At 74.1% G+C, this 56593-nt stretch carries 53 protein-coding genes (1 of these 53 cut by a window edge); 35 read left to right on the plus strand and 18 right to left on the minus strand.

Annotation, left to right across the window (positions count from 1 at the left end; translation table 11 throughout):
• Positions 1-123: 123 nt before the first annotated feature.
• Together ACFPL3_RS23530 and ACFPL3_RS23535 are read right to left on the minus strand one after the other, a co-directional pair.
• Entirely contained in the window at positions 124-1062 is a 939-nt protein-coding gene (locus tag ACFPL3_RS23530; protein ID WP_343945619.1) for an o-succinylbenzoate synthase, read from the minus strand.
• A gap of 200 nt (positions 1063-1262) precedes the next feature.
• Positions 1263-2708, minus strand: coding sequence for a flavin-containing monooxygenase (locus ACFPL3_RS23535; protein ID WP_343945618.1), 1446 nt, complete (start codon positions 2706-2708; stop codon positions 1263-1265).
• Positions 2709-2776: 68 nt separating this feature from the next.
• Here ACFPL3_RS23535 and ACFPL3_RS23540 point away from each other — a divergent pair, with 68 nt between their 5' ends.
• The 4 genes from ACFPL3_RS23540 to ACFPL3_RS23555 all read left to right on the plus strand — a co-directional run bounded on the left by ACFPL3_RS23540 (position 2777) and on the right by ACFPL3_RS23555 (position 7360).
• Positions 2777-3409, plus strand: coding sequence for a TetR/AcrR family transcriptional regulator (locus ACFPL3_RS23540; protein WP_343945617.1), 633 nt, complete (start codon positions 2777-2779; stop codon positions 3407-3409).
• A 73-nt stretch (positions 3410-3482) separates the two neighbouring features.
• Entirely contained in the window at positions 3483-4226 is a 744-nt protein-coding gene (locus tag ACFPL3_RS23545; protein WP_343945616.1) for a siderophore-interacting protein, read from the plus strand.
• A gap of 75 nt (positions 4227-4301) precedes the next feature.
• Complete coding sequence (locus ACFPL3_RS23550) at positions 4302-5522, plus strand: glycosyltransferase (RefSeq protein WP_379589647.1); 1221 nt, start codon at positions 4302-4304, stop codon at positions 5520-5522.
• Positions 5519-7360: an ArnT family glycosyltransferase gene (locus tag ACFPL3_RS23555; protein ID WP_379589648.1), complete on the plus strand. Its 1842-nt coding sequence runs from the start codon at positions 5519-5521 to the stop codon at positions 7358-7360. Before ACFPL3_RS23550 ends, ACFPL3_RS23555 begins: the two co-directional genes overlap by 4 nt.
• A 4-nt stretch (positions 7361-7364) precedes the next feature.
• Here ACFPL3_RS23555 and ACFPL3_RS23560 read toward each other — a convergent pair whose 3' ends face one another.
• Complete coding sequence (locus tag ACFPL3_RS23560; RefSeq protein WP_343946784.1) at positions 7365-8021, minus strand: DUF2461 family protein; 657 nt, start codon at positions 8019-8021, stop codon at positions 7365-7367.
• Between the two features lie 140 nt (positions 8022-8161).
• Between ACFPL3_RS23560 and ACFPL3_RS23565 the strand changes: the two genes are divergently transcribed.
• Positions 8162-8902: a response regulator transcription factor gene (locus ACFPL3_RS23565; protein ID WP_379589649.1), complete on the plus strand. Its 741-nt coding sequence runs from the start codon at positions 8162-8164 to the stop codon at positions 8900-8902.
• Between the two features lie 26 nt (positions 8903-8928).
• Positions 8929-10308, plus strand: coding sequence for a sensor histidine kinase (locus ACFPL3_RS23570; RefSeq protein ID WP_343946783.1), 1380 nt, complete (start codon positions 8929-8931; stop codon positions 10306-10308).
• Positions 10309-10311: 3 nt separating this feature from the next.
• Here ACFPL3_RS23570 and ACFPL3_RS23575 read toward each other — a convergent pair whose 3' ends face one another.
• Both ACFPL3_RS23575 and ACFPL3_RS23580 read right to left on the minus strand, forming a co-directional pair.
• The gene (locus ACFPL3_RS23575) at positions 10312-10467 is read right to left on the minus strand and encodes a hypothetical protein (RefSeq protein WP_343946782.1); all 156 of its coding nucleotides are present in this window, start codon (positions 10465-10467) and stop codon (positions 10312-10314) included.
• Positions 10468-10701: 234 nt separating this feature from the next.
• Positions 10702-11454 carry an HAD-IIA family hydrolase gene (locus tag ACFPL3_RS23580; protein ID WP_343946785.1) on the minus strand — a complete coding sequence of 251 codons (753 nt, stop codon included), beginning with the start codon at positions 11452-11454 and terminating at the stop codon, positions 10702-10704.
• 108 nt (positions 11455-11562) lie between these two features.
• Between ACFPL3_RS23580 and ACFPL3_RS23585 the strand changes: the two genes are divergently transcribed.
• A complete protein-coding gene (locus tag ACFPL3_RS23585; protein ID WP_343946781.1) occupies positions 11563-12330 on the plus strand; it encodes a hypothetical protein in 768 nt (255 codons plus the stop codon).
• Positions 12331-12451: 121 nt separating this feature from the next.
• Positions 12452-13339: a sigma-70 family RNA polymerase sigma factor gene (locus ACFPL3_RS23590; protein WP_343946780.1), complete on the plus strand. Its 888-nt coding sequence runs from the start codon at positions 12452-12454 to the stop codon at positions 13337-13339.
• On the opposite strand, the gene ACFPL3_RS23595 is transcribed toward ACFPL3_RS23590, so the two are convergent.
• From ACFPL3_RS23595 to ACFPL3_RS23605, 3 genes are read right to left on the minus strand one after another with little or no spacing between them, the layout of a single operon-like run.
• The gene (locus ACFPL3_RS23595) at positions 13340-14194 is read right to left on the minus strand and encodes an Fpg/Nei family DNA glycosylase (protein ID WP_343946779.1); all 855 of its coding nucleotides are present in this window, start codon (positions 14192-14194) and stop codon (positions 13340-13342) included.
• Complete coding sequence (locus ACFPL3_RS23600; protein WP_343946778.1) at positions 14194-14694, minus strand: ribose-5-phosphate isomerase; 501 nt, start codon at positions 14692-14694, stop codon at positions 14194-14196. Before ACFPL3_RS23600 ends, ACFPL3_RS23595 begins: the two co-directional genes overlap by 1 nt.
• A gap of 16 nt (positions 14695-14710) precedes the next feature.
• Positions 14711-15913 (minus strand): AI-2E family transporter, encoded by a 1203-nt coding sequence (locus ACFPL3_RS23605; protein WP_343946777.1) that lies wholly within the window; start codon positions 15911-15913, stop codon positions 14711-14713.
• Positions 15914-16115: 202 nt separating this feature from the next.
• On the opposite strand from ACFPL3_RS23605, the gene ACFPL3_RS23610 reads away from it, so the two are divergent.
• The 7 genes from ACFPL3_RS23610 to ACFPL3_RS23640 all read left to right on the plus strand — a co-directional run bounded on the left by ACFPL3_RS23610 (position 16116) and on the right by ACFPL3_RS23640 (position 24137).
• On the plus strand, positions 16116-16790 hold the full coding sequence (locus tag ACFPL3_RS23610) for a hypothetical protein (protein ID WP_379589650.1): 675 nt from the start codon (positions 16116-16118) through the stop codon (positions 16788-16790).
• Entirely contained in the window at positions 16787-17485 is a 699-nt protein-coding gene (locus ACFPL3_RS23615) for a hypothetical protein (protein WP_379589651.1), read from the plus strand. Before ACFPL3_RS23610 ends, ACFPL3_RS23615 begins: the two co-directional genes overlap by 4 nt.
• Positions 17482-18663 carry a MinD/ParA family ATP-binding protein gene (locus ACFPL3_RS23620; RefSeq protein WP_343945634.1) on the plus strand — a complete coding sequence of 394 codons (1182 nt, stop codon included), beginning with the start codon at positions 17482-17484 and terminating at the stop codon, positions 18661-18663. Before ACFPL3_RS23615 ends, ACFPL3_RS23620 begins: the two co-directional genes overlap by 4 nt.
• Positions 18664-18725: 62 nt before the next feature.
• Positions 18726-19493: a cupredoxin domain-containing protein gene (locus ACFPL3_RS23625; protein ID WP_343945633.1), complete on the plus strand. Its 768-nt coding sequence runs from the start codon at positions 18726-18728 to the stop codon at positions 19491-19493.
• Positions 19494-19514: 21 nt separating this feature from the next.
• Positions 19515-20858, plus strand: coding sequence for a ferredoxin reductase family protein (locus ACFPL3_RS23630; protein ID WP_343945632.1), 1344 nt, complete (start codon positions 19515-19517; stop codon positions 20856-20858).
• Between the two features lie 34 nt (positions 20859-20892).
• On the plus strand, positions 20893-23103 hold the full coding sequence (locus ACFPL3_RS23635; RefSeq protein ID WP_343945631.1) for a DUF1996 domain-containing protein: 2211 nt from the start codon (positions 20893-20895) through the stop codon (positions 23101-23103).
• Positions 23103-24137, plus strand: coding sequence for a CopD family protein (locus ACFPL3_RS23640; protein WP_379589652.1), 1035 nt, complete (start codon positions 23103-23105; stop codon positions 24135-24137). Before ACFPL3_RS23635 ends, ACFPL3_RS23640 begins: the two co-directional genes overlap by 1 nt.
• 9 nt (positions 24138-24146) lie before the next feature.
• Here the strand turns inward: ACFPL3_RS23640 and ACFPL3_RS23645 are convergent, their stop codons facing one another.
• Positions 24147-25643 carry an Nramp family divalent metal transporter gene (locus tag ACFPL3_RS23645; protein ID WP_343945629.1) on the minus strand — a complete coding sequence of 499 codons (1497 nt, stop codon included), beginning with the start codon at positions 25641-25643 and terminating at the stop codon, positions 24147-24149.
• Between the two features lie 303 nt (positions 25644-25946).
• On the opposite strand from ACFPL3_RS23645, the gene ACFPL3_RS23650 reads away from it, so the two are divergent.
• The 3 genes from ACFPL3_RS23650 to ACFPL3_RS23660 all read left to right on the plus strand — a co-directional run bounded on the left by ACFPL3_RS23650 (position 25947) and on the right by ACFPL3_RS23660 (position 31118).
• The gene (locus ACFPL3_RS23650) at positions 25947-27827 is read left to right on the plus strand and encodes an ABC transporter ATP-binding protein (RefSeq protein ID WP_343945635.1); all 1881 of its coding nucleotides are present in this window, start codon (positions 25947-25949) and stop codon (positions 27825-27827) included.
• 586 nt (positions 27828-28413) lie between these two features.
• Positions 28414-30465, plus strand: a complete 2052-nt coding sequence (locus ACFPL3_RS23655; protein WP_343945628.1) for an NAD(+) synthase — start codon at positions 28414-28416, stop codon at positions 30463-30465.
• Positions 30462-31118: a SanA/YdcF family protein gene (locus tag ACFPL3_RS23660; RefSeq protein WP_343945627.1), complete on the plus strand. Its 657-nt coding sequence runs from the start codon at positions 30462-30464 to the stop codon at positions 31116-31118. Before ACFPL3_RS23655 ends, ACFPL3_RS23660 begins: the two co-directional genes overlap by 4 nt.
• On the opposite strand, the gene ACFPL3_RS23665 is transcribed toward ACFPL3_RS23660, so the two are convergent.
• The gene (locus tag ACFPL3_RS23665) at positions 31102-31626 is read right to left on the minus strand and encodes a pyridoxamine 5'-phosphate oxidase family protein (protein ID WP_343945626.1); all 525 of its coding nucleotides are present in this window, start codon (positions 31624-31626) and stop codon (positions 31102-31104) included. The genes ACFPL3_RS23660 and ACFPL3_RS23665 overlap by 17 nt on opposite strands.
• Positions 31627-31742: 116 nt before the next feature.
• Here ACFPL3_RS23665 and ACFPL3_RS23670 point away from each other — a divergent pair, with 116 nt between their 5' ends.
• Positions 31743-32732: an ABC transporter substrate-binding protein gene (locus tag ACFPL3_RS23670; protein WP_343945625.1), complete on the plus strand. Its 990-nt coding sequence runs from the start codon at positions 31743-31745 to the stop codon at positions 32730-32732.
• Between the two features lie 16 nt (positions 32733-32748).
• Here ACFPL3_RS23670 and ACFPL3_RS23675 read toward each other — a convergent pair whose 3' ends face one another.
• On the minus strand, positions 32749-34344 hold the full coding sequence (locus tag ACFPL3_RS23675; RefSeq protein WP_343945624.1) for a non-homologous end-joining DNA ligase LigD: 1596 nt from the start codon (positions 34342-34344) through the stop codon (positions 32749-32751).
• A 137-nt stretch (positions 34345-34481) separates the two neighbouring features.
• Here ACFPL3_RS23675 and ACFPL3_RS23680 point away from each other — a divergent pair, with 137 nt between their 5' ends.
• Both ACFPL3_RS23680 and ACFPL3_RS23685 read left to right on the plus strand, forming a co-directional pair.
• A complete protein-coding gene (locus ACFPL3_RS23680) occupies positions 34482-35279 on the plus strand; it encodes a PP2C family protein-serine/threonine phosphatase (protein WP_343945623.1) in 798 nt (265 codons plus the stop codon).
• 231 nt (positions 35280-35510) lie between these two features.
• Entirely contained in the window at positions 35511-35891 is a 381-nt protein-coding gene (locus tag ACFPL3_RS23685; protein ID WP_343945622.1) for a hypothetical protein, read from the plus strand.
• A gap of 71 nt (positions 35892-35962) precedes the next feature.
• Here ACFPL3_RS23685 and ACFPL3_RS23690 read toward each other — a convergent pair whose 3' ends face one another.
• Positions 35963-36457: an STAS domain-containing protein gene (locus ACFPL3_RS23690; RefSeq protein ID WP_343945621.1), complete on the minus strand. Its 495-nt coding sequence runs from the start codon at positions 36455-36457 to the stop codon at positions 35963-35965.
• 57 nt (positions 36458-36514) lie between these two features.
• The gene (locus ACFPL3_RS23695) at positions 36515-37246 is read right to left on the minus strand and encodes an IspD/TarI family cytidylyltransferase (RefSeq protein ID WP_343945620.1); all 732 of its coding nucleotides are present in this window, start codon (positions 37244-37246) and stop codon (positions 36515-36517) included.
• Between the two features lie 456 nt (positions 37247-37702).
• On the opposite strand from ACFPL3_RS23695, the gene ACFPL3_RS23700 reads away from it, so the two are divergent.
• Positions 37703-39574, plus strand: a complete 1872-nt coding sequence (locus ACFPL3_RS23700) for an LCP family glycopolymer transferase (protein WP_379589653.1) — start codon at positions 37703-37705, stop codon at positions 39572-39574.
• Positions 39575-39581: 7 nt separating this feature from the next.
• On the opposite strand, the gene ACFPL3_RS23705 is transcribed toward ACFPL3_RS23700, so the two are convergent.
• Positions 39582-40283, minus strand: coding sequence for a response regulator (locus tag ACFPL3_RS23705; RefSeq protein WP_343946063.1), 702 nt, complete (start codon positions 40281-40283; stop codon positions 39582-39584).
• Positions 40280-41854, minus strand: coding sequence for a sensor histidine kinase (locus ACFPL3_RS23710; protein ID WP_343946062.1), 1575 nt, complete (start codon positions 41852-41854; stop codon positions 40280-40282). Before ACFPL3_RS23710 ends, ACFPL3_RS23705 begins: the two co-directional genes overlap by 4 nt.
• 136 nt (positions 41855-41990) lie before the next feature.
• Between ACFPL3_RS23710 and ACFPL3_RS23715 the strand changes: the two genes are divergently transcribed.
• A complete protein-coding gene (locus ACFPL3_RS23715) occupies positions 41991-43328 on the plus strand; it encodes a cation:dicarboxylate symporter family transporter (protein ID WP_343946061.1) in 1338 nt (445 codons plus the stop codon).
• 140 nt (positions 43329-43468) lie between these two features.
• Here the strand turns inward: ACFPL3_RS23715 and ACFPL3_RS23720 are convergent, their stop codons facing one another.
• The gene (locus tag ACFPL3_RS23720) at positions 43469-43771 is read right to left on the minus strand and encodes a hypothetical protein (protein WP_343946060.1); all 303 of its coding nucleotides are present in this window, start codon (positions 43769-43771) and stop codon (positions 43469-43471) included.
• A 190-nt stretch (positions 43772-43961) separates the two neighbouring features.
• Between ACFPL3_RS23720 and ACFPL3_RS23725 the strand changes: the two genes are divergently transcribed.
• The 6 genes from ACFPL3_RS23725 to ACFPL3_RS23750 all read left to right on the plus strand — a co-directional run bounded on the left by ACFPL3_RS23725 (position 43962) and on the right by ACFPL3_RS23750 (position 48271).
• A complete protein-coding gene (locus tag ACFPL3_RS23725) occupies positions 43962-44852 on the plus strand; it encodes an SMP-30/gluconolactonase/LRE family protein (RefSeq protein WP_343946059.1) in 891 nt (296 codons plus the stop codon).
• Between the two features lie 142 nt (positions 44853-44994).
• A complete protein-coding gene (gene mihF, locus ACFPL3_RS23730) occupies positions 44995-45306 on the plus strand; it encodes an integration host factor, actinobacterial type (RefSeq protein WP_343946058.1) in 312 nt (103 codons plus the stop codon).
• Between the two features lie 123 nt (positions 45307-45429).
• A complete protein-coding gene (locus ACFPL3_RS23735) occupies positions 45430-46305 on the plus strand; it encodes an alpha/beta fold hydrolase (RefSeq protein WP_343946057.1) in 876 nt (291 codons plus the stop codon).
• A gap of 92 nt (positions 46306-46397) precedes the next feature.
• The gene (locus tag ACFPL3_RS23740; protein WP_343946056.1) at positions 46398-46571 is read left to right on the plus strand and encodes a hypothetical protein; all 174 of its coding nucleotides are present in this window, start codon (positions 46398-46400) and stop codon (positions 46569-46571) included.
• A gap of 354 nt (positions 46572-46925) precedes the next feature.
• Positions 46926-47813, plus strand: a complete 888-nt coding sequence (locus tag ACFPL3_RS23745; protein WP_343946055.1) for a ParA family protein — start codon at positions 46926-46928, stop codon at positions 47811-47813.
• Positions 47810-48271 carry a hypothetical protein gene (locus tag ACFPL3_RS23750; RefSeq protein WP_343946054.1) on the plus strand — a complete coding sequence of 154 codons (462 nt, stop codon included), beginning with the start codon at positions 47810-47812 and terminating at the stop codon, positions 48269-48271. Before ACFPL3_RS23745 ends, ACFPL3_RS23750 begins: the two co-directional genes overlap by 4 nt.
• Positions 48272-48303: 32 nt before the next feature.
• On the opposite strand, the gene ACFPL3_RS23755 is transcribed toward ACFPL3_RS23750, so the two are convergent.
• Positions 48304-49527 carry a TMEM165/GDT1 family protein gene (locus ACFPL3_RS23755; RefSeq protein ID WP_343946053.1) on the minus strand — a complete coding sequence of 408 codons (1224 nt, stop codon included), beginning with the start codon at positions 49525-49527 and terminating at the stop codon, positions 48304-48306.
• A 145-nt stretch (positions 49528-49672) separates the two neighbouring features.
• On the opposite strand from ACFPL3_RS23755, the gene ACFPL3_RS23760 reads away from it, so the two are divergent.
• The 6 genes from ACFPL3_RS23760 (at position 49673) to ACFPL3_RS23785 (ending at position 56408) form a co-directional block, all read left to right on the plus strand.
• Positions 49673-50395: a GntR family transcriptional regulator gene (locus ACFPL3_RS23760; RefSeq protein WP_343946052.1), complete on the plus strand. Its 723-nt coding sequence runs from the start codon at positions 49673-49675 to the stop codon at positions 50393-50395.
• 126 nt (positions 50396-50521) lie between these two features.
• Positions 50522-51817, plus strand: a complete 1296-nt coding sequence (locus ACFPL3_RS23765; protein WP_343946051.1) for a sugar ABC transporter substrate-binding protein — start codon at positions 50522-50524, stop codon at positions 51815-51817.
• Positions 51814-52773, plus strand: a complete 960-nt coding sequence (locus ACFPL3_RS23770) for a carbohydrate ABC transporter permease (RefSeq protein ID WP_343946050.1) — start codon at positions 51814-51816, stop codon at positions 52771-52773. Before ACFPL3_RS23765 ends, ACFPL3_RS23770 begins: the two co-directional genes overlap by 4 nt.
• Positions 52770-53579: a carbohydrate ABC transporter permease gene (locus ACFPL3_RS23775; RefSeq protein WP_343946049.1), complete on the plus strand. Its 810-nt coding sequence runs from the start codon at positions 52770-52772 to the stop codon at positions 53577-53579. Before ACFPL3_RS23770 ends, ACFPL3_RS23775 begins: the two co-directional genes overlap by 4 nt.
• The gene (locus ACFPL3_RS23780; protein ID WP_379589654.1) at positions 53576-55084 is read left to right on the plus strand and encodes a glycoside hydrolase family 3 N-terminal domain-containing protein; all 1509 of its coding nucleotides are present in this window, start codon (positions 53576-53578) and stop codon (positions 55082-55084) included. Before ACFPL3_RS23775 ends, ACFPL3_RS23780 begins: the two co-directional genes overlap by 4 nt.
• Positions 55032-56408, plus strand: coding sequence for a S1C family serine protease (locus ACFPL3_RS23785; protein WP_343945907.1), 1377 nt, complete (start codon positions 55032-55034; stop codon positions 56406-56408). Before ACFPL3_RS23780 ends, ACFPL3_RS23785 begins: the two co-directional genes overlap by 53 nt.
• A gap of 75 nt (positions 56409-56483) precedes the next feature.
• On the opposite strand, the gene ACFPL3_RS23790 is transcribed toward ACFPL3_RS23785, so the two are convergent.
• A protein-coding gene (locus ACFPL3_RS23790; protein ID WP_343945908.1) for a CaiB/BaiF CoA transferase family protein crosses the window boundary here: on the minus strand, positions 56484-56593 show its 3' portion. It continues 1060 nt past the right edge of the window; the window shows 110 of its 1170 coding nt (coding positions 1061-1170); its start codon lies beyond the right edge, outside the window; its stop codon occupies positions 56484-56486.

A 56593-nucleotide genomic window follows, 5' to 3' on the forward strand; every position in this document is an offset into this window, starting at 1 on the left:
CGGACCCCGCCCACGTCAACGACCACCACAAACACGATCAACCACGGCGGCACACGCCACCGCGGTGACCCCCCACGCCCTCACCACACCAAGACTGGACTTGACCTCGTCCTCATAGGCTGCTCAGCCGGCGGCGGTGACCCGCGCCAGGCGGTCGGCCCACCACCGCGCCCGGTCCGGCGGGGCGGCCACCTCGCCGCGGCGCACCGGCTCGGGCGCACGCCGCGACACCGGGAGCCACCCGTCCACGGGCCGGATCGGCTCGGCCACGACGTCCGAGGTCAGCAGGGCCCCGGTGCCGAACCCGCAGGCCATGTCCAGCTGCGGCAGCGCCCCGGCGAGCGCGAGCTCGGCCGCCATGCCGACGCTCGTCTCCAGGGCCGACGACACCACGCACGGCAGGCCGCAGGCCTCTGCGACGGCCAGCGCGCGGCGCACGCCACCCAGCGGCGCGACCTTGAGCACCGCCACGTCCGCGGCCCCGGCCACGGCCACCCGCAGCGGGTCCTCCGCCCGTCGGATCGACTCGTCCGCCGCGATCGGGACGTCAACCCGCCGGCGCACCGCCGCCAGCTCGTCGATCGTCCGGCAGGGCTGCTCCACGTACTGCAGCCCGCCCGCCGCGCGGTCCAGCGCCCCGATCGCGGCCACGGCCTCGTCGACGGACCACACGGCGTTGGCGTCCACCCGCACCGCGCCCGCGGCGCCGAGCGCGTCGCGCACGGCGGCCACCCGCTCCAGGTCGGCGGGCAGGGACCCAGGGGCGTCGGCCACCTTGACCTTGGCCGTGGCGCACCCCGACGCCCGCACGATCTCCTGCGCCCGCTTCGGGCCGACGGCAGGCACGATGCAGTTCACCGGCACCCGGTCGCGCACCGGTTCCGGCCAGCCCACCTCGGCTGCCTCCCGGGCGGCGGCGAGCCACGGCACGGACTCGCGGTCGTCGTAGTCGGCGAACGGGCAGAACTCGCCCCACCCCGCCGGGCCGTGCAGCAGCAGGCCCTCCCGCACCGTGATGCCCCGGAACCGCGTGGTGAGCGGGATGGAGTAGACGTCGAACACCGCCCGACCCTACGTCGAACGCGGCATTCGCCCCGCGAAACGCGAGACTCGCCGCCCCGGGGCCCCGCCCCCGGACGCCCCGGAGGCCCCGGAGGCCCCGGAGGCCCCGGAGGCCCCGGCCCCCGGACGCCCCGGAGGCCCCGGCCCCAGGAGCGCGAGTCTCGCGTTCTGCGGTCTGAAAGCCGCGTTCCGGTGGCCGGTTACACCAGCAGTTCGTGGTCGGCGGGGCGGACCTTGCGGGTGCGGCGGCGGAAGTCGAAGGTGTAGCCAGGCCAGAGCGTCCGGTTGCGCCCGTCGGGGTCGAGGTACCAGCTGGCGCAGCCGCCCGCGGTCCACACCGAGCCGTCGAGGCGACGCTGCAGGCCCGCGTTCCAGGCCTCCTGGCGGTCGCGGCGGGTGTCGAGGGCCGTGACGCCGTGGACGTCGAGCAGGCGCAGGGCGTCGATCACGTAGTTGAGCTGCGACTCGATCATGAAGACCATCGAGCTGTGGCCGAGCCCCGTGTTCGGCCCGGTCAGCACGAACAGGTTGGGGAAGCCCGCGATCGTGGTGCCGAGGTAGCCCTCGACGGTGCCGGTGTCGGCGAGCCGCACGCCGTCGCGGCCGGTGATCGGCACGGACTTGCCCAGCCCGGCCCCCACCGTGAACCCGGTGCCGAAGATGATCGTGTCGACCTCGTGCTCGACCCCGTCGGCGGTGACCACGCCGTCCGGCGTGACCCGCACGATCTTCTCGGTGACCACGTCGACGTTGGGCTGCTTCAGCGCCGGGTAGTAGTCGTTGGACATCAGGATCCGCTTGCAGCCGATCGTGAAGTCCGGGGTGAGCTTGGCCTCGAGGTCGGGCCTGCCCGCGAACACCCGGTGCAGGTAGATGCGGGCGATGCGCTCGATCACGGCCATCCGGCGCGGCTTGAGGAACCCGCTCACGAGCATCTCGTTGCGCGCGTAGATCAGCGCCCGCTGCAGCTTCTGCACGGCGGGGACGGCCCGGTAGAGCCTGCGCGCCAGGGCCGACACCGGCCGGTCGGGCTTGGGCAGGACCCACGGGGCCGTGCGCTGGAAGACCGTGAGCGACGCGACCCGCGGCTGGATGGCGGGCACGAACTGGATCGCGCTCGCGCCGGTGCCGATCACGGCGACGCGGCGGCCGGTGAGGTCGTGGTCGTGGCGCCACCGCGCGGAGTGGAACGCGGTGCCGCGGAACTCGTCGAGACCGGGGAGGTCGGGCACCGTGGGCTCGTGCAGGGCACCCGTTCCCCAGACGACGGCGCGCGCGTGCACCTGCGAGCCGTCGGCGAGCTGCAGCTCCCAGCGCTTCCCCACCCAGCGGGCCGCGGTGACCTCGGCGCCGAAGCGGATCCGGTCGCGCAGCGCGTAGCGGTCGGCCACGCGCTCCAGGTAGGCGCGGATCTCGGGCTGGCGGGCGAACGTGCGCGTCCACTCGGGGTTGGGCGCGAACGAGAACGAGTACAGGTGCGACTGCACGTCGCAGGCGCAGCCGGGGTAGGTGTTGTCGCGCCAGGTGCCGCCGAGCGTGTCACCCTTCTCCAGCACGACGAAGTCCTCGCGGCCCGCCTGCCGCAGCCGCACCGCGGCACCGAGCCCGGCGAAGCCGCTGCCGACGATCGCGACGTCCACGTGCATCGGTCCTCCTCGCTGGGGTTACCGCCGGTAAGTTACCACGAGTAAGTTACCTTCGGTAGGGTCGTCGCGTGGACACCCGCGCTCCCCGCCGCCGCGTCGGCCGAGCCGAACGCGAGCGCCAGATCCTCGACGCGGCGCTCGCCGTGTTCGGCGAACGCGGCTACCAGGGCGCGTCGATGGACCAGGTGGCCGAGCGTGTGGGCGTCACCAAGCCGGTGCTCTACACGCACTTCGGGTCCAAGCACGGCCTGCTGCTGGCCTGCATCGCGCGGGCGCGCGCCGAACTGCTGGAGGTGACGTCGGCGGCGGCCGCGGCGGCGTCCACCCCGGAGGAGATGCTGCGGCGCGGCACGCTCGCGTTCTTCGAGTACCTGGAGAGCCGGGCCCCGGAGTGGACGGTGCTGTACTCGGAGTCGGCGGTGGCCGGCGAGTCGCTCGAGGAGATCCGGGCGCAGCAGACGGACTTCATCGCGGGCCTGCTCGCCACCCAGGCCCCCGGGGCCGACGCGCAGCGCCTCACCGGCTGGGCCAACGTGATCGTCGGGGCGTGCGAGCGCCTGGCGCTGTGGCGCACCCGCGCGGGCGTGTCGAGCGAGCAGGCCACGGAGTACCTGATGGACCTGGTCTGGAGCGGCCTCGCCGGCGCGGCGGGCGGCCCCTCGAGCCCGCCGGAGCGAACCGGGGACAATCCACCCTCGTGAGGCACGTGCCCGAGCGAGCGGGCGCCCCGAAGGCCCGCGAGCCCGCCGGAGCGAAGCGGAGGCAGAGGACACAGTGAGTACGACGGCACCCCGGCTGCTGCAGGTGCGGCGCAGCGAGCGCATCACGGCCCGGATGATCCGGGTGACGCTCGCGGGCGAGGAGCTGGCCGGGTTCGCCGGCGAGGGCCCGGACCGGCGGATCAAGATGTTCTTCCCCGTGGCGGGCCAGGAGCGGCCCGCCGTGCCGCGGGCGACGTCCGGTGGCCCGCTGTGGCCCGCGGGCGAGCCGCGCCCCGCCATCCGCACGTACACGGTGCGCCGGTTCGACGCCGGGGCCGGAGAGCTCGACGTGGACTTCGTGCTGCACGAGGGCCACGGCCCGGCCGCGGCCTGGGCCCGCGACGCCCGGCCCGGCGCGTGGGTGGGCGTCTCCGAGCCCGGCGGCCGGTACGAGCCCGACCCCGCCGTCGACTTCCACGTCGTGATCGGCGACGAGACCGCGCTCCCCGCCGTCGCCACCGTGCTCGAGGCCCTGCCCGCGGGGGTGCCTGCGCTCGCGTTCCTCGAGGTCGCCGACGCGGGCGAGGAGCAGGAGCTGCCCGGTTCAGCGCAGATCCGGTGGGTGCACCGCGGTGGTGCCGAGCCGGGCGAGCCGCTCGCCGCGGCGGTGCGGGCCGCCGAGTTCCCGCAGGGCAGCGGGCAGGCGTGGCTGTCGGGCGAGTCGGCCTGCGTGCGCGACCTGCGCAAGCACCTGCTCGACGAACGCGGGCTCGACCGGCGCCGCGTCTACGCCACGGGGTACTGGCGCGCCCGCTAGCTCCTGAGCCGGGCCCACAGCCCACTCACACGCTCGGCACAACGCCCCGACAGCGGCCGGTCCAACGCTGGCTCCATGAGCGTCGACGCCGCACCCCGGCATCCCCCGCACCGGCGGTCCGAGCACCCCGTGCTCGACATCGTCGTGCCGGTCCACGACGAGGAGGTGGACCTGGAGCCGTCGGTGCGCCGGCTGCACGCGCACCTGCGCCGGGAGTTCCCCTACCCGTTCCGGATCACGATCGCGGACAACGCGAGCGTCGACCGGACCCCGCACATCGCGATGCGGCTGGCCGCGGAGCTGCCCGAGGTCACCGCGCTCCGGCTGGCGGAGAAGGGGCGCGGCCGGGCGCTGCGGGAGGCGTGGTCGGCGTCGGGTGCGCGGGTGCTCGCCTACTGCGACGTGGACCTGTCCACCGACCTCGCGGCCCTGCTCCCGCTCGTGGCGGCGGTCCTGTCCGGCCACTCCGACCTCGCGATCGGCACCCGGCTGGCGCGGGGCTCGCGGGTCGTGCGCGGGGCGAGGCGCGAGTTCATCTCCCGCGCCTACAACCTGCTGCTGCGCGGCACCCTCGGTGCCGGCTTCTCCGACGCGCAGTGCGGGTTCAAGGCGATCCGGGCCGACGTCGCCCACCGGCTGCTGCCGCTGGTGGAGGACGCGGGCTGGTTCTTCGACACCGAGCTGCTCGTGCTCGCCGAGCGCAGCGGGCTGCGCATACACGAGGTACCCGTCGACTGGGTCGACGACCCGGACAGCCGCGTCGAGATCCTCGCCACCGCGATCGCCGACCTGCGGGGCATCGCCCGGCTCGGGCGCGCGCTCGCCACCGGCAGGCTGCCGCTCGCGCAGCTGCGCGGGCAGCTCGGGCGCGACGCCGGCCCCGTGCCCGGCGTGCCCCGCGGCCTCCCGGGCCAGCTCCTGCGGTTCGCGGCGATCGGCGTGGCGAGCACCCTCGCGTACGCCCTGCTCTTCCTGCTGCTGCGCGACCCGGCGGGGGCCTACGCGGCCAACCTGCTCGCGCTCGTCCTCACCGCCGTGGCCAACACCGCCGCCAACCGGCGGCTCACCTTCGGCGTGCGTGGCTCGGCGGGTGCGGTCGGCCACCAGCTGCAGGGCCTGATCGTCTTCGCGCTCGGGCTCGCGCTCACCAGCGGCGCGCTCGCCGCCCTGCACGCGTGGGCGCCCGCCGCGAGCCACGCCGTCGAGTTGCTGGTGCTCGTGGTGGCGAACGCGCTGTCGACGCTCCTGCGGTTCGTCGCGTACCGCGCGTGGATCTTCCGGGGCAGGGCCGCATGAGGAACCGCCTCGGCCTGGCGACTCTGCTCGCAGGCACCGCCCTGCTCTACCTCTGGGACCTCGGCGCCGAGGACTGGGCCAACACCTACTACAGCGGCGCGGTCCGGGCGATGTCCCAGAACTGGACGGCGTTCTTCTTCGGCTCCACCGACGCGGGCGGCACCGTCACCGTGGACAAGCCGCCCGCGGCGCTGTGGGTGATGGCATTGTCGGCGCGGATCTTCGGGCTCTCCTCGTGGAGCGTGCTCGTGCCGCAGGCGCTGATGGGCGTGGCGGCGGTGGCGCTGCTGCACGCCTCCGTGCGCAGGGTGGCCGGCCCGGGCGCCGCGCTGCTCGCGGGCGCGGCGTTCGCCCTGACGCCGGTCGCCGTGCTGATGTTCCGCTACAACAACCCGGACGCGCTGCTCGTGCTGCTGCTCGTGGCCGCCGCGTACGCCACGGTCCGGGCGACGGAACGGGCGTCGACGCGCTGGCTCGTGCTCGCGGGGGCGCTCGTCGGCGTCGCGTTCCTGGCCAAGATGCTGCAGGCCTTCGTCGTGCTGCCCGCGCTCGCGCTCGCCTACCTGGTGGCGGCGCCCACCGGGGTGTGGCGGCGGGTCCGCCGGCTGCTCGCCGCAGGCCTCGCCGTGGTGGTGGCCGCGGGCTGGTGGGTGGCGCTCGCCGAGCTGTGGCCGGCGAGCTCCCGCCCCTACATCGGCGGTTCCGAGACCAACAGCGTGCTCGACCTCACCTTCGGCTACAACGGGCTGGGCCGGATCTTCGGCGGGGGCCGTGGCGGGCCCCGCCCGGAGCCGCCGCCCGGTGAGGTGCCCCCGGGGGCCGTGGTGGTGGGGCCCGGCGACGGGTTCGGCGGGGCCGCCGGGTGGTCGCGCCCGTTCGGCGAGCAGGTGGGCGGCCAGGTCTCGTGGCTCCTGCCCGCCGCACTCGTGCTGCTCGTGGCCTGCCTGGTGCTGACGCGGCGCGCCGCCCGCACCGACCGCCTGCGGGCCTCGCTCCTGCTCTGGGGCGGCTGGACGGTGGTGACGGCGGCCGTGTTCAGCTTCGCCCAGGGGATCTTCCACCCCTACTACACGGTGGCGCTCGCCCCGGGCGTCGCGGCGCTGGTCGGCATCGGCGCGACGATGTTGTGGCGGCTCCGCGCGGCCTGGCCGGTGCGGCTCACGCTCGTCGTGACCGTCGCGGGCACGGCGGCGTGGGCGGCGGTGCTGCTGTCGCGCACTCCCGAGTTCGTGCCGTGGCTGCGCTGGGTGGTGGTGGCCGCGGGCGCCGTGGCCGCGCTCGCGCTCGTGGCCGAGGTGTGGACGCGCCGGGCCGCCGTGGTGGCCGCGCTGGCCGTGGTCGTGGCGGCGGCCGCCGGACCGGCGGCCTACGCGGCCGACACGATCACGAGCACCCACCGCGGCGGCAACCCCACGGCGGGACCGGCCACCGGGGCGGAACCGGGTGGCGTGCACATCGGACCGGGCCGCGGCCCGGGTGCCGGACCCGACGGCCCGGGTGGCGGCCCGGGACCCGCGTCGGACCCGGAGCTCGTCGGGCTGCTGCGCGGCGCGGGCACGACGTGGTCGGCCGCCACCACGAGCGCGTCGGCGGGCGCGGGGCTCGCCCTCGCGAGCGGCACCGACGTGATGGGCATCGGCGGCTTCAACGGCGGGGACCCCGCGCCCACCCCGGAGCGGTTCCGCGAGCTCGTGGCGGCGGGCGAGGTGCGCTATTTCGTGGACGGGGGCAGCGGCCCGCGCGGCGACTCCGAGATCGCCACCTGGGTGCGGGAGCACTTCACCCCGACGACGGTGGGCGGCCGGACCGTGTACGACCTGTCCCGTCCGGCCGCCTGACCCGTCACGGTGCCGGGCGCGGCCGCGGTGGCACCGGGTCGGCCGGGCCGACGTGGCGGTCGAGCCAGGCCACCACCGGCGCTGCCGCCCGCCAGGCCGCGCGGACGTGCCCCAGCGGCTCCGGGGTGGACAGCCACGGCCCCGCCGGTCTCGACGTGACGACCTGGAGCCCGAGCAGCCGCAGGAGCTCGATCCGCTCGTGGCCTCCCGTGAAGCCGCGGGGCACGCCGCGCAGGCTGCGGGAGCCGTCGACGACGTGCCCCGCGAGCAGCGCCGGGAGCTCCTCTCCCGTCTCCTCGAGCACGGCCACGCGGTAGCGGCGCAGCTGGCCGGTGTCGAACGCCCAGTGCCCCGCCGCGGTGGTCAGCGCCGTGGCCGACAGCACCACGGTGAGGGCGGCGCCGCCCGGGCTGCGGGCCACCCCGCCGGTGTCGGTGCGGTAGGGCGGTGCGGTGGGGAGGAAGCGCCGGTTGCGGTGCGGGCGCAGCACCCGCAGCGGCCCGAACTCGGGCTCCAGCACGGCGGCGAGCGCCCGCATGGGCCCGTGCACGGCCTCGGCGTGCCGGTGGGCGTTGGCCGTCCAGAACTCCCGGGTGTTGTCGGCCTCGATCTCGGCGAGGAACGCGGTGGCGTCGGCGGGCCATCCGGTGAACGCGGTCATGCCGTCCTCCTGCGGGTCGGTGAGGGGGTGATGACCGGCATGGACGACGGCGGGGCCGCCGCGGTTCCCTCGGATCGTGCACAGGATTCGCACAGGTTCCGCCCATCGGGACCACAGTCGCGCGCGCGAGCCTGGCTAGCATGGCCACGATGCGGGGCACCGGACCGGAGCTGCGGCGGACCGACGGCGGGCCGATCCGGGTGCTGGTGGTGGACGACGAGGCGTCGCTGGCGGAGCTGCTGTCGATGGCCCTGCGCTACGAGGGCTGGGACGTGCGCACCGCGGCGGACGGGCTCACCGCCGTGCGCATCGCCCGCGAGCACCGCCCCGATGCCGTGGTGCTCGACGTGATGCTCCCCGACCTCGACGGGCTCGAGGTGCTGCGCCGGATGCGCGCCGACGCACCGGAGGTGCCGGTGCTGTTCCTCACCGCCCGCGACGCCGTGGAGGACCGCGTCGCCGGGCTCACCGCGGGCGGCGACGACTACGTGACGAAGCCGTTCAGCCTCGAGGAGCTCGTGGCGCGACTGCGCGGGCTGCTGCGCCGCTCCCGCATGACCGCGGCCCGGCAGGGGTCGGAGCTCGTGGTGGGCGACCTCGTGCTCGACGAGGACAGCCACGAGGTGCGTCGCGGCGACGACCTCGTGGAGCTCACCGCCACCGAGTTCGAGCTGCTGCGCTACTTCATGCGCAACCCGAAGCGCGTGCTGTCGAAGGCCCAGATCCTCGACCGCGTCTGGAACTACGACTTCGGCGGCCAGTCCAACGTGGTCGAGCTCTACGTGTCCTACCTGCGCAAGAAGATCGACGCCGGCCGTGAACCGATGATCCACACGGTGCGCGGGGCGGGGTACGTCCTCAAGCCGGCGGCCGGCGGGTGAGAGCCGGGTCGCTGCGGACCCGGCTGGTGGCCAGCACCCTGCTGCTGCTGGCCATCGCCTCGACCGTCATCGCCGTGGTCACGACGGTGTCCCTGCGGGAGATCCTGCTCCGCCGCCTCGACGGCGACGTGCGGGCGGCCGACCGGGTGCTCATCCGCGCCGAGCGGGGCTCCCCGCCTTCGCTCGAGGTGCGCGACCGCGGCCCCCGCCCACCCGACACCCTCACCGCGGTGATCCGCGACGGCACGGTGATCGCCGCGGCGGTGTTCCCGATCGGGGAGGACCCGCGGCCGGTCCCCGAGCCGGTGCACGGCGTCCTCGCCGGCGTGCCGGTGGGCGAGCGACCCCGCAGCGTCGACCTCGGCCCGCTCGGCGACTACCGGGTCGTGGCCACCCCGATGCCGATGGGTGACGTCATCGTGAGCGGGCTGCCGGAGGCGCCCGTGCAGGCCACCGTGACGTGGCTCGTGCTCATCGAGCTGGTCGTCACCGGCATCACGCTCGCCGGGGCGGGCGCCGCGGCCGCGATCGTGGTGCGCCGCGAGCTGCGGCCGCTGGAGAGGGTGGCGGCGACGGCGGCGCGGGTGAGCGCGCTCCCGCTCGACCGCGGGGAGGTCTCGCTGGTCGAACGCGTGCCGGACGTCGACCCCGGCACCGAGGTGGGCCAGGTCGGCAGCGCCCTCAACCGCATGCTCGACAACGTCGGCTCGGCGCTCGAGGCGCGGCACGAGAGCGAGGTGCGGCTGCGCCGGTTCATCGCCGACGCGAGCCACGAGCTGCGCACCCCGCTCGCCGCGATCAGCGGCTACGCCGAGCTCACCCGGCGCGAGGAGCTGTCACCGGACGTGGAGTACTCGCTCGTCCGCATCGCGTCGCAGACGGAACGGATGACGGCGCTCGTCGAGGACCTGCTGCTGCTCGCCCGCCTCGACGCAGGCCGCCCGCTCGAACGCGGCGAGGTGGACCTCACCGCGCTCGTGGTCGACGCCGTGGCCGACGCGCACGCGGCCGGGCCGGACCACCGGTGGCAGCTCGACGTGCCGGAGCAGCCCGTGACGGTGCCCGGCGACGGCTCGCGGCTGGCCCAGGTGCTCGCCAACCTGCTCGCGAACGCCCGCACCCACACCCCGCCGGGCACCACCGTGACGGTCGCGCTCACCGCGGGACCGTCCGGCGCCCGGTTGTCGGTCACCGACGACGGTCCCGGCATCGCCCCGGACCTGCTGCCGCACATCTTCGAGCGCTTCGCCCGCGGGTCGGCCGGCCGCTCCCGGGACAACGGCAGCACGGGGTTGGGCCTGGCCATCGTGCGCGCGGTGGTGGGTGCGCACGGCGGCCGGGTGGAGGTCAGCAGCGAGCCGGGCCGCACGGAGTTCGTGGTGCGGCTGCCCGGCAGCGCTCCCTGAGCCTCAGGCCGCGAGGGCCTCCCAGCGCCAGCTCTCGGCCATCGGTTCGGCGCAGTCGGGACAGGGCACCTCGCAGCCGGACGTCGCCGAGGCGGGGAGCTCGGCCTCGACGCCGCACCCGGTGCACGTCCACCAGCCGGTCGTGATCGTCGTGTCCATGCCGGCGATGCTAAGTCACACGGCTGTCATTTCCCGCGACGCGCGCCGTGGGTAACACCGGCCCGGCGCGCGACGAGTCGATCGGCGGGGGTGGGGTTGACCACGGGCCCCGTGCGGGAGCACTGGGCCCGCGCGCGACCCCGGTGCCGCGCCCGGCCGGTGGTTCCCCTCCCGACCGGCCCCGGATCCGCGCCGACGTGCCCGCGCGGCGCGGCTCCGGCCGAGGGAGACCTCTCACCCGACCTCGTCGACGAGGTCCGCGATCGAGGCCACCACCCGGTTCGGGCGGTAGGGGAACCGGTCGACCTCCTCGGCCTGTGTGATGCCGGTCAGCACCAGCACGGTGCGCATCCCCGCCTCGAGCCCCGCGATGATGTCGGTGTCCATCCGGTCCCCCACCATCACCGTGGCCTCCGAATGGGCCTGCAGCCGGTTCATCGCGGCCCGCATCATCAGCGAGTTCGGCTTGCCGATGAAGTAGGGCTCCACCTCGGTGGCCCGGCTGATCAGCGCCGCCACCGCACCGGTGGCGGGCAGCACGCCGTCGGCCGAGGGCCCCGTCGGGTCCGGGTTCGTGGCCACCCACCGCGCACCGTTCCTGATCAGCCGGATCGCGGTGGTCACCGCCTCGAAGCTGTAGGTGCGCGTCTCCCCGAGCACCACGTAGTCCGGGGCGCGGTCGGTGAGGACGTAACCGATCTCGTGCAGCGCGGTGGTGAGCCCCGCCTCCCCCACGACGTACGCGCTGCCCTGCGGCCGCTGGTCGTCGAGGAAGCTCGCGGTGGCCAGCGCCGAGGTCCAGATCGACTCCACCGGCAGGTCGATCCCGCTCGTGCGCAACCGGAACTGCAGGTCCCGCGGCGTGTAGATCGAATTGTTGGTGAGCACCAGGAACGGCCGCCCGGTCTCGCGCAGGCGGGCGATGAACTCGTCGGCACCAGGGATCATGCGCCCCTCGTGCACGAGTACCCCGTCCATGTCGGTCATCCAGCACTCGATCGGCTTGGCATCGCCCACAACTGGGCAGCCTATGGGAACGCGGCGCATCCCACCTGCGTTGTTCCGGTGACACAACGCCTTCGAGGAGTGGTTCGCGTGACGGGCACGATCCTGACCGTCGTGGTGCTGGCGCTGATCGTGGTGGGCGTCGTCTGGCTGGTGCGCCAACGCAACGCGGCCCAGGCCCGCGAGCTGGAGGACGCCAAGTCGGAAGCCCGGCGCTGGGTCGAGCGGCTGGGCGGCCAGGTGCTCAACCTCGTCGGCACCGACGACGCGTCCAGGCAGGCCATCGCCGACGCCGCCGAGCGCTACAACGCCGCGGGCTCCCAGATGGAGCAGACGCGCAGCGTCGCGCAGGCCCGCCACGTCATCGAGACCGCGCACGAGGGCCTCTACTACGTCCGCGCCGCCCGCACGGCGATGGGCATCGACCCCGGCCCCGAGCTGCCCCCGCTGCCCGGACAGCAGCGCGCGGGCGCGGTGAGCGAGGAGCGCGAGGTCGAGGTGGAGGGCCACGCCTACAGCGCGTCGCCGGTGCCGTCGGGCCGCAACCAGCACTACTACCCGGGCGGCGTGGTGGCCGGCCGGCCCGTCCCGCAGGGCTGGTACTCCGAGCCGTGGTGGAAGCCCGCCCTTGTCGCGGGCGCGTGGGGCGTCGGGTCGGCGCTGCTGTTCAGCGCGATGTTCTCCGGCATGGCGGGCGTCGCCTACGCCGACGGGTTCGCCGACGGTGCCGCGGCCGACGGGGGCTTCGACGGCGGCGACGCGCAGGGCGACGTCGGCGCCGACATGGGCGACCCCGGCGGGTTCGACGCCGGTGGCTTCGACGGCGGCGGTTTCGACGGCGGGTTCGGCGACTTCTGACCCCCGTGAGTGGATACGAGTGCTCCAGCACTCGTATCCACTCACGACCCGGTTGTCGTCACATCCGCGTCCTCCGGTGGGTCAGAACACTGACCCACCGGGCGACGTGAGGATGTGACAGGTGGACCGGCACGAGCACTCCCTGGCCGAGCGGTTCGAGGAACACCGCGGGCACCTGAGGTCGGTGGCCTACCGCATGCTCGGTTCGGCCGCCGAGGCCGACGACGCCGTGCAGGAGGCGTGGCTGCGCGTCAGCCGGGCCGGCACGGCAGGGGTGGACAACCTCGGCGGGTGGCTCACCACGGTGGTGGCCCGCATCTGCCTCAACGTGCTGCGCTCCCGCACCCAGCGTCGTGAGGAGTCGCTCGACGCGCACGTGCCCGACCTGGTTCTCGCCCCCGCGGGTCCGGCCGCCGCACCCGACCCCGAGCAGGAGGCGGTGCTCGCCGACTCGGTGGGCCTCGCCCTGCTCGTGGTGCTGGAGACGCTGAGCCCCGCCGAGCGCCTCGCGTTCGTGCTGCACGACATGTTCGCGATGCCGTTCGACGAGATCGCGCCCGTCCTGGGCCGCAGCGAGACCGCCACCCGGCAGCTGGCCAGCCGCGCCCGGCGCCGGGTGCGCGGCGCCCAGCCGGAACCGGACGCCGACCGCGGCGCACAGCGCGCCGTCGTGGACGCGTTCCTGGCCGCGGCGCGCGGCGGCGACCTCGAGACGCTCGTCTCGCTCCTCGCCCCGGACGTGGTGGTGCGCATCGACGGGGGCGCGCAGGCGCGCACCGTGCTCGAGGGCCGCGAGGCGGTGGCCCGGGGTGCGATGGCGTTCGCCCAGGTCGCCGAGCTCACCCGGCCCGCGCTGGTCAACGGCGCGCTCGGGGCGGCGGCGTTCCGGGCGGGGCGGCTCGTGTCGGTGGCGGCGTTCACGGTCTCCGCGGGGAGGATCACCGCACTCGACATCGTCAACGACCCGGAGCGGATCGCCCGCGTCGATTCCTCCGTGTTGGACGGCTGATCAGGAACGGGCCGGCCGCGCCGCCCGTCGGGCCCGGGTGGTCCGGCGCCCCGACTGGCATTTCGGGCACCAGAACAGGTTGCGCGCGGCGTGCTCGACGTGCGCGATCGGCGTGCCGCAGACCAGGCACGGCAGCCCGGCGCGGCGGTACGCGTAGACCTCGCCGCCGTGCCGGTCCTGACGCGGGGCCCGGCCGGTGCGCTCCGGGTCGTGCTCGGGGGCGACGGTGTCGATCCGCCCCGTGCGCACGCCGTCGCGCATCAGCGCGACCAGGTCGTCCCACATCGCCTCCCAGACCTCCCGCCGCAGCGCGCGACCGGGCATCCGGGGGTCGATCCGGTGGCGGAACAGCAGCTCGGCCCGGTAGACGTTGCCGACGCCCGCGATCACGGACTGGTCCATGAGCAGCGTGGCCAGCGGTGAGCGGGAGCGGGAGATCCGGGCCCACGCGCGGTCCGGGTCGGCGTCGGGGCGCAGCGGGTCCGGGCCGAGGCGGGCGTGCACGGCGGCCACCTCGGCGTCGGTCACCAGCTCGCAGGCCGTGGCGCCGCGCAGGTCGGCGTAGTGCGTGCTGCCGACCATCCGCATCCGCACCTGCCCCACCGGCTCCCCGGCGGGCAGCGGCTCGCCGCTGAACGTGCCGTAGAGCCCGAGGTGGACGTGCACGACGAGGTCGGGGCCGTAGTGGTGGAACAGGTGCTTGCCGTGGGCCTCGGCGCGCTCCAGCACCCGGCCGTCGATCAGCGCGGCGCTCGCCGCGAACCGGCCCTGCGGGCTGGACACCGCCACGGGCCGTCCCGCGAAGCGGCGGCCGTGCAGGTCGGCGAGGCGGTGGAGGGTGTGGCCCTCGGGCATCAGGTGGTGGTGGTCGGCGCGGGGATCTGGTCGGGCGGCAACGCCGGCGGCACCCCCGTGCGCTCGTACTCGCTGAGCAGGTCGATCCGCCGCTGGTGGCGCTCCTCGCCGGAGAACGGCGTGGCGATGAACGCCGCCACGATCTCGGCGGCCTCCTCCAGGGTGTGCATCCGGGCCCCGACGGCCACGACCTGCGCGTCGTTGTGCAGGCGGCCCAGCGTGGCGGTCTCGACGCTCCACGCGAGCGCGCACCGGATGCCGGGCACCTTGTTGGCCGCGATCTGCTCGCCGTTGCCGGAACCGCCGAGCACCACACCGAGGCTGCCCGGGTCGGCGAGGGTGCGCCGCGCCGCCTCGACGCAGAACGGCGGGTAGTCGTCGGAGGCGTCGTAGGCCGCGGGCCCGACGTCGATCGCCTCGTGGCCCAGCTGGGTCAGGTGTGCGACCAGATGCACCTTGAGCTCGAAGCCGGCGTGGTCGGACCCCAGGTAGACGCGCACGGTGCCTCATCCTCCCTCATGCCCGGCCCGCGCTCCCATCCTGGTGGGCCCTCGCCTGGTCGGGCAGGTCCGGCTCGGGCACGTCCGGGTCGGCGAGAGCGGGTGCGGCCTCCACGCCCGGCGTCTCCGAGGGGCCGGCCACCCGGGCGTCGATGCGCTCCCCCAGATAGCGCACCACCACCGCCGCCGCGGCCGTGGCGGGCACCGAGAGGAACGCGCCCGCGATGCCGTAGAGCGTGCTCCCGGCGGTGACGGCGAGCAGCACCACAGCGGCATGCAACCGCAGGCTGCGGCCCTGCAGCATCGGCTGCAGCACGTTGCCCTCCAGCTGCTGCACCAGCACGATGATCAAGAGCACGATCAGCGCGGTGGTGAACCCGTTGCTCACCAGCGCCACGAGCACGGACAACGCGCCGGCCACGAGCGCACCGACGATCGGGATGAACCCGCCGAGGAACGTGAGCACCGCGAGCGGAATGGCGAGCGGCACGCCGAGCACCACCAGCCCGAGCCCGATGAGCACGCCGTCGACGAACGCGACGAACGCCTGCACGCGGATGAAGTCGCCCAGTGTGGTCCAGATCCGGCGCAGCACCTCGGCCACGTGCCCGCCCGCCCCGGTGCCCGCCACGCGCACCAACCACGGGAGGAACCGCGGCCCGTCCTTCACGAAGAGGAAGACGAGCACGAGCGTGAGCAGGGTGGTGATCACGCCCGACGCCACGCTCCCCACGCCGGTCAGCACGCTCGTGGTGATCGCCGAGACGCTCTGCTGCAGCTGCTGCGTGGCCGTCAGCAGCACCGCGTCGAGCTGGCCCTGCGCGAGGTCGAGCGGCGGCCCGGACATCCACTCCTGGATGGCCTGGATGCCGGTGGTGGCGCTGCGCGTGATCTGCGGGATGCTGCCCGACACCGACGTGCTGATCAGCGTGACGACGCCCGCCAGCGCCACGATGCCCGCCAGCATCACCGTGGCCGCGGCCAGCGCGGGCGGGAACCGGTGCCGGCACAGCCAGGCGGTGGGCGGCCACAGCACCGTGGCGAGGATGATCGCCAGCAGGACGGGCATCACGATCGACCACAACGCCCCGATCAGGAGCCAGAGCAACGTGGCGCCTGCGGCGACGAGGATCAGGCGCAGGCTCCATCGCGCGAGCCACGTGATGCCCTCACCGATCGCGCTGCCGCGGCCCCCCTGCGGGACCCCGCTCGAAGTCACGGTCTCTCCTCTCCGGTGTCGATCCCCAGGCTCCCAGACTCCGCCGGTCGGGCGACCCCGATGTCCACGAGCGTCCGGGTGACCACCCGCACCGGCGTTCACACCTGCACACGTTTTCCCGCGTTCGCCCTCGGATCCACCCTTCCGGCTGCCACGGTTCCGCATCGACCGACCGTCACTCCCCCGTTGTGAGGCATGCGGAATGGATGCAGGCAGCTTCGTCATCGCAGTGTTGACGGCGGCAGGCGCCGCCGCAGGTCCGTCGCCCGTCGACGCGCTCCCCGACTCCCCGTCCCGGTTCGTCGCAGGCGGCTTCGACACAGGCCGCGACACAGGCCGGGACACGGGCCGCGACCGGGGCACGTCCTCCTCGGCACTCGCCGAGGAGCTCGCCCAGGAGCTCGCCGACGTCGTGGCCGAGGGCGACGACCCCACGTCGCGCAGGCTCGCCGCCGCGCTCGCCGCGGCCGGCTTCGAGCCGGGAGTCGCGGCAGGCGCCGACCGGCAGCAGAGCACCGCGGCGCGCACCGGAGACGATCGGCTCGAGCGCGACCGGCTCGACCAGGACCGGCTCGAGGACAACAGGTTCGAGGAGGACGACCGCCGCGCCCGGGTCGACGAACTCGCCGAGGAGCAGGTCGACGAGCGCGCCGACGACCGGCTCGGCCAACTCGACCGCGGCGAGCGGGCGCAGCAGCGCACCGGCGCCGACGACCGGGCGTCCGCGGGCGAACGCTCGAGCGACCTCGACGACGTGCTCTCGTCGCTGGGCCGCGCGCGCGGGTCCGAGCGCGAGCGGGCGGGCGCGCGGGCCGGCCGCGTCGGGTCGGGCGTGGCCGCCGCCCTGGACCGCGACGAGGACCGGGCCGCCGGATGACCGGCGACGCCGACGCGCCCCGGACCTGGCGACGTCCCCCGGCCGCCCGGCGGTCCGGGCGGGCCCGCCCACGGCCCGGGCAGCTGCAGGCCCCGCCGCCTCCGCACCTGCGGCCGGCGCCCCCGCCCGCGCCGGGCTCGGCCGAGGCCGCCGACCTGGCCGCCACGGGCCACCCGGTGTCCGACGCACCGCCACCCGCCGCCCTCCCCGCCCGGCGCGCCGACGCGGGGGCGCTGGCCGCCGCGTTCGGCGTCGACTACCTGTCCTGGGACGAGGCCGACCCGGGGCGGCGGGGCCGCGCGCTCGCGCCGTACGTCGTGCCGCCCGTGCTGGAGGAGAGCCTCGCGGCCAGCGGGTGGCCGGGCACCGGGCGGCAACGCGGGGAGCTGGCGCTGCCCGGCGCCGTCATCGCGTTGTCGGAGCGGCGGCTGCTCGTCCACGTGCGCGTGCGGGTCACGCCGTTCCGCAGGCTCACCCGCACCCCCGCGTGCGTCCGCCAGAGCACCGACGTGCTCCCGTTCCCGGCCGCCGCCCCGCCACCCTCCGATCCGGCGTGGGTGGGCCTGGATTCGTACTGGTACGAGCTGCTCGTCCCGGTGCGCGAGATCAGCGACCAGTGGCGGGTGGACATCGGGGCGGTCATCGTCGTGCCGCCGCTGCCGCCGCAGGTCCGCGACGGGGTGGTGCCGCCGTGACCGTGCAGTACCGCGGCCACCGCTCCGGCGGGCCTGCCGAGTATCCCTTCCCCGATGCGCCGCGCCGCCGTCCGGCGAGCTGGGACGACGACCCGCCCACGGAGGAGATCCCGGTGATCCCGCCGGGCCCGGTCGTGCCCGACTGGAGCCGGCTGCCCCCGGCGCAGCCCTACCAGCCCACCACCGGGTTCCTGCCCGCCGACGTCGACGTCGCGAGCCATGCGGTGCTCACCGACGAGGCGCTGGTGCGCCACCAGCGGGCCACCCCCACCGAGGGCTGGCGGCTGGCCCTCTACGCGGCGTCCGGCGGGCGCATCAACCCGGGGCAGAGCGCGCACGAGGCCGCCCGGATCGAGCTGGTGCACCGCATCCGGCGCCCGTTGCCCTCGGCGCACCGGGTGGCCGTCGTCTCGGTGAAGGGGGGCGTCGGCAAGACCACGGTGGCGGCCTGCCTGGGGTTGGTGCTCGCCGAGTTGCGGGGCGACCGGGTGGTGGCGCTCGACGCCAACCCCGACGCGGGCACGCTGGCCGAACGCCTCACCGGCCCCGGCGGGCCCACCGTCCGCGACCTCTACGAGGACATGCCCAACCTCGCCTCGGTCGCGGAGCTCACCCGGTACACGCGCAGCGCGGGCCGGCTGCACGTGCTGGGCAGCGAGCAGGAGCCCGCCATGGGGGAGGCGTTCAGCGCGGAGGAGTACCTCGAGGTCACCTCGCTGCTCGAGCGCTTCTACAACGTGATCATCACGGACTCCGGCACGGGCATGGTGCACTCGGCGATGGAGGCCACGCTCGCCACGGCCGACAGCCTCGTGGTGGTCGGCTCCCCCACGGTCGACGGCGCCAACCGGGCGAGCCGCACCCTGTCCTTCCTGGCCGACGAGGGCTACCGGGTGGCGGCCGAGCAGTCGGTGGTGGTGCTCTGCGGCGACCGGCACAGCCCCGACGTCGACCGCGCCCTCATCCGCTCCCACTTCGCGGCGCGGTGCCGCGCGGTGGTGGACGTCCCGCCCGACCCGCACCTCGCCACCGGCGGCCGGATCGACCCGACGCTGTGGCGGGGCCCCACCCGCGACGCGTGGTACCTGCTCGCGGCGCACGTCGCCGACGGGTTCGGCGCCCCGTCCCCCACACCTCCGGCACCACCGTTCGCGCTGCCGGACCCCGAGCACGGCTGACCCGATCCCGACGAGATGCAGTGACCAACCGACGTACGAGGACGGCGATACCGATGGATCCGATGAAGAGCCGGAGGTGGATCGCTGCGGCCGCGCTCGCCGCCGCCGTGGTGTTCCTCGTCATGATCACCGGCGAGCACGGGCCGGCGGTGCCGAACGCCGCGCCGGCGCCGGTCTCGTCGTCCGGGGCGGTGCTGGCCTCCGACGGCGGCCCCACCGAGGAGAACACCGGTAATGGTGGTGGCGGCGGGGAGGACGCCGACCGGGAGGAGGTCCTCGACGCGCTGCAGGGCCTGATCGAGGCGCTCGGCGTCTCCGCCGACGAGCTCGCCGGCTGCGGCGAGGGGGCGGGCTCCGGTCGTGGTGAGAGCAGCGGGAAGGGCAGCTCCGGCTGCGGGGCATTGGAGCCCGCGGCGGGCGGGCGTTCCGGCGAGGCCACGATCCGGATCGCCGGCTTCTCGTTCGGGCAGCCGACCACGGTCGCGCCGGGTGCCCGGGTGGAGGTCGTCAACACCGATGCGGCGGCGCACAACGTCACGGCCTCCGACGGGAGCTTCGAGACCCCGGACCTGAACCAGGACGAGAAGGCCACCTTCACCGCGCCCACCAAGCCGGGTCGCTACCAGTTCACCTGCACGATCCACCCCGAGATGACCGGCACGCTGATCGTCGAGGGCACTGCGGGCGAGCGGGACCGGTCGCGTTCCTCCGAGTCCGGCACCGGGTCCGGCCGCGCGGGCGGCGGGCAGGACGGATCGGAGGGGTCCCGGCAGCCCGAGACCACCGCGCCCGACAAGCACGGCACGAGCGGCTCGACCGATGGCTACTGACCGGCGGCGGGGTGGGGTGCGATGACCAGCTCCCTCGAGGCGCAGGCCGGGCCCGGTTCGGTGGCGGCCGCGCGCGGGTCGGCGCGGGTGGTGCGCCGCTGGCTCGCAGGGTTCGGCGTGGTGCTGCTGGCGCCGCTCGCGATCCGCGTGGTGGTGCTGGGCTCGGCGCCGCTGTGGGCGGTGCTCGTCGACCTCACCGGCCTCGTGGCCGTCTCGGCGATGATCTGCACGTTCCTGGTGGTCTGCCGGTTGCGGGTGTTGTCGCGCGCCGCCGGGATCACGGCGCTGTTGTCGTCACACCGGAGCATGGGGATGCTGGCGGCGGGAAGCGTGCTGCTGCACATCGGCGCCGTGATCGCCGCCGACCCGGCCAACCTCGCCCTGCTCACCTGGATCGCCGCACCACCGCGGGCGCGCGCCGCCACCGCGGGCACCCTCGCGCTCGGGGCGGTGATCGCCCTCGGGGTGCTGCGGGGGCGGGTGCGCCAGGACTACGAGCTGTGGCGCTGGGCGCACCTGGCACTGGGCGGGGCGGCGATCGCCCTGTCGGGGCTGCACGTGGTGCTGGTGGGGCAGCTGGTGGCCCACCCCGTGATGCGGTGGGTGCTGGTGGCGCTGGGCGCGGTGCTCTGCGCGGGGCTCGTGCACCGCATGTCGGCGGCGCGCCGGTCCAGCGAGCACGTCGTGCGGGAGGTCCGCCACGACTCCCCGAGCGTGTGCACCCTCGTGCTGCACCCGCGCGGCGCCCCGCTGCGGTTCGCGCCGGGGCAGTTCGCCTGGCTGCGCCTGTCGCGCAGCGGCGGGGAGGAGCACCCGTTCACCATCGCCTCGTCGGCGGCGGGCGGCGGGTGCGCGTTCACCGTGCGGTCCACCGGCGACTTCGGCACCCTGCTGCGCAGCCTCCCGCCCGGCACCCCGGTGTGGGTCGACGGGCCCTACGGGGCGTGCAGCGTCGACCTGCTCCCCCAGCCGGCACCCGGCGTCGCCATGATCGCCGCGGGGGTGGGCATCACCCCGATGCTGAGCATGGTGCGCACGCTCGCCGACCGCCACGACCCGCGCCCGTTGCTGCTGGTCCGGGCGGCCCGGGAGCCGCAGGAGCTGCTGTTCCGCCACGAGCTCGCCCACCTGGCGCACCGGCTCGACCTCACGGTCGTCGAGGCCGTGCGCGACGCCCCGCCGGGCTGGCGCGGCGCTGTGGGCGACATCGGCCCGCCGCTGCTGCGCGCAGTCCTGCCGCCCGCGGCCGGCCGCTCGTCCCTCGACTACTTCATCTGCGGACCGCCGGGCTTCGTCACCGGGGTCACCGACAGCCTGCGGGAGCTCGGCGTGCCCGAGCACCGCATCCACATCGAGCAGTTCTAGAGACCGAGCAGTTCTAGAGGCGGAGGCGAACGCCGTGCGATCACCTGTCTCGAGGGCCGCGCGCTGGGCGGGCGCGGTCGTGCTGGCCGTCATCGTCACGGTCGCGGTGTTCAACTCGGGGAGCACCGCGGGCGGTGTCGCCGTGGAGCAGCAGGCCGGCACCACCCGCACCGAGTTCGGCCCGCTCACGGCGGCGGACGTCGACCTGCTGGTGAAGGTCCGCCAGGCCGGGCTCTGGGAGACCCCCACCGGGCAGCAGATGCAGCAGCGGGCCGCCAACTCGGTGGTGCGCGACGTCGGCGGGCGGCTCGCCACGGAGCACATCGAGCTCGACGCGATCGTCCGCAACACCGCCGACCAGCTCGGCGCCACCCTGCCCAGCCAGCCGTCCGCCCAGCAGCAGGGCTGGATGCAGGAGATCTCGGCCCGCACCGGCACCGACTTCGACCGCACCGCGGTCAACATCCTGCGTCAGGCCCACGGCAAGGTGCTGCCGGTCATCTCCCAGGTGCGCGCGGGCACGCGCAACGAGCTGGTCCGCGAGTTCGCCACCACGGCGGCCCAGTTCGTCACCCGCCACCACGAGTACCTCGAGAGCACCGGGCTGGTCGACTTCGAGGCGCTCCCCGAGCCGCCCGCTCCCGCGGCGGCGCCTGCTCCGGCCGCGGCGGCGGCAGGTGCCGGCGCGCCCGTGCTCACGGCCGGCGGGAGCGAACCGCTCGCGGGTGTCCTGGCCGCGGTGCGCGACGCGTCGCTCTCCTCGTGGCTGGCGGCCGCGCTGGCGTTCGTCGCGGTGCTCGGCGGTGGGGCGCTGCTCGACATGCTGCTGCGCGACCGCTCCCGCACCCGTCCGGCCGGTCCCGCCGCCTACCCGCCGCCGCAGCCGTTCCCCGCACCCCAGCGCCCCCCGGCTCCGCCCCGCGGCCACCCCGCCCGCAACCGGCCCAGCCGCAGGCGCAGTCCGGGTGGCCCGGCAGTCTTCGGCCTGCTGGTGGTCGGCGTGCTCGCCCTGCCGCCGGTGGTGGAGGGCGCCGTGTCGCCGTCCGGCCCACCCTCGACGTCGGCGGCCGTCGCCGCGGGCTTCGACGCGCTCGACCCCGCCCCCGACCACGTGCTCGCCCTGGTCGCCGCCACCGACGACGACGAGCCGTCCGACGGCGAGGACGCCGACCGCGAGGACGCCGCCACCGATACGGAGAAGGAGGGCTCCAACGCCGGCAAGGCGCTGAGCCAGGAGCTCGCCGAGCGCGGCGCGGAGCAGGCGGACGAGCAGGACGACGAGAAAGACGCCGGCAAGAAGGCCGACGAGAAGAAGGACGAGAAGGACGACGGGGCCGCCGACGACGACTTCCCCGGCCGCGAGGACGCCGCACCACCCGCACTGGCCGACTTCGCCGACATCGGGCAGGTCGACCAGCTCGTGTCCGAGCCCACGCCCGACGCCAACGCGTCCACCGGCAGCTTCGTGGCCGGGTGCGGGCTGCCCGACCCGGCGCTGCGCAACTCCGACAACTGGATCGCCAACCCCGGCACCGCGAACGGCGCCCAGCACATGCACGACTACCTCGGCAGCGCCGCCACCAACGCGTCAACGGAGGCGGGCGACCTGCTGGTGTCGGACACCACCTGCGAGCTGGACAACCGCTCCACGTTCTTCTGGCCGGTGCTGCGCGACACCTCCTCCGTCGGCGCCGACGACAACGACGACGGCGGCGGCCTCGACGGCAACGTCGGGGAGATCCTGGAGCCCGCGCAGGTCGTCATGCAGTTCCTCGGCAACCCGACCGAGCCGGTGGCGCCGATGCCCCAGCTGCTGCGGGTGATCACCGGTGACGCCAAGGCGGTCACCAACGGTGCGGGCAACGTCCGCGCCCAGTGGACATGCCGGGGTTTCGAGGACCGCGCGTCCACGCAGTACCCGCTGTGCCCCGAGGGGAGCAGGCTGCTGCGGGTGCTCGACTTCCCGTCCTGCTGGGACGGCGAGAACCTCGACTCGGAGGACCACCGCTCGCACATCGCGTTCCCCGACGAGGACACCGGCGCGTGCCCGCAGGACTCGGTGGCCGTGCCGCAGCTGCGCATGATCCTCGCCTACGACCAACCGGGCGGGCGCAACTTCGCGCTCGACACCTTCCCCGACCAGCAGCACCACCCCGCCACCGATCACGGCGACTTCGTCAACGGCATGCCCGACGAGCTCATGGACGCGGTCGTCGAGTGCCTGAACGAGGGGCTGCAGTGCTGATGTCGCAGGGGACGCTCATGGCGCTCACCGCCTCCGGCCGGGCGCGACCTGCGCTCCACCCGGTGGGTTGGTGGGCCGCCGTCGCCGTCGGGGCCACCGTCGCGGGGATCCTGCTCGCCGCCGCGGCCGACGGCGTGCCGCCCGCAGCTTCGGCCGTCGCGGTCACGGTGAGCCGCGCGGCGATGGTCGTGGCCGGCGTGGCGGTGGTCGGCCTCGCGGTGCTGGAGGTGCTGCTCCCCCACGGCGACCGGCGGGCGGCCCCGGTGCTCGCGCGCACGGGCCGCGCGGCCGCCGTCGCCGCGGGCGCGTGGCTGGTCACGGTCCTGTTCGCGATCGTGTTCGGGGCGGCCGCCGCGTTCGCCCGGCCCGTCACCGCGCTCGAGCCGGACGAGCTGGTCACGTGGGCCACCCGCCTCGGCGCGGGCCAGGGCATGCTGCTCGTCGCCTGCGCCACCGCCGTGGTCGTCGCATGCGCCGTGGCGCGGGTGCGCAGGCCCGAGGTGGTGCCGCCGCGCGTCCTGCTCGCCGCCGCCCTGTTCGCGGTGATCACCCCGGCCGTCACGGGCCACGCCGCCGCGGCGCACGCCTTCCAGGTGGTGGCCGTCGTCGGCGTGGGGGTTCACGTGGCGGCCGCTGCCGCGTGGGTGGGCGGCCTGGGCGCGATCCTGGTGCTGGTGGCGTCCCGGCGCGGGCTGCTCGTCGCGGTGCTGCCCCGTTTCTCGCGGCTGGCCGCCGTGTGCCTGTTCGCGGTGGCTGCCACCGGGGTGCTCACCGCCGCCGTCCGGCTGCCGCCCGCGCTCGCGCACGTGCGGTGGGAGGCCGCGGTGCAGCTCTACCTGACCAGCGGCACCGGGCAGCTGCTGCTGGCGAAGACGGCGGCGCTCGTCGTGATCGGCTGCCTCGGCTGGCTCACCCGGTGCCGGATGGCGCGCAGCCGGATGCCGCTGCTGCTGTGGGCGGGCTACGAGGTGGCGCTCATGGCGGTGGCGCTCGGCCTGGCCGCCGCCCTGACGCAGACGGGCAGCGGCCACTGAGCCGGACGATCAGAACGTGATCAGCGGGTCCCCCACGAAGTCGGCGACGAAGTTGACGAAGAAGAACCCGAAGAACAGGAAGTTGAGCACCAGCACCACGTAGTGCCACGGCCGCGGGCGGGCGACGCGCGGCAGCTTGCTGTTGAGGTACATCAGCAGGAACGGGTAGATCAGCGCGCCCAGGTTCGACATGTTCGCCGAGAACTGCACGAGCGCCACCGGCACGGCGAGGTGGATGATGATCGAGATCACGATCAGCAGCGCGATCATGAACGGGTAGTAGAAGCGGCGCGGGTCGTGCTCGATCAGCGCGCGCAGGCGCGGGCTCACCGCCGGTGCGCCGTCGGTGACCACCCGGACCAGCGCCTCGAAGATGCCCAGCTGCGTGGAGAACAGCACCAGCACGCCGATCAGCAGCATCAGGTAGAACATCCCCGGGCCGTACTCCGGCTCGAGCGCGGTGGCCACGAACGTGGGCACGTTCGCCGTGGTGGGCTGCTCGCCCGAGAGCGCCACCGCCTGGGCCATGAGCACGGTCGGGAGCAGCATCCCGAGCATCGCGCCCACGAAGAACACGCCCCACATGTCCAGCAGCAGCAGGCGGTACCAGCGCCGCCACAGGCCGGCGTTGCGCTCGTCGTCCGGGAACGTGACCCCGACGGTGAGCAGCTCGCTCTGGCTCCCGCGCATCCCGGCGATGTAGCCGGCGCGGTGCCCCATCCCGTATCCCTTGTCGCGGTAGTGGCTCATCAGGTACCAGTTCAGCCCCGACGCCATCGCGGTGAACCCGGCGAGCGCCCCGAGCTGGGTGGCGCTGATCCCGGCGGGCGGCGCCGCGGGCGTGACGAGACCCCGGATGCCCTCCCACCAGATGTTCCCGGGCACGACGATCAGGTCGACGACGATCAGGATCCCCAGGATCGCGCCCACCATCACCCAGTTCGACAGCTCGAGGGCCCGGCTGACCCGGTTGGCCGTCGCGGCGATGATGAAGACGACGACCAGCAGCCCGATCGCGTACCAGCGCGTCTGCTGCATCTCGGCGGCGTCGGCGACGTGGCCGTTCACCAGCGCGTACAACCCTTGGCCCGCCGATGCGGCCCACCCGCCCGCGATGAACGCGAAGACCACGATGAACAACGAGACCGGGACCCAGAACAGCTTTCCCGGTGGCACCCGGCCCCACCCGACGGTGTCGGTCTCGCCGGTGGCCACGATGTAGCGGGCGCACTCGACGTTGTAGAAGGTCTGGAGCACCGCCGAGACCGTGATCACCCAGCCGATCCCGACGAAGCCGAACTGGCCCACCGCCTGCGGCCCGAGCAACCACTCGCCGCTGCCGATCGAGACGCCGAGGGCGATCAGGCTGGGCCCGATCGCGAACATCACCAGCTCCTTGGCCCGGATGCGGCGGACGCCGAACACCTCCTCCGGGGTGGGCAGGTCCGCCACGGCGAGTTCGGGGCGGCTGACTCCGAGCGAGTAGGTCCGCTGCACCTCGGTCATCACAACCTCCTGTGTGACGAGCGTCACCAAAGCATCGTCCTGTCACCCACCCGGGTCAAGGCGTCGTCACCGAACCGCGACCTCGCTCCCCCGCAGGTCGGAGCCACTACTTGACCTGTACCTGACTTCAACTCCTACCGTCCGGGACCAGGATGCGAACCCGACGAGAACTGTCGGACCCCCGCACCACACTCACCCACCGCCCGGCCGACCGATGAGTCCCGCCGGATCGAAGGGTCGTAGGTGCGGACGGACCGGCGCGAGGAGCGAGACATGAGCATGGAGATGGTGGCGTGGCAGTCGATGTACCGGGCTGCCCACGCCGAGGAGGAGAGACGCCCGTTCTCGGTGGCCACGCTGCGCCGGATCGGCGCGTTCGCGCGCCCCCACCGCCGCCGGATCATCGCGTTCCTGCTGGTCAGCGTCGTCGTCGCGGCGCTCGCGGTGGCCACACCCGTGCTCGCGGGCCGCGTGTTCGACACCATCGACACAGGCGGATCACTGGGCGTCGTCGTCGGGCTCGCGGCGCTGATCGCCGCCATCGCCGTCGCGGAGACCGGGGGTGGCATCGTCCAGCGCTGGCTGTCCGCGTCGCTCGGCGAGGGCCTCATCCTCGACCTGCGCGCCGCCGTGTTCGACCACGTGCAGCGTCAACCGGTCGCGTTCTTCACCCGCACCCGCACCGGCGCTCTGGTGAGCCGCCTCAACAACGACGTCATCGGGGCGCAGCGCGCGTTCAGCGACACCCTCTCCGGGGTCGTCGGCAACCTCGTGCAGCTCGCGCTCACGCTCGCCGTGATGCTCAGCCTGTCCTGGCAGGTCACCGTCCTCGCCCTGGTGCTGCTGCCGCTGTTCGTCCTCCCCGCGCGGCGGATGGGCCGCAGGCTCGCCTCCCTCGAACGTGAGGCCGCCGACCACAACGCCGCCATGGGCACCCAGATGACCGAGCGCTTCTCCGCGCCCGGCGCCACGCTCATCAAGCTGTTCGGGCGGCCCGCCGAGGAGACGCGCGAGTTCGTCGCGCGCGCCGCCCGCGTCCGCGACATCGGCGTGCGCACCGCCATGGTGCAGTGGGTGTTCGTCTCGGCGCTCACCCTCGTGTCCGCGCTGGCGCTCGCGCTCGTCTACGGCGTCGGCGGCTGGCTCGCCCTGTCCGGCGGCGTGAGCTCGGGCGACGTCGTGGCGCTCGCGCTGCTGCTCACCCGCCTGTACGCCCCGCTCACCGCGCTGGCGAGCGCCCGCGTCGAGGTGATGAGCGCGCTGGTGAGCTTCGAGCGGGTGTTCGAGGTGCTCGACCTGCCGCCGCTCGTCGCCGAGCCGGAGCGGCCCAAGCCGCTGCCCGACGGGCCGCTGTCGGTGGAGTTCGGTGGCGTCGGGTTCGCCTACCCGTCCGCCGACAAGGTGTCGCTGGCGTCCCTCGAGGAGGTCGCGCGGCTCGACACCCGCGGCGGCGAGCAGGTGCTGCACGACGTCTCGTTCCGGGCCGAGCCGGGCCAGATGATCGCGCTGGTCGGGTCGTCGGGCGCGGGCAAGTCCACGATCGCGCAGCTGCTCCCCCGGCTCTACGACGTCGACGCCGGCGCGATCGAGCTCGGCGGGGTCGACGTGCGCGACCTGTCGTTCGACACGATCCGCGGGGCCCTGGGCCTCGTCACCCAGGACGGCCACCTGTTCCACGAGTCGATCCGGGCCAACCTGCTGCTGGCCGCACCCGGAGCGGGCGACGCCGAGATCTGGCACGCGCTCGAGCGCGCCCGCCTGGGCGAGCTGGTGGCGTCGCTGCCCGACGGCCTCGACACCACCGTCGGCGAGCGCGGCTACCGGCTGTCCGGTGGCGAGCGCCAGCGGCTCACCATCGCCCGCCTGCTCCTCGCGAAGCCGCGGGTCGTGGTGCTCGACGAGGCCACCGCCCACCTCGACTCCACCTCGGAGGCCGCGGTGCAGGAGGCGCTCGGCGAGGCGCTCGCCGGCCGCACGGCGATCGTCATCGCGCACCGGCTGTCCACCATCCGCGCCGCCGACCAGATCCTCGTGCTCGAGGCGGGCCGGATCGTGGAGCGCGGCACCCACACCGAGCTGCTCGCCCGGGATGGGCGCTACGCCGAGCTGCACCGCACCCAGTTCCACCAGCCCGACGCCGACTCCCCGCGCCTCGAGGAGCCGGTCGCGATCGCGGGGGGCTGATCGGGGGCCGCCCGGCCGGGTTGAGGGGTCCCGGCCGGGCGGGGTGGCCCGGGCACGTCCGACCCGCACACCACGGCCCTCCAACTGCTGCCGGCACCCGCGGGATCCAGCGCGAGCCGCACACCAGCGCGGCCGGCACCGCACCAACGTGCGGCTGATCTTCCGGCGGTCAGTCGAGCAGCACATCAGCGCCGCCGAGACGCCCTGCCGTCGCCGGCCGTCCGGTGAACGGCTCGAGCAGCACGCCACCGCTGCCGGCACCGCACCCGCGTACTGATGACCTCCCCATGCCCAGCGCGAGCCGCACACCACCGCGGCCGCCACAACCCCGATGTACGCCTTGCGCCCCTCACGCCGGGCCGCGCACCACCGCGGCCAACCCCACCCGCGCCCCGCCTGACGTCCCAAAGCTCAGCCCGAGCAGCACCACACCGCGGCCAACGCAGCACCCGCGTGCGGTTGATCTCCCAGCGGACAGCGCGAGCCGCACGCCAGCGCTGTCGCCACAACACCGACGTGCGGCTCGGCGGGAGCTGCCTGGGGGCGGCGGGCTGCAGGGGTGATCGGTGTCCGGCAGACTCGTCGGGTGGACTTCCGCTCCTCCTACCGGCACGGCTTCCTGCGAGTCGCCTCCTGCACCATCCGCACCTCGATCGCCCAGCCCGCCGCGAACGCGGAGGCCGTGGTGCGCGCGGCGCGGGAATGCCACGACGACGGGGTGGGGCTCGCGGTGTTCCCCGAGCTCACGTTGTCGGGCTACTCGATCGAGGACATCCTGCTGCAGGACACGCTGCTGGACTCCGTCGAGGACGCGCTGCAGGAGGTCGTCGCGGCGTCGGCCGACCTGCTGCCGGTGCTCGTGGTCGGGGCGCCGCTGCGGTACCGGCACCGCGTCTACAACACGGCGGTGGTGATCCACCGGGGCCGGGTGCTCGGGGTGGCGCCCAAGTCGTACCTGCCGACGTACCGGGAGTTCTACGAGCGGCGGCAGCTGGCGCCGGGTGACGACGTGCGCGGCACGCTGCGCGTCGGCGGGTCGGAGGTGCCGTTCGGGCCGGACCTGCTGTTCGCCGCCGAGGACGTGCCCGGTTTCGTGCTGCACGTCGAGGTCTGTGAGGACATGTGGGTGCCGATCCCGCCCAGCGCGGAGGCCGCGCTCGCGGGCGCCACGGTGCTGGCCAACCTGTCGGGCAGCCCGATCACGGTGGGGCGGGCGGAGGACCGGTGCCTGTACGCCCGGTCGGCGTCGTCGCGCTGCCTGGCCGCGTACGTGTACTCGGCGGCGGGTGAGGGGGAGTCCACCACGGACCTGTCGTGGGACGGCCAGACGATGATCTGGGAGAACGGGGTGCTGCTCGCCGAGACCGAGCGGTTCCCGAAGGGGCCGCGGCGCTCGGTGGCCGACGTCGACCTCGACCTGCTGCGGGCGGAGCGGGCGCGGATGGGCACGTTCGACGACAACCGGCGCCACCACGCCGAGCGCGTCGGCGCGTTCCGGTCGGTGGGGTTCCGCCTGGACCCGCCGGACGGGGACATCGGGTTCCTGCGGGAGGTCGAGCGGTTCCCGTTCGTGCCGTCGGACGAGTCGCGGCTGGAGCAGGACTGCTACGAGGCCTACAGCATCCAGGTGTCCGGGCTGGAGCAGCGGTTGCGGGCGATCGGGCAGCCGAAGGTCGTGATCGGGGTGTCCGGCGGCCTGGACTCCACGCACGCGCTGATCGTGGCGGCGAAGGCGATGGACCGCGAGGGCCGCCCGCGCAGCGACATCCTCGGGTTCACGCTGCCCGGGTTCGCCACGGGCACGCGCACCAAGGGCAACGCCACCCGCCTGGCCGAGGCGCTCGGGATCACGTTCGAGGAGCTGGACATCACCGAGACCGCTCGGCTGATGCTGAAGAACCTGGAGCACCCGTTCTCGCAGGGTGAGCCGGTGTACGACGTGACGTTCGAGAACGTGCAGGCGGGGCTGCGCACCGACTACCTGTTCCGGGCCGCCAACCAGCGCGGCGGGATCGTACTGGGCACGGGCGACCTGTCGGAGCTGGCGCTGGGGTGGTCGACCTACGGCGTGGGCGACCAGATGTCGCACTACAACGTGAACGGCGGGGTGCCGAAGACGCTGATCCAGCACCTCATCCGCTGGGTGGTGTCGTCGAAGCAGTTCGACGACGACGTGAACGCCGTGCTCACCGACGTGCTCGACACGGAGATCACCCCGGAGCTGGTGCCCACCGGCGAGGACGAGGAGGTGCAGAGCAGCGAGGAGAAGGTGGGGCCGTACTCGCTGCAGGACTTCTCGCTCTTCCAGGTGCTGCGCTACGGCTTCCGGCCGTCGAAGATCGCCTTCCTCGCCTGGCACGCGTGGCACGACCCGCAGAAGGGCGACTGGCCCGTCGGGTTCCCGGAGGACGAGCGGCCGTCGTACTCGCTGGCGGAGATCAGGCACTGGCTGGAGGTGTTCGCGCAGCGCTTCTACGGGTTCAGCCAGTTCAAGCGGTCGGCGCTGCCGAACGGCCCGAAGGTGTCGGCGGGCGGATCGCTCTCGCCGCGGGGTGACTGGCGGGCGCCGTCAGACATGTCGGCCCGCATCTGGCTCGACGAGATCCACACACAGATCCCGGCAGACTGGGAACGGTGAGCAGGAAGATCTGGATCCTCCTGGCGCTGCTGGCGCCCGTCCTCGTCGCCACCCCGCTGGCCTGGTTCACCGTCTCCACCGAGAGCAGGCGCACCACGGTGGACCGGGCGCAGCCTCGGCCCGTGGCGCTCGTGCTGGGGGCCGGCCTGCGCGGCGACGGGCGGCCGACGCTCCTGCTCGCCCGGCGGCTGGACATCGCGGCCGAGCTCTACCACCGCGGCACGGTGGACGCCGTGCTCGTGAGCGGCGCCGACGACGAACCCGCCGCGATGCGGCGCTACCTGCTCGCTGCGGACGTGCCGGCGAACAAGATCGTCGAGGACGCCGCAGGCGTCCGCACGTGGGACTCGTGCGTGCGGGCCCGCGAGGTGTTCGGGGTGCGGTCGGCGATCGTCGTCACGCAGGAGTTCCACCTGCCGCGCGCGGTGGTGCTGTGCGGGGCGGCGGGCATCGACGCCACCGGCGTGGGCGACGCGAGCCTGCGGGCGCGCGGCACCGCCACCGTCTACGGGTGGCTGCGCGAGGTGCCGGCCACGGTCAAGGCGCTCGGCGACACGCTGCTGCGGCCGGCACCGCAGCCGCAGGAGCCGACGAGCACCCTCGTGGCCGACGCCGTGGCCGCGCCGCGGGGCGCGCCTACGCCGATCTCGTGAGGAGCCGGGCCGGTTCGCTCGCGTAGACGGTCATCCAGGTCGGCCGCAGCCGGTAGTAGACGACCTCGGACCAGTCGAACGCGTCGCCGCCGTAGAAGCTGCGCAGGTACTCGAGGGTCTCGGACCAGGCCGGGTGCGCGGGGGCGCCAACGGGGTTGAGCTCCTCCACCGCGCCGTGGACGAACACGCCCAGCTCCTCGCCGCGCAGGTGGGCCGCGCTCGCGGCGGGCCGGGCGCGCAGGTGCCGCGCCTTCGCCGCCTCCCGGCTGGTGCCGAACACCCACCGGCCGTGCAGGAAGTGGCCGTCGACGGCGCCGGCGCGCGGTTCGCCGCGGGCGGTGACGGTGGCCAGCACGAGCACGCACATCCCGGTGAGCAGGCCCACCAGCTGCTCGGCCCGCACGCTCCGTTCGGACGTGATGATCGACTGCAGGTGCGCGGTGGAACGGCCGAGCGACGTGTCGATCAGCGCTTGCAGGTCCTGGATCTCGGTCTCGGTTTCGAACACGCACTCAGCATGGCGGCAAAACTTGACAATGCATGGCCACGAACGGGCGCGACGTCACAGCAGCGGCACAGCGAACGCAAGTTAGCCTCTCCTCAATTGTGGAGAGGGAGTACTCGATGAGGTGGATGGCGGCGGCCGGGGCGATCGTCCTGGCGCTGGTGGCCGGGTGTGGCGGAGCGCAGCCCGCGGAAGGTGGGCCGGGCAACACGGACGTCGCCACCGGCGGCAGGCTCTTCTCCACGGCGGACGAGGCCACCGCGAAGTTCGGGGCCGATGCTGCGCCCGGGGTGTTCCCGCGCACGATCACGCACGCCCGGGGCACCACGCAGCTGGAGCACAAGCCCCAGCGGGTGGTCGTGCTCGACACCGGGGAGATCGACGCAGCCCTCTCGCTGGGTGTCGTGCCGGTGGGGACAGCCACCCCGAACGGCACCATCCCCTCCTACCTGCAGCCGCAGCTCCAGGGCAGCACGAACGTCGGCTCCCTCGACGGGCTGCGTCTGGAGGCGATCGCCGCACTGCAGCCGGACCTGATCCTGGGCAGCCAGCTGCGGGTGGACGACCTGTACGACGAGCTGTCGGCGATCGCCCCCACGGTGCTGAGCATCCGGCCCGGGTTCCCGTGGAAGGAGAACCTGCTGCTCGCCGGGGCCGTGCTCGGCGAGGAGGAGCGGGCCACCGAGCTGCTCAACGACTACCAGCGGCGGGCCGACGCCATCCGGGAGCGGTTCGACCAGCCGCCGACGATCTCGCTGCTGCGCTTCATGCCCGAGAAGATCCGCCTCTACGGCAACCTCTCGATGATCGGCGTGGTGCTGCGCGACGTCGGGCTGCCCCGGCCGGCCAACCAGGACATCGAGGAGCTCGCCGTCGAGATCTCCGCCGAGCGGATCTCCGAGGCCGACGCCGACTGGATCTTCTACTCCAGCTACGGGCCGAAGGACGGCACCGCCGAGGGCTCGGTGGTCGGCGGTGACCTGTGGAACCGGCTCGGCGCCGTGCAGCGGGGCACCGCCCGCCCGGTGGACGACGAGGTGTGGTTCCTCGGCCTGGGCCCCACCGGCGCGTCCCGGGTGCTCGACGACCTGCAGTCCTTCCTGGCCTGAGGCCCGAGAACCGCCGCTACAGGTCCGGGAGCCGCTGCGGCTTGCCGATCAGCTCGGCGAGCGGGTCGCCCGCCTGCTCCACCCGGTCGTGGACGGTGCGGATGGTCCAGCGGTCGGGGCGCAGGTCGGGGTCGTCGAGGTCGTCCCAGGTGATCGGCACCGACACCGGTGCGCCGGGCGCCGGGCGCGCGCTGTACGGGGCGATCAGCGTCTTGTTGATCGCGTTCTGCGTGTAGTCGAGGCGGGCGCGGCCCTCGCGACGGTCCTTGTGCCACTCCCAGCTGATCATGTCCGGCACGGTGCGGCCGATCGCGCGTGACACCTTCTCCACCCACCCGCGGGTGTCGGCGAAGGTGTAGCCGGGGGCCACCGGCACCCAGATCTGCACGCCGCGCTTGCCGGTGACCTTTGGCGCGGCGGCCACGTCCAGGTGCTGCAGGGCGGTGCGGTAGAGCCGGGCCAGCACGAGCACCTCCTCGAACGAGGTGCGCTCGCCCGGATCGACGTCGATGAGCGCCCAGGTGGGCTCGTGGACGTCGGGGAGCCGGGAGGTCCAGGGGTTGAGCTCGACCGCGCCCCAGTTCGCCATCCACACCAACGCGGCCACGCTGTCGACCACGGCGTAGCAGACCGTCTCGCCGGGGTCGGCCTCCTCGTTGCGCCACTGCGTGAGCCATTCCGGCGCGTAGTCCGGCATCTCCTTGTGCCAGAACCCCGGCCGGTCGACGCCGTCGGGGAAGCGGTGCAGGTTCACGGGGCGGTCGTGCAGGTACGGCAGCATGCGCGACGCGATCTCGGCGTGGTAGCGGACGAAGTCGCGCTTGGTGACCGGCGGCTCGTCGCCGCGGGCGGGGAAGAGCACCTTGTCGAGGTTGGTGAGCGCCACCTCGAGGCCCTGCACGGTCCAGCGACCCTTGCGGCCCAGCGCGTCGAGGGCGGCGAGCTCGTCGGCGGTCGGCGGGTCCCAGGTGGGCGCGGTGCGGGCGAGCGGCACCTCGGCCTCCGCGGCCGGCCGGTGTCCGCGCCACATCGCCTCGGGTGCGGCGGCCACCTCCTCGTTGGTGCGCCCGCTCGCGACCGACCGCGGGTGCTCCTCCGGGTCCCAGCCGGGCACGGCGTGCTCGTCGTTCTTGTGCAGCATCAGCCACCGCTCCTTGCCCGACCGGTTCTCGCCCGTGCGGACCAGCACGAACCGGCCCGCGAGCTTCTCGCCCCGCACGTCGAAGTGCAGCTCGCCGTCGGCGACGGCCCGCGCCGGGTCGTCGGTGCCCGACGGCGTCCAGGTGCCGCGGTCCCAGACGATGACGTCCCCGCCGCCGTACTCGCCGCGCGGGATGACCCCCTCGAAGTCGGCGTACTCGATGGGGTGGTCCTCGACGTGGACGGCGAGCTGGCGGGCCTTCGGGTCGAGCGAGGGGCCGTTCGGCACGGCCCAGCTCACCAGCACGCCGCCGATCTCCAGGCGCACGTCGTAGTGCCGCCGCCGCGCGCGGTGGCGCTGCACGACGAACCGGCCGGTCCCGGGCTCGCCGTCGCCACCGGCGGGCTCGGGGGTGGCGGCGAAGTCCCGCATCGATCGGTACCGGGCGAGGCGGTCGGCCTGGTCGCTCATGACTACCTCATACCCGCGTTCGGGTGCGCCGGATCCGCGCGGCACCGCATCACCCGCGGCCGAGTTTCCCGAACGCACCGCGACGCGCGCGCTACCCTGCGCTCCACTCCCGGCCGTCCGGCGCCGGGAGGGGGGTGGTGCTGCTGCTGGGGGGCGTGATGGCGGAGCCGGGGAGCGCCGAGCGGATCGAGACCGACCTGGACGTGGTCGCGGGTGTCACCGACCGGGGCCTCTCGCACGACCGCAACGAGGACGCGATGGCGCTGGGCCGCTGGCCCGACGGCACGGTGGCCGCCGTCGTCTGCGACGGGGTGTCCACGTCGCTCACCCCGCAACACGCCTCCCGCACCGCCGCCGACACCGCGCTCGACGTGCTGCTGACCAGCAGCGAACCACCCGAGGACCGGATGCGGTCGGCGGTGCTGGCCGCCGGGTCCGCGGTGGCCGCGCTCGGCCGCGCGGGCGATCCGCACGCGCCCTCGTGCACCCTGGTGTGCGCGCTCGCCCGCGCCGACGGCACCACGGTCGGCTGGATCGGCGACAGCCGCGCCTACTGGCTCTCCGCGCCCGGGGCCGCCGAACCGGCCCGCGCGCTCACCACCGATCACTCCTGGGCCGTGCAGATGGTGGCCGCGGGCGTGCTCGACGAGGCCGCCGCGGCGCGCGACCCCCGCGCCCACGCGATCACCCGCTGGCTCGGCGCGGGCGGGTCGTCGGAGGCGGAGGTCGTGACGCTGCACCCGGCGGGCCCGGGAGCGCTGCTGCTGTGCACCGACGGGCTGTGGAACTACCTCTCCGAGGCCGCCGCTCTGGCGGCCGTCGCACTCCCGGCGCTCGCCGACGGCCCGATCGCGGCCGCCCGGGCGCTCACCGCGCTCGCCCTCGACTCCGGTGGCCGCGACAACGTCACGGTGGTCGTGGTCCCGTTCGGGTGAACGGGGTTCACCGCGCGTCACGAAAGCTGCATTCCCGCCGGATTCCGGCACACCGGAAAGAGGGCGTAACCAAACGCGGAGTAATCGACTCACCCGATGGGATTGGTCAGTTTGTTCCGCAGCCCGGTGAACCACTAATTTTTTCCGCAGTCAGCGAAGGCTCCCCGTCATGAAGCGCTGACCATGGATGGGTTGGCTCCGGTCGACCGGACACTCAACAGGAGATGAACTGTGCTGAAGAAGGCTGGAATCATCGTGGCGACGGCCGCCGCCGGTCTGCTCGCGGTCAGCCCGCTCGCCTTCGCCGGCGACGACCACGGCAAGACCAAGGTCGAAGACGTCAACCACGTCGACGGCTCGAACAGCGGCGGCCTGCTCAACCTCGCCGGCAACAACGCCTCGGTCCCGGTGAACGCGTGCGACAACCACGTGCCGGTGAACGTCCTGGGCGTGCAGGTTCCGCTGAACGGCACCAAGGTTCTCGGTGACCTGACCGGCGCGGCCGGCCTCCTGAGCGGCGACACCGACGCCGACAACGGCGGCGACAACACGGTCGACGACTCCTGCAAGGCTGCCGCCGAGACCGGCGACAGCGCCGAGATCGACGACTGATCTCGATCGTCGTACCGCGCAACGGCGCCGGGCCTTCGGGCCCGGCGCCGTTGTCGTTTTCCGGTCGTGATTCAGATCCGCTGTTCGTATCCCTGGGGTGCCGGCAGAGCGCCACGGCCCTCGTCGGCGACGGGGATCGGGGGGCACGGCCAGCCGTGGCTGCTGCGCGGTTCGCCGACCGCCACACCGGCGGCTGGCCTGCCCATCAGCTCACGCTCGGCGCGCTCCACCGTGGGGAACGTCGAGAACCCCGCGAGCGCGGCCACCACCGAGCGCGGGAGCAGGGGTTCGCGCGCGCTCGTCCCCGTCAGGTGCAGCCGCACGCCCGCGCCGCGGGCCCCGTCGCGGGCCCGCCGCAGCACGGCGAGGTCGTCGGTGGCGAAGAAGCTCACCTCACCGAGGTCGACGACCAGGTGCTCGGTGGCTCCCGGCCGGGCCACCTCCGTGGCGACCAGGCCCGCCAGCCGCCGGACCGTCGCCTGGTCGAGTACACCGGCCACCCGCAGCACACGCAGCCGTGGGGAACACACCTCCACGGACAGTTGCGCCCCGTCGAACCGCACCACCGGAACCTCCCACCGCTCGAACCCGTTCGGCTCAGCGGATACCCGGTCCGGCGGCGATCACACGGGGGTGACGCCGTCGCGGACCGCGTGTTCGGCCACGAGGAGGTCGTGCGCGTACGTGATCTTGATGTTGCGTTCGTCACCCGGCACCCGGCGGATCGGCACGCCGGGAGCGAACCGCTCCACGCAGGACGCGGTGTCGGTGCCCGCGAACCCGCACCGGTCGGCCTCCTCGTAGGCCGCGAGCAGCGGAACGGCCCGGAAGGCCTGCGGTGTCTGCACCGCGACGAGCCCCTCCGGCGACGGCCCGGCGAGCCCGTGCCCGTCGGGTGCGGCCGCGGCGAGGTCATCGCGCCACAGCCCCGGCACGGCACCACCGCTCTCCCGGGCCGTGGCGAGCACGCTCTCCACGAGCGGCCGCCCGACCAGCGGGCGCGCGGCGTCGTGCAGGAGGACGACGTCGACGGCGCCGGCGGCGATCCGGGCGGCGAGCCGGCGCAACCCGGCCAGCTCGGACTCCTGGCGCGTGCGCCCGCCGGTGACCACCTCGACCCCCGTGGGTGCGTGCTCGGCCAGCACCTGCTCGGCGAGCGGACGGTCCGCCTCGCGCACCACGAGCACGACGGGGCCGACGCCGCGCACCGCGGCGAACGTGGCGAGCGACCAGGCGAGCACCGGGCGCCCGCGCAACGGCAGGTACACCTTGTTGCGCTCGGCGCCCAGGCGCGTGCCGCTGCCGCCCGCCAGGACGACGGCCGCCGCAACCGGATCGGGTGATGGCTCGTGCACGGGGCAAGTGTGCCGGACCGTACGCACACCCCCCGGGTGGTCCGTATCGTCATCAGGGGTGACACCGTGGTCCCCGACCACCGCAGACACGGCCACACACCGGGAGAACCGCTCGAATCCCCCACCTGACGAGGTGGGCCGCGGTGCCGGCGATCACTCGCAGTAGGCTCCGGCGGATTCGTCGTCCCGCCGCCTGACGACCGACCGCAAGAGGGGGTGCGCATGACTGACGACAGGCAGCGCGTGCCCGGTCGGGAGCGGGCCGCGCCTCCACCGCGGCAGCCACCCCGCCCCCAGCCACCACGCCAGCCCCCACCGCGCCAGTCCGCACAGCGTCAGCCCCCACCGCGCCAGCCACAGCCGCGGCAACCACCACCGCGCCAGCCGCGGCAGCCGCCGGGCCAGCCACCGCCCCCGCCACCCGCCGCCCGCCGCGGCGATCGCGAGCAGCGGGCCGTGCCGCCCTCGCGCCACCCGCAGCCGCCGCGCCGGCCCGTCGCGCCGTCCGACGCCACGCGCGCGATGCCCACCACGCACGGCCCGCCGCGCCCGCGCGCCGTGGCGCCGGCCACCAGCCCGGTGCCCCGCCCTGCGTCCGGCAAGCCGCGCCGCACTGGCCCGGCACCCGGCGCCACGCCGAGTGCCCGGGAGGCCGCGCGCGCCGCCGTCACCACGGCGATGCCCACCGCCCCGCCCCCACCGCGGGACGACCCCGAGCCCCCCACGGAGCGCCACGGGGCACTCCCCCCGCCGCGCAGCTCGGTCACCCGCGGTCGGCGCAGCCCCGAGCCGGTCGCGGCTGCCGCGATCGCAGCCGATCCGGACGTCGACGACGTCGAGGCCGACGCCCCGCCGCCCAACCGTTCCTTCGGCAAGGCGCTCGGCGCGGTGGCGGCGTCCACGGTGGCCCCGGGCGCAGGCCACCTGATCCTGCACCGCACCCGCACCGGCGCCGTGATCCTCGGCACGTTCGTGCTGGTCATCGCCGTGCTCCTGCTGCTGGTGCTCACCTCGGACACCGCCCAGCTGCTCACCACCGCGCTGTCGTCCAACGTGCTCGTGATGGCCACGATCGGCTGCGTGGTGGCGGCCGCCGCGTGGGTGGCGGTGATCGTGCGCACCTACCTGCTCGCCCGCCCGCCGGGGCTCGGTGCCCTGCGGCAGGGCATCGGGGTGGTCACGGTGGTGGCGTTGTGCCTCGTGGTGGCCGCGCCGCTCGGTTTCGGCGCCAACCTCGCCAACTCGCAGCGGTCGCTGCTGAACGACCTCTTCTCCGGAGGCGGGGGCACCGCGGCCGCCGAGGCGATCGCGAAGCCCAAGCTGAACGTCCTGCTCGTCGGCAGCGACGCGGGCCCGGACCGCAAGGGCGCGCGCACCGACACGATGATGGTGGCCAACATCGACACGAAGACCGGCCGCACCGTGCTGTTCTCGCTGCCGCGCAACATCCAGTACGCGCAGTTCCCGCCCGAGTCCCCGATGGGCGAGGAGTTCCCGGACGGCTTCCACAACGAGTCGGACCCGCTGTCGGGCGACTACCTGCTGAACGCCGTGTACGCGTGGGGGCTCACCCACCCCGACGTCGCGCCGCCCGGGCCTACCGACGACCCGGGGCTGAACCTGCTCCACGAGACGGTCGGCTACATGCTGGGCCTGCAGCTGGACTACTTCATCGAGGTCAACATGGCCGGGTTCGCGTCGATCATCGACGCGCTCGGCGGCCTGCGGGTGGACGTCGGGCCCGAGCGCATCCCGATCGGCGGGATCACCCCGAGCGGGCGCCACGTACGTCCCGACGGCTACATCGAGCCGGGTGTGCAGCAGCTGTCCGGCGAGCAGGCGCTGGCGTTCGCCCGCTCCCGCACCAACTCCTCCGACTACGCCCGCATGGGCCGTCAGCGCTGCCTGCTGCAGACGATCCTCCAGCAGAAGAGCCCCGCCGACATGCTCACCAACTTCCAGAGCGTCGCCTCGGCCACCACCAACAGCGTGTCCACCAACATCCCGCAGGCCGTCCTGCCCGCGCTCGCGGCACTGGCGGGCAACGGGATCTCGCTGGAGAGCGTGTCGTTCGACCCGAGCCTGCCCGACCCGTCCGAGGACAACGGGCACTTCAGCACCGGCGACCCGAACTTCCCGTACATGCGCAGGGTGGTGCAGGACGCCATCAACCGCCCGCCCGCACCACCTGCCCCGCCCACGAGCGCGGCGGCCCCCACCACGCGGGCCGGCGCCGGTGCCGACGACGAGGACGACGAGGACGACTCGAGGAGCGGGAGCCGCAGCGCGAATTCGGCCGCCCCCACCTCCCTCGCGGAGTCCTGCTGACGGGCGGTCAGCCGCCCTCTCCCGACCCCGTGGCGCCCCGGGGCCGCCAGCGGTACTCCGCCTGCGGCCGCCCGGTGGGGCCGTAGCGGGCGGTCCGCTCGGCGAGCCCGGTCTCCACGAGGTACTCGAGGTAGCGCCGGGCCGTCACCCGCGACGCCCCGACGGCCTCGGCCACCTCGGCGGCGGTGCGTGCGCCGGTGCGCTCGAGCACCGCGCGCACGGCGTCGAGCGACTCCCGGCTCACGCCCTTGGGCAGCCCGCCCGCCTCCACCGGTGCGCGCAGACGGCCGAAGAGGTCGTCGACGTCGTCCTGGGCCAGCACGGGCCCGGCGCCGAGCCGTTCTCGGTACTCCAGGTATCCGGCGAGCTTGCGGCGCACCGCACTGAACGTGAACGGCTTCACCAGGTACTGCGTGGCGCCGAGCGCCACGGCGGCCTGCACGACCGCCACGTCCCGCGCGCGCGTCACCATGATCACGTCGGTGGTGTGGCCCGCGGCCCGCATCCGCCGCAGCACCTCGAGACCGGTCGTGTCGGGGAGGTGGACGTCCAGCAGCACCAGGTCCACGGGGGTGGCGGCCAGCACGCGCAGGGCGTCGGCGCCCGAGCCGGCGCTGCCGGCCACCGTGAAGCCCTCCACCCGCTCGATGTAGCTGGCGTGCGCGGCGGCGGCCACCGGGTCGTCCTCGACGACGAGGGTGCGGATCACGCCCGCACCAGCGGCAGCCGCACCGAGAACTCCGCCTTGCCCGTGAGGCGCACCGCCCCGCCGTGGCGCTGGGCCGCCCGGCGCACCAGCGCGAGCCCCAAGCCCCGCCCCATGCCGTCACCGGCCTTGGTGCTGAAACCGCGCTCGAAGGCGCGCTCGGCGTGCTCCGGTGCGATGCCGGGGCCGCTGTCGCTGACGCGCAGCTCCACCGCGTCGTCGTCGACGCCCGCGCCGAACCGCACCCAGCGGGGCGGCTCGCCCTCCTGCGCCGCGTCGATCGCGTTGTCGAGCAGGTTCCCGACGATGGTGACGAGGTCGCGCGGGTCGGCCAGGCCCGCGGGCAGGTGGGCGCCGTCGGCCAGCTCCAGCTCCACACCCCGCTCGGCCGCCGCGGCCGCCTTCCCCACCACCAGCGCCGCCACCTCGGGCACCGCGATCCCCGACACGACGGCGTCGGTGAGGTGCTGGGCGGTCTCCAGTTCCGAGGTGGCGAAGGCCAGCGCCTCGTCGGCGCGCCCGAGCTCGATCAGCGAGATCACCGTGTGCAGCTGGTTGGCCGCCTCGTGGGCCTGCGCGTGCAGGGAGTCAGCGAACCCGCGCACCGTCTGCAGCTCGCTGACCAGCTGCTGCAGCTCGGTGTGGTCCCGCAGGGTGACCACCGTGCCGAGGTGGCGGCCCGCCCAGCGGGCGGCCCCCTGGCTCACCACCACGATCCGGTCGGCCGTCAGGTGGATCTCGTCGTCACGCGCCCGGCCCTCCGCCAGGGTCGCACCCAGCGGGGCGGGCAGGCCGATCTCGTCCACGCGGCGCCCGTTGACGTCGGGTGGGAGCGCCAGCAGCCTGCGGGCCTCATCGTTCACCAGCTGCACGCGCGCGTCCCGGTCGAGCAGCAGCAGGCCCTCGCGCACGGCGTGCAGCACCGCGTCGTAGTACTCGTACATCCGCGCCAGCTCCGCGGGCCCCAGGTCGTGGGTGGAGCGCCGCAGCCAGCGGCTCACCAGCCACGACCCGGAGGCGGCCAGCAGCAGCGCCACCGCCACCGCGGCGAGCACCACGGGCACCTGCCGTTCCAGGTCGCGGGCCACGGCCGTGATCGAACGCCCCACGGACACGAGCGCCACCACCCGCCCGCCGTCCACAACGGGCACGACGGCGCGCACCGACGGGCCGAGCGTGCCGGTGTAGGTCTCGGTGAACCCGGTCTCCCCCGCCGCGGCGGGCCCGATCGTGCCGACGAACCGGCGGCCGATCTCGGCGGGCGTGGGGTGGGTCCAGCGGATCCCGTCAGGGGTCATCACCACCACGAAGTCGGTGGCGGTGTCCGCGCGCACCCGCTCGGCGAGCGGCTGCAGCACCGCGGTGGGGTCGTGCTGGTCGAGCGCTGCGAGCACCTCGGGGGACGCGGCGAGCGTGTGGGCGATGCCGAGCATCTCCTCGGCGGTGGCGGTGCTCTCGGCCTCGCGCAGCTGCAACCAGCTGGCCAGCGCCAGCCCGATCAGCACGACGCCCGCGATCGCGGCCTGCAGCGCGAACAGCTGCCGGGCGAGGCTCCATCCGCCTGCGCGCGCCATCCGCGGCTCCTCGCGTCGTACGAAATGAACAGAAGGCCGACGATAACCAGCCCGCGCCCCATGCTCGCCGCACCACTGGCAATCGCCCCTTGCAGGCGCCATTGCCAATCGCCACTGTCGTCGGTCGGAGGAACCCGTGACGCGAAGCAGCGCACCAGTTCGGCGGGATCGCACCCACTACCTCTACGTCGCGGTCATCGTGGCGGTGATCGCAGGCGTCGTGGTCGGCCTGGTGGCCCCGAGCGTCGGCGAGGCGCTCAAGCCGGTCGGCACCGCGTTCGTCAACCTGATCAAGATGATGATCTCCCCGGTCATCTTCTGCACGATCGTGCTCGGCATCGGGTCCATCCGGCAGGCGGCCAAGGTGGGCCGTGTCGGCGGCCTGGCCCTCGGCTACTTCCTCGCGATGTCGACGGTCGCGCTGGTCATCGGCCTGGTCGTGGGCAACATCGTGCAGCCGGGCCTCGGCATGCAGCTGGGCGGCCTCGATGCCTACGAGGCCCCGGAGGGCGAGTCCACCTCCGAGTTCCTGATGGGCATCATCCCGACCACCCTGTTCTCGCCCCTCGTCGGCGACAGCGTGCTGTCCACCCTCTTCGTGGCGCTGCTGGTCGGGTTCGCGGTGCAGGCGCTCGGCCGCTCCGGCGAGCCGATCCTGCGTGGCGTGAAGCACGTGGAGCGGCTCGTCTTCCGGGTGCTCGCGATGATCATGTGGGTGGCCCCGGTGGGCGCGTTCGGCGCCATCGCCGCGGTGGTGGGCGAGACCGGCTGGTCGGCGATCGTGGCCCTGTTCCAGGTGATGCTCGGCTTCTACGTGACGTGCCTGCTGTTCGTGTTCGTGGTGCTGGGCCTGATGCTGCGGTTCGCCGCCGGCATCAACATCTTCTCGCTCCTGCGCTACCTCGGCCGCGAGTTCCTGCTGATCGTGTCGACCTCGTCGTCGGAGTCGGCGCTCCCGCGCCTCATCGCGAAGATGGAGCACGTCGGCATCTCGCGCCCGGTCGTCGGCATCACGGTGCCCACCGGCTACTCCTTCAACCTGGACGGCACCGCGATCTACCTGACGATGGCGTCGCTGTTCATCGCCGACGCCATGGGCAGGCCGCTCGCGATCGGCGAGCAGATCTCCCTGCTCCTGTTCATGATCATCGCGTCGAAGGGCGCCGCCGGTGTCACCGGTGCCGGGCTCGCCACGCTCGCGGGCGGCCTCGCCTCACACCGCCCCGACCTCGTCGACGGCGTCGGCATCATCGTCGGCATCGACCGGTTCATGTCCGAGGCCCGCGCCGTCACCAACTTCGCGGGCAACGCCGTCGCCACCGTGCTGATCGGGCACTGGGTGGGCGAGTTCGACCGCGAGAAGGCCGCCCGCGTGCTGAGCGGGGCCAACCCCTTCGACGAAGCCACGATGCTCGACGACGCGCCCGACGAGCCCGCCACCCCCGAGCCGGAGAAGGCCGCCACCAGCGCCTGATCCCCGGCGACGAACGGCACCCCCACACGATCGGGGGTGCCGTTCGCCCGTCCCACCGCCGCGCTCACCGCCCCTCCCGGTCACCCGGTGTCGCGGCGCCGCGCGACGGCGGGCGAGCTCGTCGGGTGCGATCTCCGTGGTCACGGCCGCTCCCCCTCGATCCACCAGTCGGCGTCGGCCGGGGCGTTGGCCCTGGTCGCGAGCCTGCGGGCGATCTGAGCCAGCAGCAGCACCGCGCCGCCCGCAGCCACCAGCCCGCCCACCGGCGCCACCGTCGGCCCGTTGCGGGCGGACGACGCGGCGCCCTCGCGCCGCTTGCGCACCAGCTCCTCGTAGCTGCCGTTGTTGCTCGCGTCCGTGCTGATGCAGGTGTCGCCCGGCCCCATCACCTCGCCGTCGCAGATGATGGGGTCCGACGGTCGAACCGCGCGCCGTTCATCCACAGCCCGATCGCCAGCACCGCCGGCCCCGTGACGAGGGCGCTCAGCGCGATCGACACCGCCCCTTGCGTGCTCATGGTGGCCCCCTTCGTGGAGTTCCCGTCGGGGCGGACGACCGCCCGCGCGGTCGAACGGTTGGGCGATCCGGGCAACGTGAGACAGCTCACACCTCCTCGATTGGTCTACTGGGCCCATGACTCGAGAGATCACCGCAGAGCAGGCCACCGCCGCCGTCGCACACCACGGGGAGGGGCCGGTCTGGGACGCGAGCAGCCGGGTGCTCGCGTCCGTCGACATGCTCCGCGGGGACCTGCTCACCATCGGCCTGCCGCACGCGGGACCGGAGCCCGCCGAGGTGCGCCGCCGCCACGTGGGCGACGTGCTCGCGGCGCTGCGCCCCCGCGCCCGGGGCGGCTGGGTGGTTGCGCTCGAGCGCGGGTTCGGGTTGCTCGACGAGCCCGGCTCTGCGAACGGCACGGGCCCGGCCCGCCCGCTCGGCGAGCTGTGGTCGGACCCGGGCATCCGGATGAACGACGGGGGCTGCGACCCGGCGGGCGCATTCTGGTGCGGCTCGATGGCCTACGACGCCGCGAGCGGCCGCGGCAGCCTGTTTCGCCTGGCCACGGACGGTTCGGTCGCCACGATGCTGACCGGGATCACGATCTCCAACGGCCTGTGCTGGGTCCCGGACGGCTCCCGCGCCTACTACGTCGACACCCCCACGGGCCGCATCGACGTGCTCGCCGTCGACCTCGACGCGCCCGCCGTGATCGGCCGTGAGCCCTTCACCGAGGTCGCGGGCGGCGCGCCGGACGGGCTCACCGTCGACGCCGAGGGCGGCGTCTGGGTTGCCCTCTGGGGCGGCTCCGCGGTGCACCGCTACACCCCGGACGGCGTGCTCGACACGGTCGTCCGCGTGCCCACGACCCACCCCACCGCCTGCGCCTTCGCCGGCCCCGATCTGGACGAGTTGTGGATCACCACATCCCAGCAGGGGACGGGCGTGACCGATGGCCGCGCAGGCGCCCTGTACCGCTGTCGACCGGGCGTCCGAGGGCTCGAACCGCTCCCCTACCTCGGTTAGACCACCCCCGACCGGGGCAGACCATTCGGCGCGGACCGGGGGGCGCCTGCGTGGCGCTCCAGGGTTCTGTCACCCTTGACGGCCAAGATGACCTGCGCACATCCCGTCAGGGGGTGGACGCACGGAGAGGAGAGAAGTCGACATGGCACTGCCCACGCTCACTCCGGAGCAGCGCGCCGAGGCCCTCAAGAAGGCTGCGGCCGCCCGCACCGCTCGCAAGGAGCTCCGCGACGCGATCGCCCGCGGCGAGCAGACGATCCCCGCGGTTCTCGACCGCGCCAAGACCGACCAGGTGGTCGGCAAGACGAAGGTCGCCGACCTGCTCAAGAGCCTGCCCGGCTACGGCCCCGCCAAGGTCTCGCAGCTGCTGGAGCAGACCGGGATCGACGCGTCCCGCCGCGCCGCCGGCCTGGGCGAGCGCCAGCGCCAGGCGCTGATCGACGCGCTCAAGTGACACCCGCCGCCCGGTGCCCGGCCTAGACCCGATCTAGTGTCCGGGCCCGGGCGGGGTGGCGCCCACCACGTGGGCGGCCCCCGAGATCGACAGGGACGGCCGTCGACGGGCAGGCTGCACGCCGTGGAACGCTTCGTCGACGTCGCACCCGGGGTCCGGCTGTGGGCCGAGGACATGGGACCCGCCGGGCCGCACCCGGGCGAGCCCCTGCTGTTGGTGATGGGCGCCAATTCCTCGGGCGTCGTCTGGCCGGACGCACTCGTCGCCCAGCTCGCCGAACACCACCGCGTCATCCGCTACGACCACCGCGACACGGGCCGGTCCACCGCCTCGTTCGAGGACGACCCGTACCACCTCGCCGACCTCGCCGCCGACGCGCTCGCGGTGCTGGACGCGTTCGACGTCCCGCGAGCCCACGTCGTCGGGATGTCGATGGGCGGGCTGCTCGCGCAGCTGCTGCTGCTCGACCACCCCGAGCGCATCGTCACCGCCACGCTCTTCTGCACCGGCCCACTGCCGTTCACCGAGCCGCAGGCCGCTCCCCCGCCGCCCGGGCCCGACCCCGCCCTGCTGCGGCTGTGGGCCGAGATGGACGATCCGCGCGACGCCGCGGGCGAGATCGCGTGGCGGGTGGAGCACTGGCGGCTGCTCAACGGTTCCGGCACCCCGTTCGACCCGGCCGAGTTCCGCGCCGTGGAGGAGCGGGTCATCGCCCACACCGGCCGACAGGACCCGGCGGTGGCGCACGCCCGGATGGACTCCGACGGCATCGAGCGCGGCGCCGAACTGGCCGGCGTCACCGTCCCGACGCTCGTGATCGAGGCGCCGGAGGATCCGGCCTTCCCGCCACCGAACTCCGGCGTCCTGGCCCGCTCGCTCGGCCACGGCAGGCTCGTGCGGATCCCGGGGATGGGACACGCGATCAACCGCACCGTGATCCCGCCGCTGGCCGCCGCGATCCTCACCCAGACCACGGGGGCGACCACCGCCCGCGTGTGAGGACCGGCACGGGCTCGCCCCCGCTCGGGTGGTGTGAGCGGTCGCCTGGTGGGGCACACTCGGCGGGCACCTTCAGACGACGGAGGGACAGCATGGGCATCGAGGACCCGGACGCCGACGTGGTCGAGCAGCTCCAGAGCGCCGACGACACCGACGACACCGACGAGCCCGCGGCCGAGCCGCAGGACCTGCCGTCCGAGGCCGATCCGGCCGACGTCGTCGAGCAGCGGCTCGCCGTTCCCACCGATGACGACTACGACCGCTGAGGCCTACCGCCGAACAGGTGACGCTCAACAGCGTGATCTCAGCGCAGCGTCATGACGCAGCGCTGATTGCTCACCCGATCGGGTGATCCTTTCCGGACCGCAAACGAGTGGTGTGGCGCTCGCGGGCCACGGCGGCACCGATGCCTGCGATCACCGCAGGTCAACGGCCTGCGTGATCCACTCCGGCGAGGCCCCCCGGTGCTCGCCACCACATGGGCCGCCCTAGAGTCTGGCACCTCGGCCAATGCGCCGATGCCACCGGATGGAGCAGCAACCAAGGGCCGCTTGGCCTAAGTGCAGTAATCCTCCAGGCGTATGGCATCGTTCGCGCGGCGTGCTGCGGGAGGAGATCGGGTGAAGGTCGTCGCCGTCATCAACCACAAGGGAGGGGTGGGCAAGACCACCCTCACCGCCAACCTCGGCGCCGGGTTCGCGGCCCGAGGACAGAAAGTTCTGCTCATCGACCTGGACGGACAGGCCAGTCTCACGATCTCGTTCTTCACGCAGAGCGAGTGGACGGCCGAACTCCTGCCGGAGAAGACGATCAAGCAGTGGTTCGACCGGATCGGGAGTGACAACGCCGAGAGCCCGGCGAAGCTCGTCTCGACGCCCCCGCGCGTCATGGACAAGCTCGCCCGCGGCACCGGCCGCCTGGACCTGATCGCCGCCCACCGCGATCTCACGGACGTGGAGACCAACCTCGCCGCCGACCTGCTCACCGACCCGAGCCGCTTCGGCGAGCTGCACGGCAGCCTGCGCGAGATGCTCGGCCACGAGGACTTCGCCGACTACGACACGGTCCTCATCGACTGCGCCCCGAACTTCGGGCTCATCGCCAAGAACGCCGTCGCCGCCAGCGACCTGCTGCTGATCCCGACGAAGCCCGATTACCTGTCCACCAACGGCATCGACTCCCTCGGGCTGAAGATCCGCTCGTTCGTCGAGGAGTACAACGAGCACTCGGCCGTGCCGGTCGAGCGGCCCGCCGCCTCGGTGGTGTTCACGATGGTGCAGAACCAGAACGGCAGCCCCATCGAGGCGCAGCGCAGCGTGATCAGCCGGATCGAGGCCCGCGAGGTGCCCACCTTCGCCACCACCATCCGCGACAGCAAGGCCGTCTACGGCCCGGCCCCCGAGCACGGCGTGCCGGTGATCCTCGGCGGCACCGGGCGGGCGGCCACCCGCGAACTGCGCGACATGGTCTCCGAACTGTCCGGCCGACTGGAGAGGATCGCCGCGTGACGGCTATCGACCCGATCGACATCAGCTCGCTCCCCAGCTCCCCGCTCCCCGCTCAGCCGCTCGCGGTGGCCCTGCAGAAGGCCGTCGCACTGCTCGAGTCGCTCAGCCGCGAGCAGCTCGAGGACATCGCCTCCGGCGAGGGCACCCTCGTCTACCAGCCCTCGCCCGCGCGCACCGTGCGCCGCCGCGAGGTCGCTCCCCGGCCGTCCAACGTCGACATCGAGGGCGCGGTCGCCGACATCAACCGGCTCGCCACCCCCGGCGAGGTGTCCGACTACCTGCAGAGCCGCAGCGAGTTCACCGTGCCGGTGCTGAAGGAGATCGCCCGGGCCCTCGGCCCCACGGTCAACAGCACCGGCCGCACGAAGACCCAGCTGCGCCGCGACATCGTGGAGGGCACCGCCGGCTTCCGGGTGCGCTCCGCGGCCATGTCCGGTGGCGCCTGGGCCAAGCCCTGAGGCCCGGGCCCTGACCGTTCAGGACTGACCGTTCAGGAGCGCGCCGACGTGAGCCTGGGCAGGTAGCGACCGGTCCGGGCCGCGTAGGCCACGTACTCGTCGCCGTGCAGCTGGGCCAGCATCGGTTCCCGCACCGCGCGCACCTGGATCCGCACCGAGACGACCAGCAGCACGGCCGCCAGCACGCCCACCAGCGTCGGCACCATCACCAGCACGCCGGCGGTGGCCAGCACGATGCCGGTGAGCCCGGGGTTGCGCATCCGGGACCGCAGCCCGGTGCGCGCGAGCACCGGGTCGGGGCCGCCCGCGCGGCGCAGCTCGAGTTGCGAGGCGAGCACCAGCACCACTCCGAGCAGGGCGAGTCCGGCCCCGATCACCACGAGGCCGGGGTCGTCGAACACCGTGATCGGGTCGATGACGTCGGCGCCCACGAGCAGCGGGGCCACCAGGCCGAGCACCGTGGCGGTGCCGTACAGCAGGTTCCCCCACCAGGCGGGCGAGCCGGGCACGCGCGCCGCCCGGCCCATCTCGCGACGCGCGGGCGAGGCGCGCAGCAGACGCCGCCCGCCGACCGCGCCCAGCAGCGCGACGAGGGCGGCCATCCCGAGCGCCAGCCAGCCCGCGGTGTGGTGGTCCAGCACGTCGCCGACCGCAGCCCACGCCGGGCGGCCGGTCAGCTCGCCCGCAGCCTCCACCACGAGCGACCCGCCGAACAGGAAGAACAGCACGGCGGCGCCGACCTGCACGGTGCGCTCGGGCAGCAGCCGCCCCAGCTTCCGCCCCACCACGATCGCCAGCGCGTCGGCGGCCACCATGCCGAGCGTGGAGCCGACCCACACCCCGAACCAGCCGTACTGCGTGGCCAGGGTGATGGTGGCGAGCATCGTCTTGTCACCGAGCTCGGCGAGGAAGAACGCCACCGACGAGGTGAGCACGGCGGAGCCGGTGGCCCGTTCGGCCTTGGCCCGCTCGGCCGGGGTCAGGCGGTCGCCGCGCAGCGTCCACGCCCCGAATCCGATGAACGCGACGGCGGCCACCAGCGCGATCCACCCGGTGGGGACTGCGGAGCCCAGGCCGTGCCCCACGGCCACCGACAGCAGGTGCACCGCCGTGGTGGCGAGGGTGATGCCGACGAGCACCGGCAGGGCCCGGTAACGCGTGGCGAAGGCCAGCGCCATCAACTGCGACTTGTCGCCGAGCTCCGCGACGAACACCACGCCGAAGCTCACGGCGAACGCGATCAGGAATCCGTTCATGTCGCCGTCGACGCTAGGTCGCCGCGGCGCCGCGGCTGAACTGCAAAATTCGGTTAGCGTGGGCTAACCACCCCGGTCGAGAGCGCTAACCCGGCGCCGTCGCCGGGGGTTCACGTCCCGGGGAGCCCTGGTGTACCAATGGGCTATGAGCGCTCCGCCCACGGAGACCGACAAGCAGCGGCGCCTGCGCGCGCGCCTCGCCGAGCTGATCGCTGCGATGTCGCCCGGCGAGCCGCTCCCCGCCGAGCGCGACCTCGCCCGCGAGCTGGGCGTGGCCCGCATGACGCTGCGCCGGGCCGTCGACGGGCTCGTCGCCGATTCCGTGCTCGTGCGCAGGCAGGGCGCAGGCACGTTCGTGGCGCCCGCGAAGGTGGCCCACCGCCTCGCCGCCAACTCCTTCTCCGCCGACATGCGCTCGCGCGGCCTGCGCCCGGGCAGCCGCACCCTGCGCTCCGGCGAGGCCCCGGCGGGCGTCGTGCTAGCCGCGCTGCTCGAGGTGCCTGCCGGCACCCCGGTGCTGCACGTGCGCCGGCTCCGCCTGGCCGACGACGAGCCCATGGCCGTGGAGGACCTGCACGTCCCGGCCGACCTCGTGCCCGGGCTCACCGGCGCCGACCTGGAGGACCGCTCTTACTACGAGGTGCTCGCCGAGCGCTACGGCCACCGGATCGCCTCCGGCCTCCAGACCGCCGAAGCCGCCCTGACCAGCGCCGAGGACGCCGCCGTGCTCGGCGTCGAGGCCGGATCGCCGTCGTTCTGCTTCGAGCGCACCTCGCGGGTGGACGGCGGGCGGGTGGCCGAGTTCGTGCGGTCGGTCTACCGCGGCGACCGCTACCGGATCATGGCGGACATCTTCCCGAGTGCGTGACCGCAGCCGCGGCCTCACCCAACCGTTACCGGTCGTCACTTGACGTCACCGGGGTGACGCGCACTACAGTCCCGGGCATTTAGACCTCTGGTCTCAAATGCCGTCGGAGGGAAGCCCATGTGGTCGATGCCCGGATCCCGATCGGTGCGGCGCACCGTCGCCCTCGCCGCGGCAGCGGCCCTGGCCCTCGCGGGCTGCGGCAGCCAGTCCGGCGACGACGCCGGAGCCGGGGGTGACCGCACCCTGACGGTCTGGATCATGGAGGGCACCAACCCGGACAGCCAGCCGTTCTTCGACGAGCTCTCCGCGGCGTTCCAGCAGCGCACCGGCGCGGCGCTCGACGTCCAGTTCATGCAGTGGGGTGCCGCGAAGGACCGCTTCACCACCGCGATCGCGGGCGGCACCACGCCGGACGTGGCGGAGGTCGGCACCACCTGGGTCGGGGAGTTCGGCGACTCGGGCGCGCTGGTCGATCTCGGCCCCCGTGTGCAGGAGGCGGGCCTGATCGACAGCTTCCTGCCCGGGCTGGTCGAGGCCGGCACCCTCGACGGCGCCCTCTACGGCATGCCCTGGTACGCCGGGGTGCGCTCGGTCGTCTACCGCACCGACGTGTTCGCCGAGCTGGGGCTGCAGCCGCCTACCACCTGGGACGAGCTGGTGGCCGTGGGCCGGCGCATCAAGGAGGCGCGACCGGACCTGCTGCCGCTGCCCATCGCGGGGGACAACGAGTTCATCGTCTACCCCTTCCTGTGGGGTGCGGGCGGCGAGATCGCCACGAAGAACGGCGAGACCTGGACCAGCGGCGTCGACTCCCCGCAGTCCCGCGCGGGCATCCAGTTCTACGCCGACCTGGCGCTGGAGCACGGGTTCTCCACCCCGGCCGCCGCCACCTGGCGCGAGACCGACCTGCGCGACTCCTTCACCAAGGGCCAGTCCGCGATGATCTTCTCCGGCAGCTGGACGCCCAAGGCGATCCTCGAGGCGGCCCCGGACCTGGAGGGCAAGATCGGCGTCTTCCCGCTGCCCGGCCCGAACGTCGGGCTCGCCCCGACGGTGGTGGGCGGCTCGGTGCTCTCGGTCTTCGAGACCGCGCAGGACCAGGACCTGGCGTGGCAGCTCGTCGAGATGATGAGCACCGGTGAGTTCGCGGCCAAGTGGGCCGAGGAGTCCAGCTACTTCCCGGGCACGCGGGAGCTGATGGACGAGGCCGTGCAGTCGCCCGACCCGCTCGTGGCACCGTTCGCGCAGCAGATGGCCGAGGCCGGGCGCAGCGTGCCGGTCACCCCGGAGTTCGGCCAGATCCAGGGCAAGAAGACGATCGCGGCGATGATGCGCTCCATCCTCACCGGGGAGGCCACCGTGGAGCAGGCCACCGCCACCGCGGCGGCGGAGATGAACGAGATCTTCGCCAGCGGCGCATGACGGTCGCCGAGCGCACCGAGGCCGGGCGGGCCGCGGCCCCGCCCGCGCCCGGTCCCCGCTCCCGCGGGCCCCGCACCGCCCGGCCCTGGCTGCTGCTCGCGCCCGCCCTGCTGGTGATGGGCGGCCTGCTGCTCTACCCGCTCTTCCGGGTGCTGGTGCTCTCGCTGCAGGACTTCGGGCTGCGCGAGCTCGTGTCGGGCCGCACCGCCTGGGTGGGCCTGGACAACTACGTGGAGCTGCTCGGCAACGCGGACCTGTGGACCACCGTGCTGCCCAACACCGTGGTGTTCGCCGTGGTCGCGGTGGCCGCCACCGTGGTGTTCGGCACGCTCGTGGCGCTGCTGCTGGCCCGGCTCACGCCCGTGGTCCGCGGCGTCGTCACCACCGCGATCATGGTGGCGTGGGCGATGCCCGCGGTCACGGGCACCTACGTGTGGGTGTTCGCGTTCACCCCGGGCGACGGGGTCGTGGTGCAGGCGCTCGGCGCGCTCGGCCTCGTCGACGCCGCCACCGCCAACCCGTTCGCGGGGCGCCTGTCGTTCTTCGCGGTGGCCGCGCTCAACGTGGTGCACCACGGGTTCCCGTTCGTCGCGCTCACGGTGCTCGCCGGGCTGATGACGATCCCGCGGGAGCTCACCGAGGCCGCGATCGTGGACGGGGCGGGCGCGTGGCGCCGGTTCCGGTCGGTGACGTTCCCGATGCTGCGGCCGGTTTTCGCGGTGGTCACCGTGCTGTCGACGATCTGGGACTTCAAGGTCTTCACCCAGATCTACCTGATGCCCGGCGGCGACGGCGTCAACCGGGGCGTGCTGACGCTGGGCACCTGGTCGTACGTGGAGTCGTTCGCCCAGAACCGCTACGGGCTCGGCGCCGCCATCGCGGTGCTGCTCACCGCGCTGCTGCTGGTGGTCACGGTCGTCTACCTGCGGTTGCTGTTCCGGGAGGAGGAGCTGTGAGGGCCGCGGGCAAGTGGCTGGGCGTGGCAGGCGTGCTCCTGTTCACGCTGTTCCCGGTCTACCTCATGGTCGTCACGGCGCTGAACGGCGAGGCGAACGCCGGGTCGCGCACGCTGTGGCCCACCGAGTGGACGCTGCAGAACTTCGCCTACGTCGTCGGCGACGGCGGATTCGGGCGCTACCTGGCCAACTCGCTCGTCGTCGCGCTCGGCACCGTGCTCGCGGGTGCCGCGCTCGCGCTGCTCGCCGCGGTGGCCGTCTCCCGGTTCCGCTTCCGGTTCCGGACGTCCGTGCTGGTGATGGTGCTGATCATCCAGATGGTGCCGGTGGAGGCGCTGGTCATCCCGCTGTTCATCCAGGCGCGCACCCTGCAGATGCTCGACACGCTCGCCGGGCTCACCGTCGTCTACCTGGCGTTCTCGCTGCCGTTCGCGATCTGGACGCTGCGCGGGTTCGTCGCCGCGGTGCCCGTCGAACTGGAGGAGGCCGCCTACCTCGACGGGGCGTCCTGGGGCCGGATGTTCCGCTCGGTGCTGCTGCCGCTGGTGGCGCCGGGCCTGGTGGCCACGAGCGTCTTCTCGTTCATCGTGGCCTGGAACGAGTTCATCTTCGCGCTCACCTTCATGTCCGACGACCAGAACTACACCGTGGCCGTCGGGCTGCGCCGCTTCTTCGGCCAGCACGCCACCGACTGGGGCGCCGTGATGGCCGCGTCCACGCTGATCACGATCCCGGTGATGGTGTTCTTCGTGATCGCGCAGAAGCGCCTCACCGACGGGCTCGTCGCGGGCGCGGTCAAGGGGTGACCAGCGACGAGATGCTGGTCAACGGGGTGCTGCTGCCCGGCTTCACCGGCACGGGCGTGCCGGGCTGGCTGGCCCGCGCCGCCGACGAGGGCCTCGCGGGGGCCTGCCTCTTCGCGGGCAACGTCGGGCCCGGCCTGCCCGCACTGACCGCCGCCCTGCACGAGCACCGCGCCGGCTTCCTCGTCGCGTCCGACGAGGAGGGCGGTTCGGTCACGCGGCTGGACGGGCCGTGGCCGGGCGCCGCCGCGCTCGGCAGGCTCGACGACGAGGCCGTCACCGCCGCGGTGGCCGCCGCCATCGGCGCGCGCTGCCGTGACGCGGGCATCGACCTCGCGCTCGCGCCCGTGGCCGACGTCAACGCGGAACCGGACAACCCGGTGATCGGCATCAGGTCGTTCGGAGCCTGCCCGGAGCTCGTCTCCCGGCACACGGCGGCGTTCGTCCGCGGGATGCAGGGCGCGGGCACCGCGGCCACGGCCAAGCACTTCCCCGGCCACGGTTGCACCACCACCGACTCGCACCTGGCCCTGCCGGTGGTCGACGACGACGCCACCACGGTGCGGGCGCGGGACCTCCCGCCGTTTGCGGCGGCGGTCGCGGCCGGGGTGCGGTGCGTGCTCACCGCGCACGTGCGCTTCCCCGCGTTCGACGAGCGGCCGGCCACGATGAGCCCGCCGCTGCTGGCGCTGCTGCGCCGCGAGCTGGGCTTCGACGGCGTCGTGATCAGCGACGCGGTCGACATGGCCGCCGTCGCCGCCACCGTCGGGATGGGGCCGGGCGCCATCGCGGCCGTGGCCGCGGGCGTCGACCTGGTCTGCACCGGCAACCCGCAGAACGGCTACGACGACGAGACCGCCTACCGCGCGGTGCGCGACGCGCTGCTCGCCGCGCTCGCCGACGGCACCCTGCCCCGCGAGCGGCTCGCCGAGGCCGGGCACCGGGTCGCACAGCTCGCCGCGTGGGTGGCTGCCGCGCCGACCGGGCGGGGCGGGGTGGACGGCGCGCAGGTCGTGCGCCGGGTCAGCGAGGTGCGCGGCGACGTCCGCGTCGGGCCGGGCGCGCACGTCGTCGACCTGCGGAACGCGCGGAACATCGCCGACGGCCGTTCCGGCGAGCCCCGCGTGGCCGAGGCGCTGCGCCGCCGCGACCCCGCGGTGACGGCCGGCGCAGGCACGCCGGCCGGCCGTCCGCTGGTCGTGGTGGTGCGCGGCCCCTCCCCCGCGTTCGACGACCTGCGCGCCGCCCGCCCGGACGCCGTGGCCGTGCACGTGGGGCTCCCCGGGGCGTGGCGGCCCGCGGCGCCGTCTGTCACGCTGTGGGGCGACGGGCGCGTCCACGCCGAGGTCGCCGCGCAACTACTGGCCGGAATCGACTGGCCCGATCAGGGGTTTCGGCTGGTATTCCCAGGTGGTCCTCAGGGCCGCCTCAGAATTCGGGCGCATCGTCGTCGGTATGAGCGACGAGCAGAGGGAGCACGGCCGGGACGCGAGCGCCGCGACCGCTGACTCCCGCACCGCGCAGTACCCCCGTCCGTCGTACTCGGGCACTCCCGAGCCCGGTGCGGGCCCGCAGGGCCCCGCCGGTGGCTACCCGGGCGCGTTCGGCCCGCCCGCCGGTGCCGGCGGGTACTTCCCGCCGCCGGACCAGCCCCAGGGTCCCCCGACGGCCACCCTGCCGCCCCAGCCGCGCAAGCAGCGCGGCATGGCGGCGATCGTCGCCACCGCGGTCATCGCAGGCCTCGTCGGCGGCGGCGCCGGCTTCGGCGGCGCCTACGCCGTGCTCGGCGACCGGCCCGGCACCAGCCTCACCTCCGCACCCGCGGGCACCAACTCGCCCGGCGCCGCCCCCGGCTCGGTCTCCGCCGCCGCCCAGACGGTGCTGCCCAGCACCGTCGACATCCAGGCCCGGATGGGCCAGGGCGCGGCCGAGGGCAGCGGGGTCATCATCGGCGCCGACGGCGCCATCCTCACCAACAACCACGTCGTCGCGGGCGCCCAGGAGATCACGGTGACGCTCTCCGACGGCAGCGAGCACCCGGCCACCGTCGTCGGCACCTCCCCCAGCTACGACATCGCCGTGATCCGGATGCAGGGCGCCACCGGGCTCACCCCCGCCACCCTCGGCGACAGCTCCTCGCTGCAGGTCGGGCAGCCCGTTGTCGCCATCGGGTCGCCGCGCGGCCTCACCGGCACCGTCACCACCGGCATCGTGAGCGCCTTCAACCGCACCGTCACGGTGGAGGGCGAGGGCGGCCAGGCCGTCGTCTACAACGGCTTGCAGACCGACGCCCCCATCAACCAGGGCAACTCCGGCGGCCCACTGGTGAACCTCGACGGGCAGGTCGTCGGCATCAACTCGGCCATCGAGACCGCGGGCGGCCAGAACGCCGGCAGCATCGGCCTCGGCTTCGCGATCCCGATCGACCAGGCCCGCCGCGTCGCCCAGGAGATCCTGGACACCGGCACGGCCACCAAGCCCGTCCTCGGCGTGCAGGGCAGCATCGCCGCGCGCAGCGACGACGGCGCCCAGATCGCGGCCGTGCAGCCGGGCTCTCCCGCCGAGGCCGCGGGCCTGCAGGCCGGTGACGTGGTCACCAAGGTCGGTGACGCTCGGGTCAGCGACTTCGCCGACCTCATGGCCCGCGTGGGCGCCTACGCCCCCGGCGAGCGGGTGAGCCTGACGATCATGAACGGTGGCGCCGAGCGCACGGTCGAGGTCACGCTGGGCAGCCAGCCCGACGAGTCCGCCACCACCAGCCCCAGCGGTGGGCGTGGCGGAGGCGGCAACCCGTTCGGCGGAGGCCAGAACCCCTTCGGCGGTGGCAACTAGGGCCCGGCCCCGGAAGTTCAGGAAAGCCACATTCAGGGCCGGAGCGGCCCTGAATGTGGCTTTCCTGCCCTCCGGTCACTCGGCCAGCAACCACGCCCGCACCTCGTCGCCGTCCGCGCCCAGCGCGGGCGGCGGCTTGCGGTAGCTCGGGGGCGTGGCCGAGTACGTCACCGGGTTGCCCACGC

Source organism: Pseudonocardia zijingensis (assembly GCF_042657305.1).
Lineage (GTDB): Bacteria > Actinomycetota > Actinomycetes > Mycobacteriales > Pseudonocardiaceae > Pseudonocardia > Pseudonocardia zijingensis.

Coding starts and splice junctions, on each gene's coding strand:
- ACFPL3_RS23535 (WP_343945618.1), bottom strand. CDS start 2,708: ATGCACGTGGACGTCGCGATCGTCGGCAGCGGCTTCGCCGGGCTCGGT.
- ACFPL3_RS23550 (WP_379589647.1), top strand. CDS start 4,302: ATGAGCGTCGACGCCGCACCCCGGCATCCCCCGCACCGGCGGTCCGAG.
- ACFPL3_RS23555 (WP_379589648.1), top strand. CDS start 5,519: ATGAGGAACCGCCTCGGCCTGGCGACTCTGCTCGCAGGCACCGCCCTG.
- ACFPL3_RS23560 (WP_343946784.1), bottom strand. CDS start 8,021: ATGACCGCGTTCACCGGATGGCCCGCCGACGCCACCGCGTTCCTCGCC.
- ACFPL3_RS23565 (WP_379589649.1), top strand. CDS start 8,162: ATGGCCACGATGCGGGGCACCGGACCGGAGCTGCGGCGGACCGACGGC.
- ACFPL3_RS23575 (WP_343946782.1), bottom strand. CDS start 10,467: ATGGACACGACGATCACGACCGGCTGGTGGACGTGCACCGGGTGCGGC.
- ACFPL3_RS23580 (WP_343946785.1), bottom strand. CDS start 11,454: ATGACCGACATGGACGGGGTACTCGTGCACGAGGGGCGCATGATCCCT.
- ACFPL3_RS23595 (WP_343946779.1), bottom strand. CDS start 14,194: ATGCCCGAGGGCCACACCCTCCACCGCCTCGCCGACCTGCACGGCCGC.
- ACFPL3_RS23610 (WP_379589650.1), top strand. CDS start 16,116: ATGGATGCAGGCAGCTTCGTCATCGCAGTGTTGACGGCGGCAGGCGCC.
- ACFPL3_RS23615 (WP_379589651.1), top strand. CDS start 16,787: ATGACCGGCGACGCCGACGCGCCCCGGACCTGGCGACGTCCCCCGGCC.
- ACFPL3_RS23625 (WP_343945633.1), top strand. CDS start 18,726: ATGAAGAGCCGGAGGTGGATCGCTGCGGCCGCGCTCGCCGCCGCCGTG.
- ACFPL3_RS23630 (WP_343945632.1), top strand. CDS start 19,515: ATGACCAGCTCCCTCGAGGCGCAGGCCGGGCCCGGTTCGGTGGCGGCC.
- ACFPL3_RS23640 (WP_379589652.1), top strand. CDS start 23,103: ATGTCGCAGGGGACGCTCATGGCGCTCACCGCCTCCGGCCGGGCGCGA.
- ACFPL3_RS23645 (WP_343945629.1), bottom strand. CDS start 25,643: ATGACCGAGGTGCAGCGGACCTACTCGCTCGGAGTCAGCCGCCCCGAA.
- ACFPL3_RS23650 (WP_343945635.1), top strand. CDS start 25,947: ATGTACCGGGCTGCCCACGCCGAGGAGGAGAGACGCCCGTTCTCGGTG.
- ACFPL3_RS23670 (WP_343945625.1), top strand. CDS start 31,743: ATGAGGTGGATGGCGGCGGCCGGGGCGATCGTCCTGGCGCTGGTGGCC.
- ACFPL3_RS23675 (WP_343945624.1), bottom strand. CDS start 34,344: ATGAGCGACCAGGCCGACCGCCTCGCCCGGTACCGATCGATGCGGGAC.
- ACFPL3_RS23710 (WP_343946062.1), bottom strand. CDS start 41,854: ATGGCGCGCGCAGGCGGATGGAGCCTCGCCCGGCAGCTGTTCGCGCTG.
- ACFPL3_RS23725 (WP_343946059.1), top strand. CDS start 43,962: ATGACTCGAGAGATCACCGCAGAGCAGGCCACCGCCGCCGTCGCACAC.
- mihF (WP_343946058.1), top strand. CDS start 44,995: ATGGCACTGCCCACGCTCACTCCGGAGCAGCGCGCCGAGGCCCTCAAG.
- ACFPL3_RS23740 (WP_343946056.1), top strand. CDS start 46,398: ATGGGCATCGAGGACCCGGACGCCGACGTGGTCGAGCAGCTCCAGAGC.
- ACFPL3_RS23755 (WP_343946053.1), bottom strand. CDS start 49,527: ATGAACGGATTCCTGATCGCGTTCGCCGTGAGCTTCGGCGTGGTGTTC.
- ACFPL3_RS23760 (WP_343946052.1), top strand. CDS start 49,673: ATGAGCGCTCCGCCCACGGAGACCGACAAGCAGCGGCGCCTGCGCGCG.
- ACFPL3_RS23765 (WP_343946051.1), top strand. CDS start 50,522: ATGCCCGGATCCCGATCGGTGCGGCGCACCGTCGCCCTCGCCGCGGCA.
- ACFPL3_RS23770 (WP_343946050.1), top strand. CDS start 51,814: ATGACGGTCGCCGAGCGCACCGAGGCCGGGCGGGCCGCGGCCCCGCCC.
- ACFPL3_RS23785 (WP_343945907.1), top strand. CDS start 55,032: ATGAGCGACGAGCAGAGGGAGCACGGCCGGGACGCGAGCGCCGCGACC.